The organism is Escherichia sp. WS1368, from assembly GCF_046487485.1.
GTDB lineage: Bacteria > Pseudomonadota > Gammaproteobacteria > Enterobacterales > Enterobacteriaceae > Escherichia > Escherichia coli.
In genome coordinates, this window is sequence record NZ_JBJQJI010000003.1 from 1 (window position 1) to 57,671 (window position 57,671).

54 protein-coding genes, 1 tRNA gene and 2 pseudogenes (1 of these 57 running past the window's edge) are annotated in these 57,671 nt (G+C 43.2%); 24 read left to right on the forward strand and 33 right to left on the reverse strand.

Translation table 11 applies throughout. The features are described 5' to 3' along the window. Positions 1 to 215 precede the first annotated feature (215 nt). The 4 genes from araE to ACJHYD_RS08750 form a co-directional block, all read right to left on the reverse strand. Complete coding sequence (araE, locus tag ACJHYD_RS08735) at positions 216 to 1,634, reverse strand: arabinose-proton symporter AraE (protein ID WP_000256426.1); 1,419 nt, start codon at positions 1,632 to 1,634, stop codon at positions 216 to 218. A gap of 314 nt (positions 1,635 to 1,948) precedes the next feature. After that, positions 1,949 to 2,710, reverse strand: coding sequence for a 2-dehydro-3-deoxy-D-gluconate 5-dehydrogenase KduD (gene kduD, locus ACJHYD_RS08740; RefSeq protein ID WP_000603518.1), 762 nt, complete (start codon positions 2,708 to 2,710; stop codon positions 1,949 to 1,951). 29 nt (positions 2,711 to 2,739) lie between these two features. Further along, positions 2,740 to 3,576: a 5-dehydro-4-deoxy-D-glucuronate isomerase gene (gene kduI / locus ACJHYD_RS08745; RefSeq protein ID WP_060588765.1), complete on the reverse strand. Its 837-nt coding sequence runs from the start codon at positions 3,574 to 3,576 to the stop codon at positions 2,740 to 2,742. 286 nt (positions 3,577 to 3,862) lie between these two features. Continuing rightward, positions 3,863 to 5,044: an acetyl-CoA C-acetyltransferase gene (locus ACJHYD_RS08750; protein ID WP_000656041.1), complete on the reverse strand. Its 1,182-nt coding sequence runs from the start codon at positions 5,042 to 5,044 to the stop codon at positions 3,863 to 3,865. A gap of 254 nt (positions 5,045 to 5,298) precedes the next feature. Here ACJHYD_RS08750 and ACJHYD_RS08755 point away from each other — a divergent pair, with 254 nt between their 5' ends. From ACJHYD_RS08755 to yqeJ, 4 genes are all read left to right on the forward strand, one after another. Continuing rightward, positions 5,299 to 6,528 carry an amino acid permease gene (locus ACJHYD_RS08755; protein ID WP_000065950.1) on the forward strand — a complete coding sequence of 410 codons (1,230 nt, stop codon included), beginning with the start codon at positions 5,299 to 5,301 and terminating at the stop codon, positions 6,526 to 6,528. Positions 6,529 to 7,034: 506 nt separating this feature from the next. Beyond that, positions 7,035 to 7,619 (forward strand): helix-turn-helix transcriptional regulator, encoded by a 585-nt coding sequence (locus tag ACJHYD_RS08760; RefSeq protein ID WP_086676236.1) that lies wholly within the window; start codon positions 7,035 to 7,037, stop codon positions 7,617 to 7,619. Between the two features lie 333 nt (positions 7,620 to 7,952). After that, positions 7,953 to 8,762, forward strand: coding sequence for a transcriptional regulator (locus tag ACJHYD_RS08765; protein WP_001551580.1), 810 nt, complete (start codon positions 7,953 to 7,955; stop codon positions 8,760 to 8,762). Next, complete coding sequence (gene yqeJ / locus ACJHYD_RS08770; RefSeq protein WP_000568331.1) at positions 8,755 to 9,237, forward strand: protein YqeJ; 483 nt, start codon at positions 8,755 to 8,757, stop codon at positions 9,235 to 9,237. The genes ACJHYD_RS08765 and yqeJ overlap by 8 nt, the downstream gene beginning before the upstream one ends. A gap of 32 nt (positions 9,238 to 9,269) precedes the next feature. Here yqeJ and ACJHYD_RS08775 read toward each other — a convergent pair whose 3' ends face one another. Next, positions 9,270 to 9,350, reverse strand: coding sequence for a hypothetical protein (locus tag ACJHYD_RS08775; RefSeq protein WP_072132081.1), 81 nt, complete (start codon positions 9,348 to 9,350; stop codon positions 9,270 to 9,272). A gap of 35 nt (positions 9,351 to 9,385) precedes the next feature. Further along, positions 9,386 to 9,811, reverse strand: coding sequence for a protein YqeK (gene yqeK / locus ACJHYD_RS08780; protein ID WP_000350607.1), 426 nt, complete (start codon positions 9,809 to 9,811; stop codon positions 9,386 to 9,388). Between the two features lie 429 nt (positions 9,812 to 10,240). On the opposite strand from yqeK, the gene ACJHYD_RS08785 reads away from it, so the two are divergent. The 5 genes from ACJHYD_RS08785 to ACJHYD_RS08805 all read left to right on the forward strand — a co-directional run bounded on the left by ACJHYD_RS08785 (position 10,241) and on the right by ACJHYD_RS08805 (position 14,132). Next, on the forward strand, positions 10,241 to 10,732 hold the full coding sequence (locus tag ACJHYD_RS08785) for a hypothetical protein (protein ID WP_001551581.1): 492 nt from the start codon (positions 10,241 to 10,243) through the stop codon (positions 10,730 to 10,732). Positions 10,733 to 10,956: 224 nt separating this feature from the next. Further along, a complete protein-coding gene (locus ACJHYD_RS08790; RefSeq protein WP_000102383.1) occupies positions 10,957 to 11,448 on the forward strand; it encodes a tetratricopeptide repeat protein in 492 nt (163 codons plus the stop codon). Positions 11,449 to 11,782: 334 nt separating this feature from the next. Further along, the gene (gene ygeH, locus ACJHYD_RS08795) at positions 11,783 to 13,159 is read left to right on the forward strand and encodes a HilA family transcriptional regulator YgeH (RefSeq protein WP_000362666.1); all 1,377 of its coding nucleotides are present in this window, start codon (positions 11,783 to 11,785) and stop codon (positions 13,157 to 13,159) included. A 167-nt stretch (positions 13,160 to 13,326) separates the two neighbouring features. Continuing rightward, the gene (locus ACJHYD_RS08800) at positions 13,327 to 13,545 is read left to right on the forward strand and encodes a hypothetical protein (protein WP_000184106.1); all 219 of its coding nucleotides are present in this window, start codon (positions 13,327 to 13,329) and stop codon (positions 13,543 to 13,545) included. Between the two features lie 83 nt (positions 13,546 to 13,628). Then, positions 13,629 to 14,132, forward strand: a complete 504-nt coding sequence (locus tag ACJHYD_RS08805) for a lytic transglycosylase domain-containing protein (RefSeq protein ID WP_001239202.1) — start codon at positions 13,629 to 13,631, stop codon at positions 14,130 to 14,132. A gap of 18 nt (positions 14,133 to 14,150) precedes the next feature. Here the strand turns inward: ACJHYD_RS08805 and ACJHYD_RS08810 are convergent, their stop codons facing one another. The 7 genes from ACJHYD_RS08810 to ACJHYD_RS08840 all read right to left on the reverse strand — a co-directional run bounded on the left by ACJHYD_RS08810 (position 14,151) and on the right by ACJHYD_RS08840 (position 18,769). Further along, entirely contained in the window at positions 14,151 to 14,783 is a 633-nt protein-coding gene (locus ACJHYD_RS08810) for a LuxR C-terminal-related transcriptional regulator (protein ID WP_000516283.1), read from the reverse strand. Positions 14,784 to 15,005: 222 nt separating this feature from the next. Then, on the reverse strand, positions 15,006 to 15,713 hold the full coding sequence (locus ACJHYD_RS08815; protein WP_019842356.1) for a hypothetical protein: 708 nt from the start codon (positions 15,711 to 15,713) through the stop codon (positions 15,006 to 15,008). Next, a complete protein-coding gene (locus tag ACJHYD_RS08820) occupies positions 15,640 to 16,236 on the reverse strand; it encodes a type III secretion apparatus protein OrgA/MxiK (RefSeq protein ID WP_001551583.1) in 597 nt (198 codons plus the stop codon). Before ACJHYD_RS08820 ends, ACJHYD_RS08815 begins: the two co-directional genes overlap by 74 nt. A gap of 15 nt (positions 16,237 to 16,251) precedes the next feature. Continuing rightward, positions 16,252 to 16,986 (reverse strand): EscJ/YscJ/HrcJ family type III secretion inner membrane ring protein, encoded by a 735-nt coding sequence (locus tag ACJHYD_RS08825; protein WP_000875227.1) that lies wholly within the window; start codon positions 16,984 to 16,986, stop codon positions 16,252 to 16,254. Further along, positions 16,983 to 17,315 carry a type III secretion system inner rod subunit SctI gene (gene sctI / locus ACJHYD_RS08830; RefSeq protein WP_000116710.1) on the reverse strand — a complete coding sequence of 111 codons (333 nt, stop codon included), beginning with the start codon at positions 17,313 to 17,315 and terminating at the stop codon, positions 16,983 to 16,985. The genes ACJHYD_RS08825 and sctI overlap by 4 nt, the downstream gene beginning before the upstream one ends. A 19-nt stretch (positions 17,316 to 17,334) precedes the next feature. After that, a complete protein-coding gene (locus tag ACJHYD_RS08835; protein ID WP_000796272.1) occupies positions 17,335 to 17,574 on the reverse strand; it encodes a type III secretion system needle complex protein in 240 nt (79 codons plus the stop codon). Positions 17,575 to 17,587: 13 nt separating this feature from the next. After that, positions 17,588 to 18,769, reverse strand: coding sequence for a PrgH/EprH family type III secretion apparatus protein (locus tag ACJHYD_RS08840; RefSeq protein ID WP_001563999.1), 1,182 nt, complete (start codon positions 18,767 to 18,769; stop codon positions 17,588 to 17,590). A gap of 258 nt (positions 18,770 to 19,027) precedes the next feature. On the opposite strand from ACJHYD_RS08840, the gene ACJHYD_RS08845 reads away from it, so the two are divergent. Next, on the forward strand, positions 19,028 to 19,528 hold the full coding sequence (locus ACJHYD_RS08845; RefSeq protein ID WP_001195865.1) for a helix-turn-helix transcriptional regulator: 501 nt from the start codon (positions 19,028 to 19,030) through the stop codon (positions 19,526 to 19,528). Between the two features lies 1 nt (position 19,529). Next, entirely contained in the window at positions 19,530 to 19,823 is a 294-nt protein-coding gene (locus tag ACJHYD_RS08850) for an invasion protein (RefSeq protein WP_000060687.1), read from the forward strand. Between the two features lie 69 nt (positions 19,824 to 19,892). Here the strand turns inward: ACJHYD_RS08850 and ACJHYD_RS08855 are convergent, their stop codons facing one another. From ACJHYD_RS08855 to actS, 17 genes and pseudogenes are all read right to left on the reverse strand, one after another. Continuing rightward, complete coding sequence (locus tag ACJHYD_RS08855; RefSeq protein ID WP_001551586.1) at positions 19,893 to 21,005, reverse strand: EscU/YscU/HrcU family type III secretion system export apparatus switch protein; 1,113 nt, start codon at positions 21,003 to 21,005, stop codon at positions 19,893 to 19,895. Between the two features lie 8 nt (positions 21,006 to 21,013). Then, a complete protein-coding gene (gene sctT / locus ACJHYD_RS08860) occupies positions 21,014 to 21,781 on the reverse strand; it encodes a type III secretion system export apparatus subunit SctT (protein ID WP_000503321.1) in 768 nt (255 codons plus the stop codon). Between the two features lies 1 nt (position 21,782). Continuing rightward, a complete protein-coding gene (locus ACJHYD_RS08865) occupies positions 21,783 to 22,043 on the reverse strand; it encodes an EscS/YscS/HrcS family type III secretion system export apparatus protein (RefSeq protein ID WP_000341004.1) in 261 nt (86 codons plus the stop codon). 9 nt (positions 22,044 to 22,052) lie between these two features. Further along, entirely contained in the window at positions 22,053 to 22,718 is a 666-nt protein-coding gene (locus ACJHYD_RS08870) for an EscR/YscR/HrcR family type III secretion system export apparatus protein (protein ID WP_000071534.1), read from the reverse strand. Then, a pseudogene (locus tag ACJHYD_RS08875) lies at positions 22,708 to 23,695 on the reverse strand (YscQ/HrcQ family type III secretion apparatus protein). Before ACJHYD_RS08875 ends, ACJHYD_RS08870 begins: the two are co-directional and overlap by 11 nt. Continuing rightward, on the reverse strand, positions 23,655 to 24,224 hold the full coding sequence (locus tag ACJHYD_RS08880; RefSeq protein WP_122987222.1) for a type III secretion system needle length determinant, SpaN/EivJ family: 570 nt from the start codon (positions 24,222 to 24,224) through the stop codon (positions 23,655 to 23,657). The pseudogene ACJHYD_RS08875 and the gene ACJHYD_RS08880 overlap by 41 nt, the downstream one beginning before the upstream one ends. 75 nt (positions 24,225 to 24,299) lie before the next feature. After that, positions 24,300 to 24,530, reverse strand: a pseudogene (locus ACJHYD_RS08885) (type III secretion protein); the annotation flags it as partial. Then, positions 24,508 to 24,966, reverse strand: a complete 459-nt coding sequence (locus ACJHYD_RS08890; RefSeq protein WP_001551589.1) for a hypothetical protein — start codon at positions 24,964 to 24,966, stop codon at positions 24,508 to 24,510. The gene ACJHYD_RS08890 and the pseudogene ACJHYD_RS08885, both read right to left, overlap by 23 nt. Then, a complete protein-coding gene (sctN, locus tag ACJHYD_RS08895; RefSeq protein WP_000734317.1) occupies positions 24,956 to 26,248 on the reverse strand; it encodes a type III secretion system ATPase SctN in 1,293 nt (430 codons plus the stop codon). The genes ACJHYD_RS08890 and sctN overlap by 11 nt, the downstream gene beginning before the upstream one ends. Positions 26,249 to 26,279: 31 nt before the next feature. Further along, positions 26,280 to 28,340, reverse strand: coding sequence for an EscV/YscV/HrcV family type III secretion system export apparatus protein (locus ACJHYD_RS08900; protein WP_000482504.1), 2,061 nt, complete (start codon positions 28,338 to 28,340; stop codon positions 26,280 to 26,282). After that, positions 28,333 to 29,478, reverse strand: coding sequence for a YopN/LcrE/InvE/MxiC type III secretion system gatekeeper (locus tag ACJHYD_RS08905; protein WP_000974416.1), 1,146 nt, complete (start codon positions 29,476 to 29,478; stop codon positions 28,333 to 28,335). Before ACJHYD_RS08905 ends, ACJHYD_RS08900 begins: the two co-directional genes overlap by 8 nt. Before the next feature lie 4 nt (positions 29,479 to 29,482). Further along, positions 29,483 to 31,186, reverse strand: coding sequence for a type III secretion system outer membrane ring subunit SctC (gene sctC, locus ACJHYD_RS08910; protein ID WP_000694681.1), 1,704 nt, complete (start codon positions 31,184 to 31,186; stop codon positions 29,483 to 29,485). Beyond that, positions 31,183 to 31,932 carry a helix-turn-helix domain-containing protein gene (locus ACJHYD_RS08915; protein WP_001551590.1) on the reverse strand — a complete coding sequence of 250 codons (750 nt, stop codon included), beginning with the start codon at positions 31,930 to 31,932 and terminating at the stop codon, positions 31,183 to 31,185. Before ACJHYD_RS08915 ends, sctC begins: the two co-directional genes overlap by 4 nt. 345 nt (positions 31,933 to 32,277) lie before the next feature. Next, complete coding sequence (locus ACJHYD_RS08920) at positions 32,278 to 32,457, reverse strand: GhoT/OrtT family toxin (protein ID WP_001305821.1); 180 nt, start codon at positions 32,455 to 32,457, stop codon at positions 32,278 to 32,280. 37 nt (positions 32,458 to 32,494) lie between these two features. Then, positions 32,495 to 34,144 carry a glycoside hydrolase family 15 protein gene (locus ACJHYD_RS08925; RefSeq protein ID WP_059326666.1) on the reverse strand — a complete coding sequence of 550 codons (1,650 nt, stop codon included), beginning with the start codon at positions 34,142 to 34,144 and terminating at the stop codon, positions 32,495 to 32,497. Between the two features lie 220 nt (positions 34,145 to 34,364). Beyond that, positions 34,365 to 34,438 (reverse strand) — tRNA-Gly (locus tag ACJHYD_RS08930). A gap of 78 nt (positions 34,439 to 34,516) precedes the next feature. Then, positions 34,517 to 35,269, reverse strand: coding sequence for an amidase activator ActS (gene actS, locus ACJHYD_RS08935; RefSeq protein ID WP_001309712.1), 753 nt, complete (start codon positions 35,267 to 35,269; stop codon positions 34,517 to 34,519). Positions 35,270 to 35,684: 415 nt separating this feature from the next. Here actS and xdhA point away from each other — a divergent pair, with 415 nt between their 5' ends. From xdhA to xdhC, 3 genes are read left to right on the forward strand one after another with little or no spacing between them, the layout of a single operon-like run. After that, positions 35,685 to 37,982, forward strand: a complete 2,298-nt coding sequence (gene xdhA / locus ACJHYD_RS08940; protein WP_001551601.1) for a xanthine dehydrogenase molybdenum-binding subunit XdhA — start codon at positions 35,685 to 35,687, stop codon at positions 37,980 to 37,982. 10 nt (positions 37,983 to 37,992) lie between these two features. After that, the gene (gene xdhB, locus ACJHYD_RS08945) at positions 37,993 to 38,871 is read left to right on the forward strand and encodes a xanthine dehydrogenase FAD-binding subunit XdhB (RefSeq protein WP_001551602.1); all 879 of its coding nucleotides are present in this window, start codon (positions 37,993 to 37,995) and stop codon (positions 38,869 to 38,871) included. Then, a complete protein-coding gene (xdhC, locus tag ACJHYD_RS08950) occupies positions 38,868 to 39,347 on the forward strand; it encodes a xanthine dehydrogenase iron sulfur-binding subunit XdhC (protein ID WP_001016593.1) in 480 nt (159 codons plus the stop codon). Before xdhB ends, xdhC begins: the two co-directional genes overlap by 4 nt. Positions 39,348 to 39,386: 39 nt before the next feature. Here the strand turns inward: xdhC and ACJHYD_RS08955 are convergent, their stop codons facing one another. Beyond that, entirely contained in the window at positions 39,387 to 41,165 is a 1,779-nt protein-coding gene (locus ACJHYD_RS08955; RefSeq protein ID WP_000417804.1) for a sigma-54 interaction domain-containing protein, read from the reverse strand. A gap of 478 nt (positions 41,166 to 41,643) precedes the next feature. Here ACJHYD_RS08955 and ygeW point away from each other — a divergent pair, with 478 nt between their 5' ends. Genes ygeW through arcC form a run of 5 tightly spaced genes read left to right on the forward strand, consistent with a single transcriptional unit; the run spans position 41,644 to position 47,772 of the window. Then, on the forward strand, positions 41,644 to 42,831 hold the full coding sequence (gene ygeW / locus ACJHYD_RS08960; RefSeq protein ID WP_000859787.1) for a knotted carbamoyltransferase YgeW: 1,188 nt from the start codon (positions 41,644 to 41,646) through the stop codon (positions 42,829 to 42,831). Between the two features lie 57 nt (positions 42,832 to 42,888). Then, positions 42,889 to 44,085 (forward strand): diaminopropionate ammonia-lyase, encoded by a 1,197-nt coding sequence (dpaL, locus tag ACJHYD_RS08965; protein ID WP_001551603.1) that lies wholly within the window; start codon positions 42,889 to 42,891, stop codon positions 44,083 to 44,085. A 57-nt stretch (positions 44,086 to 44,142) separates the two neighbouring features. Continuing rightward, positions 44,143 to 45,354: a YgeY family selenium metabolism-linked hydrolase gene (locus ACJHYD_RS08970; protein WP_001107125.1), complete on the forward strand. Its 1,212-nt coding sequence runs from the start codon at positions 44,143 to 44,145 to the stop codon at positions 45,352 to 45,354. 52 nt (positions 45,355 to 45,406) lie between these two features. Then, a complete protein-coding gene (gene hyuA, locus ACJHYD_RS08975) occupies positions 45,407 to 46,792 on the forward strand; it encodes a D-phenylhydantoinase (RefSeq protein ID WP_001551604.1) in 1,386 nt (461 codons plus the stop codon). Positions 46,793 to 46,839: 47 nt separating this feature from the next. Next, on the forward strand, positions 46,840 to 47,772 hold the full coding sequence (arcC, locus tag ACJHYD_RS08980) for a carbamate kinase (RefSeq protein ID WP_000037992.1): 933 nt from the start codon (positions 46,840 to 46,842) through the stop codon (positions 47,770 to 47,772). Positions 47,773 to 47,812: 40 nt separating this feature from the next. Here arcC and yqeB read toward each other — a convergent pair whose 3' ends face one another. Both yqeB and yqeC read right to left on the reverse strand, forming a co-directional pair. Continuing rightward, positions 47,813 to 49,438: a selenium-dependent molybdenum cofactor biosynthesis protein YqeB gene (gene yqeB / locus ACJHYD_RS08985; protein WP_001020377.1), complete on the reverse strand. Its 1,626-nt coding sequence runs from the start codon at positions 49,436 to 49,438 to the stop codon at positions 47,813 to 47,815. Between the two features lie 47 nt (positions 49,439 to 49,485). Next, a complete protein-coding gene (gene yqeC / locus ACJHYD_RS08990; RefSeq protein WP_001521223.1) occupies positions 49,486 to 50,256 on the reverse strand; it encodes a selenium cofactor biosynthesis protein YqeC in 771 nt (256 codons plus the stop codon). A 102-nt stretch (positions 50,257 to 50,358) separates the two neighbouring features. Here yqeC and mocA point away from each other — a divergent pair, with 102 nt between their 5' ends. From mocA to ACJHYD_RS09015, 5 genes are all read left to right on the forward strand, one after another. Continuing rightward, positions 50,359 to 50,937: a molybdenum cofactor cytidylyltransferase gene (gene mocA, locus ACJHYD_RS08995; protein ID WP_001272842.1), complete on the forward strand. Its 579-nt coding sequence runs from the start codon at positions 50,359 to 50,361 to the stop codon at positions 50,935 to 50,937. 321 nt (positions 50,938 to 51,258) lie between these two features. Continuing rightward, positions 51,259 to 54,357 carry a putative selenate reductase subunit YgfK gene (gene ygfK, locus ACJHYD_RS09000; RefSeq protein WP_001551605.1) on the forward strand — a complete coding sequence of 1,033 codons (3,099 nt, stop codon included), beginning with the start codon at positions 51,259 to 51,261 and terminating at the stop codon, positions 54,355 to 54,357. A gap of 2 nt (positions 54,358 to 54,359) precedes the next feature. Then, on the forward strand, positions 54,360 to 55,688 hold the full coding sequence (gene ssnA / locus ACJHYD_RS09005) for a putative aminohydrolase SsnA (protein WP_001551606.1): 1,329 nt from the start codon (positions 54,360 to 54,362) through the stop codon (positions 55,686 to 55,688). A gap of 50 nt (positions 55,689 to 55,738) precedes the next feature. Next, positions 55,739 to 56,518, forward strand: coding sequence for a molybdopterin-dependent oxidoreductase FAD-binding subunit (gene ygfM, locus ACJHYD_RS09010; RefSeq protein ID WP_001521226.1), 780 nt, complete (start codon positions 55,739 to 55,741; stop codon positions 56,516 to 56,518). Then, positions 56,515 to 57,671 carry the 5' end (the start) of a molybdopterin-dependent oxidoreductase Mo/Fe-S-binding subunit gene (locus ACJHYD_RS09015; RefSeq protein ID WP_000583656.1) on the forward strand. 1,714 nt of this gene lie beyond the right edge of the window, so only the first 1,157 of its 2,871 coding nucleotides appear in the window; it begins with the start codon at positions 56,515 to 56,517; the stop codon falls past the right edge of the window. The genes ygfM and ACJHYD_RS09015 overlap by 4 nt, the downstream gene beginning before the upstream one ends.

A 57,671-nucleotide genomic window follows, 5' to 3' on the forward strand; every position in this document is an offset into this window, starting at 1 on the left:
GCGGGTGTGCGCTAAGCTCTTTTCGTCCCCCATTGGGACCCCCTTTTGATTTCTTGTTTGACACTTGCAGTTGCCAGACCGCAAGGTGTTTTAACAAATCAAAAGGGGTTTGAATAACTGGCTCAAAGCTGAAAGCTTTCCGGAACCCCCAGCCTAGCTGGGGGTTTTCTGTGCACAAAAAAGGGCCGGATGTACAGCACATCCGGCCCGTGAAATCAGACGCCGATATTTCTCAACTTCTCGCCTGCCATCAGTTTGCGTTCGATATGTTCCAGGGTGACATTTTTGGTTTCCGGAATGAGCCAGAAAGTGATGCCCACAAACGCAATGTTCAGCGCAGTGTAGAGCCAGAATGTACCGGCAGCGCCAATGCTATCAAGCAGTGTCAGGAAGGTCGCGCCGATAATCATATTCGACACCCAGTTTGTCGTCGTTGAGCAGGTGATGCCAAAATCGCGGCATTTCAGCGGCTGAATTTCAGAGCACAAGATCCACACCACTGGCGCGGCGCTCATCGCATAACCGGCAATACACATCATCGTCATGCCAACAGAGAGCCAGGACAAGCCACTGGAAGCCGTACCGTTATCAAACTGCATCAGGCAGTAACCCAGCACCAGAGTGCCTAACGCCATCACGCTGAAACCAATTTTCAGAGCCGGCTTACGCCCTGCTTTATCTACCGTAAAGACCGCAATGAAGGTGGCGAACATAAAGGTCAGCCCCACGACCAGAGTCGCAATCATCTGTTGTTCTGTGGTCGTAAAGCCCGCCATTTTGAAGATACGCGGCGCGTAGTACATGATGATGTTCATACCGGTAAACTGCTGCATCGCCTGCAACAACATACCGAGAAATACAGCACGACGGACGTTACGGTTGATCTTAAACAGTGCCCAACCGCCCTGTTTTAACTTCAGGCTTTCACGAATTTCGTTGAGTTCTTCTCGCGCTTTTTCCGACGTATCGCGCAGCATACGCAATACTTCTTCCGCCTCAATATGACGCCCTTTTTCCGCCAGCCAGCGCGGGCTATTTGGCAGGAAGACAACCAGAATAATCAGCAGGACTGCTGGTAAAGCAAGAACCCCCAACATTGCGCGCCAGTTACCGCTATAACTGAACGCTGTATCGGATAAAAACGCCAGCACGATGCCGAGTGTGACCATCAACTGGTACATACTGATCATCTTACCGCGAACGTTTTCACTGGCCATTTCAGAAAGATACAGAGGAGCGGTGTAAGACGCGATCCCGACAGCAATGCCCAGCACCACACGAGCGGCGATTAACATCTCTACGCTGGTCGCAAAAGCGGACCCTATCGAGCCGAGCACAAACAGGATGGCCCCCGCCATCAGGCTGTATTTACGCCCCAGGCGGAACGACAGCCAACCATTAAACAGCGCACCAATTGCCGCGCCGAGCATCATGCTACTGACCACCCATTCCTGCAAACGGCTGGTCAGCACAAAGTGATCGGTAATGAACGGCAACGCTCCGGCGATTACGCCGATATCAAGACCAAATAACAATCCTGCGACCGCAGCAGCTACCGAAACAAACATATTCATACGCCGCGTATCCCGCAGAGGACGTGGCGTTAAAGCAGATTCCGTATTGATAGTAACCATTTTTTCCTGCCAGCAGAGAGTAAGACATAGTGAAAAAATACGTGAACAATTCACACAGGTGTCAGGTCGGAAATAGCATAAATATGGATTAAATTGCTACGACATGTCGTTATGTGATGGATATTCCAATTTTCAAATTAAGTTGAATAATTGAGATTATTATTAACCACCTAATTTTAAAGCAGATAAAATTCATAAAGTTCATTAATTGATAATTGATATGGATTATTTCATAACCATGATATGGATTATGATGATCTACAGGTATAAAAAACCCTGCCATGCGGCAGGGTCATAAAAGTAAGAGAAATGAATTAACGAGCCAGCCAACCGCCATCCACGGCAATGGTATAACCATTCACATAATCTGAAGCGCTGGAGGCAAGGAACACTACCGGCCCCATCAGGTCACTCGGCAGTCCCCAACGGCCAGCTGGAATGCGGTCGAGAATTTCCGCGCTACGTTGTTCATCTGCCCGTAGTTGTTGAGTATTGTTGGTTGCCATGTAACCCGGAGCTATCGCATTAACATTAATGTTGTGTTTAGCCCATTCATTCGCCATCAATCGCGTCACGCCCATCACGCCGCTTTTTGATGCGGTATAAGAAGGCACACGGATCCCGCCCTGGAAGGAGAGCATTGACGCGATATTGATAATCTTGCCGCCATTGCCTTGCGCGATAAAGTGTTTCGCCGCTGCCTGAGACATGAAGAATACGCTCTTGATATTCAGGTTCATGACATCGTCCCAGTCTTTTTCGCTGAACTCGAGAGCATCTTCGCGCCGAATCAATCCGGCGTTATTCACCAGGATATCAATATGACCAAACTCAGCTACCGCGCGATCCAGCAGTGCTGGAATGCCATCAATCTTTCGCAGATCGGCGGTCAGGCTTAAAAAACGACGCCCCAGCGCCGTGACCTGCTTGATGGTTTCAGTCGGTTCAACGATGTTAATGCCAACAATGTCACAGCCCGCTTGCGCCAGCCCCAACGCCATCCCCTGACCCAGTCCAGTATCACAACCAGTGACGACCGCAACTTTACCTTCGAGAGAAAATGCACTTAAAATCATAACAATACCTTATTCGTTTATGCCCACAACTAGCGCAAATCTTTAACGGCCACATGGTCCATATCATCAAAGACCTGGTTTTCACCGACCATGCCCCAGATAAAGGTATAAGCTTTGGTTCCGACACCGGAATGGATCGACCAGCTCGGGGAGAGCACCGCCTGCTCGTTATGCATCACAATATGACGCGTTTCTTGCGGCTGCCCCATCATGTGGAAAACGCAGGCGTCATCATCCATATTGAAATAGAAATAAACTTCCATCCGGCGCTCGTGGGTGTGACACGGCATGGTGTTCCACAAGTTACCCGGAGCCAGCTCCGTCAGCCCCATACTCAATTGGCAGGTTTCCAGTACATCCGGGACAAAATATTTGTTAATCGTGCGACGGTTACTGGTGAGGTTATCGCCTAACGTGACTGGAGATACTTCGTCCGGTGTGACTTTTTTGGTGGGATACGTCGTATGCGCGGGTGCGCAATTGTAATAAAACTTCGCCGGAGTGGCGGTATCAATACTGGCAAAGACAACTTCTTTTGCACCTTTACCAACATACAGGGCGTCGCGGTGACCGATTTCATAGCATTGACCATCGACAGTAATCGTACCGGCACCGCCAATATTGATAACACCTAACTCGCGACGTTCCAGGAAATAGCTTACGCCGAGTTGTTTACCAACTTCCCCGCCAACGGAAACCGTTTTAGTTACCGGCATAATGCCGCCAACAATTATACGGTCAATGTGGCTGTAAACCATGGTGTACTCATCGGCGACAAATACCTTTTCAACCAAAAATTCATTGCGCAGCCCCTGGGTATCCAGCGTTTTTGCATGCGCACTGTGGATGCTCTGTCTTACGTCCACATCAACCTCCGATAATCAGTGAAGCGTGAAAATAGAAAACGATAGTGAAACGCTGTTTCGTTTTCTCTATAAGGGGATGATATGCCCACGGGATAGGGTTTTCAATTAAAAATAAAACAATGTTTCATTTTTAAGTTAAGGACTGAAAAAAGTGCAGTGTCGATCACGAATATGTCATGAGAATGGAAAAATCAGGGAGCCCTGAAAATGTATGTCGACTCGCCAGCCACCATTATTCAACAGATTAATGACGGCTGATATTTATCGGTAAGGAGGAAATGCAGAGCTATTCGTCACGTTCAATGGTCAATGCCACGCCCTGGCCCCCGCCGATACAAAGCGTAGCCAGTCCTTTGCGGGCATTACGTTTCACCATTTCATGAACCAGAGAAACGAGGATTCGGCAACCGGAAGCGCCTATTGGGTGACCGAGTGCGATCGCGCCACCATTGACATTGACCCGACGCTCATCCCATTCAAGCATCTTGCCAACCGAAAGCGCCTGTGCAGCAAACGCTTCATTAGCCTCGATAAGATCGACATCAGCCAACTGCCAGCCAACACGCTCCAGGCAACGGCGGGTCGCATACACCGGCGCAATTCCCATCAATGCCGGATCTACACCAACACTGGCAAATGCGCGGATGCGGGCCAGCACGGGTAAATTCAACGCTCGTGCTTTGGCTTCGCTCATCATCATTACTGCAGCTGCGCCATCGTTTATGGATGATGCATTACCCGCTGTCACAGAGCCGAGACTATCAAATGAAGGATTTAAACGGGCTAAGCCTTCTGCACTGGCGTCAGTGCGTGGCTGTTCATCGGTATCAACAACCAACGTCTGACCGTTACTTTGGGTCATTACCGGGACGATCTCATCTTTAAATCGTCCGGCGTCAATCGCCGCTCGCGCTTTTTGTTGCGAGCTAAGTGCGTAAGCATCCTGCAACTGACGGCTGATGCCATATTCGCGAGCCAGATTTTCGGCGGTGACACCAATATGATAATCATTGAAGGCATCCCACAACCCATCGTGCACAAGACTGTCAACCAACTGGCTATTGCCAAGCTGTGCACCGGTGCGGCTATCAGTCAGAACATGTGGTGCGCGACTCATGTTTTCCTGACCACCGGCGATGACAATATCAGCCTCGCCACACTGTATCGCCTGAGTAGCCAGATGCAGTGCTTTAAGCCCGGAACCGCAAACGTCATTAATCGTGATTGCAGAAACGCTATTAGGAAGACCACCTTTAATAGCCGATTGCCTTGCCGGATTCTGCCCTGCCCCTGCAGTCAACACCTGACCAAGAATCACTTCATCCACCGCATATGCAGAAACACCGGTACGTTCTATTAATGCTTTCACGACCAGGCTGCCAAGTTCCACGGCGGAATGACCCGCTAACGCACCACGAAAGCAGCCGATAGGTGTCCGTAACGCCCCGACAATCACAACGTCTTTCATCACAACCTCGCACCAATTAACAGTGCAATAGTAAATGATTGTTAATTACAGTTATCTTAATTGTTTAAAAAAAGTGATTTTTATCACAAAGGAAATACGCCTGACCAGCAGTCAGAGACATAACTGGCACGTAAGGTTTGCAACCACTAACCCACCAATAGAGAGGTAGAAAGGGCGTTAATCTCCCATACTTAACCTGGTTTATGGTAAATTGCCCTCCATTTTGTTTAATTTGTAGATGATACGTTCAGATAATGTCTAATATTTGGTCAAAAGAAGAAACTCTGTGGAGTTTCGCGCTCTACGGCACAGCCGTTGGTGCAGGCACGCTCTTCCTTCCTATTCAGTTAGGTTCGGCAGGGGCTGTGGTCCTGTTTATTACTGCTCTGGTCGCCTGGCCTTTAACATATTGGCCACATAAAGCCTTATGCCAGTTCATCCTCTCATCAAAAACATCAGCAGGTGAAGGGATAACGGGCGCGGTAACACACTACTATGGCAAGAAGATTGGTAATCTGATTACCACGCTGTACTTCATCGCCTTTTTTGTCGTCGTGTTGATATATGCCGTGGCAATTACCAACTCACTTACGGAACAGCTGGCAAAGCATATGGTTATTGATCTTCGCATCCGTATGTTGGTGAGTCTGGGTGTTGTATTAATCCTGAATCTCATTTTTCTGATGGGACGCCATGCCACTATTCGGGTAATGGGATTTTTGGTATTCCCATTGATTGCCTATTTCTTATTTCTTTCTATTTACCTGGTCGGTAGTTGGCAACCTGATCTATTAACTACCCAGGTAGAGTTCAATCAGAATACCCTTCACCAGATATGGATATCGATTCCCGTGATGGTTTTCGCCTTTAGCCATACGCCCATTATTTCTACGTTTGCCATAGACAGACGTGAAAAATATGGCGAACATGCTATGGATAAATGCAAAAAAATTATGAAAGTCGCTTATCTCATCATCTGCATAAGTGTACTGTTCTTTGTCTTTAGCTGCCTGCTTTCTATTCCACCTTCGTATATTGAAGCGGCTAAAGAAGAAGGGGTTACCATTTTATCGGCGCTTTCTATGCTGCCGAACGCCCCAGCATGGTTGTCAATTTCCGGGATTATTGTCGCAGTAGTTGCGATGTCGAAATCATTCCTGGGTACGTACTTTGGCGTTATTGAAGGTGCCACAGAGGTCGTCAAAACAACACTACAGCAGGTTGGTGTAAAGAAAAGTCGTGCATTTAACCGCGCACTATCAATTATGTTGGTATCGCTGATTACCTTCATTGTTTGTTGCATTAACCCGAACGCGATTTCGATGATTTACGCGATCAGCGGCCCGCTCATTGCCATGATACTTTTCATCATGCCTACGCTGTCAACGTATCTCATCCCGGCGCTTAAACCCTGGCGTTCCATCGGAAATCTGATTACGCTGATCGTGGGTATCCTGTGCGTATCGGTAATGTTCTTTAGCTAATATCCATTGTGAATGGTTCAAAATTGCTACAATTTTGAACCATTCCAGTTTTCATAATGTTCATTTGTTATAACTCCGCTCTATCACTTCTCTCGTCATATCCTAGTATTATCAGTTAGTTAAACACACAAAGAGATCTGAACATCTTAAATAAGACTATTTAAGATGCATAACTTAGATTCGCAAGATATCTTCTGGTCATTCAAAAACAATTTGCGATATAGATATTCTCATACCATGAGATAGTTATCTGAACCACCATCAACCAGGTAAGATTAAATCAGTGAAACATAATCATATTTAATAACGAGAAATGCATTTTTAAATGCTTTACTCAGAATTATAGCAAATTCAGATTAATCGCAATTTTTCCCAGCAAATTTACAAAATCATGGTGTATTGACATCATCAATAACCAATGAAATTATGCAATTATATACGGATAGGGAGGTTCTTAACATGGGCTTTGTAGTCGTTATAAAAGTCTTACATGCAATAGTTGCTCAATGCATTGCCAAATAATGCCAGAAGAGTCACCGCGTTTGCAGTATTGCGCAAACTCGTGTTTTTGTATGTGGCCCGAAGAAAGTTCATATTTTAATCGTGGTGTGGTGGAAGGTATTTTAACAAAAAACCACAATGCGAGATTAAGCGGATATATTTTTGTCGATTTTTCAGTAAGTTTTTTACGTCTATTCCTTGAAAAAGACTGGATTGACTATCTTGCAAGTACTGACATGGGGATTGTTTTAGTCAGCGACCGCAATATGCAATCGTTAGCTAACTACTGGCGAAAACACAACTCTGCAATATCTGCTGTCATATATAATGATGATGGTCTTGATGTTGCCAATGAAAAGATCAGACAACTATTTATTGGTCGTTATTTATCATTTACCAGAGGGAACACATTAACTCAGATGGAATTCACCATAATGGGATATATGGTTTCTGGTTATAATCCATATCAGATTGCTGAAGTTCTGGATATGGATATCCGTAGCATCTACGCGTACAAGCAACGAATCGAAAAGAGAATGGGTGGTAAAATAAACGAGTTATTTATTCGTTCACATTCGGTCCAACATTGATACTAAATAATCTGCCAGAATCATACTCTGCTTATACGGGCATCTATTGAAATGCCCGTATTTTACAAATAAGCAGTAACCCCAAGAGTAAACAACATGGTATTTAAAACCATCACACGAAAAATTCAGAAGCATTACGAAATATGAATTTACAAACAATAGTGGCATAAATGTTAATCATGTTAATTTACGTAAAGTTTTACGTTGCGACATTAAAGCCTCATTTCAATCATTATGATAAATATAAAATTAATATATATTTATGCCGTAAATACCAATATACTTAGCAAACTATGTGATTTCCATTTTGATTGATTTAGTGTCTATTGACGTATGTACTGGATTATTAACGATAATATCGAGTTCTGGCCTGAGCACCGAAAATTAATATCGGTACATAACGCCGATCTTAACGTCGTTCTGACAACGCCAGCCAGTCGTTGTTTATCACTTCTACTTGAAGCTTTTCCTGATGTGGTTGCACAACAAGATTTTTTCACCAGAGTCTGGGAAGAAGAAGGTATGCGTGTGCCAACTAACACGTTATATCAGAACATATCCATTATCAGACGCGGATTTCGCGCTGTTGGTGATACCACCCACTCGCTTATTGCAACCGTGCCGAGAAGAGGATTCAAGATTCATAATGACATTAACATACAAAATCATGTAATAAACTCTTCAACAGACGCACATACACACAATGCCCCACCTGCCATAAAAGGTAATGCGGGGTACAAAGAGAGCATTGGTGGCGCAAACAATTTCAATAACAAAATCCTCAAACATATAAAAAGTTATCTAATTATGTTGAGCATATTTGCTATAGGCGTATATTCTGCACATTGGCTATGGAATAATAATCAACCGAAGCCATTCTTCAAGGATTACAAGACTGTTGCGGAAATTAATGGCTGCCATTTTAATGTGACAGAAGATACAATTGATGGGTTGAAAGAGTTCGATAAATATAAGACACGGATACTGGATTCGGGGATTAACTGTAAAAAATATCCGTGGTTATACTTCCCTCTTGCAAAATCCTCACCAGGGATGATTGTTATGGCATGCAATAAAAACTATAACCAACATGAAGTGGCAGGCTGTTTAACCCTGTCTTACCGTGAGGTTAATCGTGATTGATTATAAAAAAAACTTATTATTTATTTTAGTTTTTATCAGTGGGTTTATTCTCTTCATTGTTTACTCTTATACTGCAGAAAAAATGATATATAATGAAACATGCACTGCAAATTGGGTAATTTTTAATGACAAGGGGCGAGCAAATCTTACCATCGACTTTATGTATAACCAAAAAAATAAAACAGGAACTGTTGCGTTGAGCGGAACCTGGCAACAAGGTAACAGAGAAAGTAAGTCAATACGGCGAAATATTGAATACACATGGATTGAAAACTATGACACAGCCCATTTAACATCAAAGAAAGTTAATAAATTTGAGATCATGGATCAAGTCGATGATGATAGACTTGCAGAACTTATTCCTGATTTTTATGTCTTTCCAGAAAAAAGTGTAAGCTATAATATACTAAAGCAAGGTAAGCATGCTTTTATTTTGAGTATTGGTAACAGAGCAATAATGCATTGTGCAAGGTAAACTTAAATAGATAATAAAAAGATGGAACCTCGTTAATCATAAAACAATAAAATTAAATATGCTTGTAGTATATGCCAGTATAAAGCATCAAAGTTTTGATCAACATCTTTCATTTTAGATATCACCTTGCAATGCAAAATATCATGTATCAACAACATCTGGTGCAAATCCATGAGTCGAACTCAACATTCATCTTAGCTCTATTATTATTCCTTCGTACAGTCGATGTAAACAATACAGAAAGAGGATTATTAAGAACCAGTTTACTTAGAGAATCAATAGAGGAAAGGACTAACGTTTCTTTAAAAGAATTGATTTCATCATCTGTTAAACTAAACTCATCATTGACAGATCGTGAGATATAACTGTTTTTAACTTTACTCTTTACGTTGACTTTACTGACAGAATTAACATTCACATATCTTGAATTTAGTACCCATGATGTTGTTTGCGTGAGAACTTTCTCAGCATTAAGGAATTTTTTTAACGGAATCCTTGGTTTCTTTTTCGAGTCCGAATTTACAATATCATGCATATAGACCATTTCATGAATCTGCGAAAACTCAATGTCCATTATATACCTCACATTTTGACCGTGACTCGATGTTACTGTTCAATAATCACCTTCCATCAATACTAAATTTAATACCCCTAATGTGCCGATAACAAATATAGTCATTCTACGTAACGTCTCCATAAGGTGATAACCTTGATCAAATGAATTTCGAAAATAATAAAGGAAATCTTTTGAGATGTTTGTCACGAATAAAGCTATTTATGTTACCAATATCATTTCGAGTGTGCACACTATCTATCTGTTTTTTCAGGATATAAAAAACAACATGTAAGTTATGTAAATTGCCGATGCCACTAAGTAACATTATGGTAAAAAAAGTAAAAATGAGCGATTTTTGATAGAATAAAGCATGAGAAAAGGTGATATTTGACATTATCAGAAGCTGCGAATTCGGATTTTGCTCTAATCAAATGAGAGAAATGTAAAATGAAGCCACGAAATATTAATAATAGCCTACCACTGCAACCATTAGTTCCTGATCAGGAGAACAAAAATAAGAAAAATGAAGAGAAATACGTGAATCCAGTTAAAATTACGATGAGGTCTGGTTTAAATTATATTGAACAAGAATCTCTTGGAGGAAAATATCTAACACATGATTTGTCAATAAAGATAGCGGATATTTCTGAAGAAATAATTCAGCAAGCAATATTATCGGCTATGAGCATATATAAATTTCCGATAACAGATGATTTAATGAGTATGGCTACAAATGAACTCATAAAACTGGCCAAAATAGAGAATAATTTAGACCTGAATAAATTCTCTACTATATGCACCGACGTTCTATCCCCCCTCGTCACCAGACATAATAAAGAAAAAAAACTAGACGACTTACTACCCTTCGCAAAAATCCCCTTTTTAATTTTCATCGAAAAAAGGGAAATTGATAATATGAATCAAGGTCATGCATATTAAGGCATTTATGAAATGTCGTAAATAAGATAACTAATAAGGTGAATATTAGCAAAACAACTAATGACATTATTGGTTTATAGTGGTCAGTATTTTTACTAATAATAAACCAATATACCCTTAAGCAATGCAAGCTTAAAACTCATAATTCAAAAAAGATAAATGCAAAAAATAATGAGTCAATTAATAATAATTTAGCATCACGAAACACATCACAGAGGAATATTATGAGCACAGATACACTTGAAATATTCAATAACAGTGATGAATGGGCAAGTCAACTAAAACACGCATTATCACAAGGAGAAAATCTGGCATTACTACATGGATTGACTCCTGATATCCTTGATAGAATATATGCATATGCATTCGACTACCATGAAAAAGGTAATATAACGGACGCAGAAATTTATTATAAATTTCTGTGCATTTATGCGTTCGAAAATCATGAATATCTAAAAGGTTTTGCATCAGTATGCCAGTCAAAAAAGAAATATCAACAAGCATATGACCTTTACAAACTAAGTTACAATTACTCCCCGTATGATGACTATTCAGTTATTTATCGTATGGGTCAATGTCAAATTGGGGCTAAAAATATCGATAACGCAATGCAATGTTTCTATCATATTATTAACAATTGTGAGGATGAAAGTGTTAAGAGCAAAGCGCAGGCATATATTGAACTCTTAACCGATAATTCAGAAGATAATGGCTAAGCATTACAAGCATTTGGTAAAAATTGCTGGTTATAGTGCAGTTAACCACTATGACCAGCTTCTCTTATGTTTTCTTAAATCAACATCTTAAAACAGTTAAGAACACACTATAAATTACTATTTTTCAACGCGTTAGAGAACAATCTATTTTATCAAAATTGAATAAGGCTATTTCAGATTACATCACTGAATTCCTAAGATAAATTAGTGAACACAATCATAGATATGTCGAATGTAAACTCCTGTAGCATTAATGACACATAAATATGAATAGCCACAATTTCTATTGCTTATGCAGGATGCAAGAAACCAATTTTTTCATAGAGGATAACTAATGGACTTAGAAAATAAATTCTCATATCATTTTCTCGAGGGATTAACGCTCACGGAAGATGGAATTCTTACTCAAGGAAATGAGCAGATTTATATTCCACCGAAAGAGTTAGGAGTATTGATCGTATTACTTGAATCCGCTGGTCATGTTGTCCTGAAAGATATGATCATCGAATCAGTATGGAAAAATATTATTGTAAGTGACGAGTCCCTGACAAGATGTATCTATTCTTTGCGCTGCATTTTTGAAAAAATTGGCTATGATCGTTGCATAGAAACAATCTACCGGAAAGGTTATCGTTTCAGTGGACAGGTTTTCAAAACTAAAATAAATGAAGATAACACTTCAGACTATTCCATAGCTATATTTCCTTTCACCACTTCATTGAATACTCTGGATCCATTAATACTTAATCAGGAATTAGTGCAAAACATTTCGAATAAAAAAATCGATGGCCTTTATACCTATCCGATGGCTGCGACAAATTTTTGTAATGATCACATATCGCAAAATTCATTTTTGAGAAGATTCAAGCCAGATTATTTCGTTACAGGAAGAATAAACCAGAATAACGCGGTGAAAACTTTATACATTGAACTGATCGACGCTAAAAATCTTTTCCTCATCGCCAGTAATCATCTTCCTGTTGATGAACTACATAACACATCACAATTTATTATAGATAATATCCTTCAAACGGTACATAATCCAGAGCGTTCTGTAAGATTAGCTAAACCGGACCAAGGTTATAAGAATCATTATTTATCAGATGAACTGTTGGCTGGTAAGAAAGAACTTTACGAGTTTACTCCTGAAAGCATTTACAGGGCTATGGCTATATTTGATGGATTACAAAATAAAAGTGATATACAGACGCTAAAAATAGAATGTTATTGTCTGCTAGCGGAATGCCATATGTCTTTGGCACTTCATGGAAAGTATGAACTTGAACTTGCTGCTCAAAAAGCATTAGAGCTTTTACATTATGTATCAGACATAACCAATGTCGATGGAAAAATTTTAGCTATTATGGGACTGATAACTGGTCTGTCTGGACAAGCAAAAGTATCTCATATCTTATTTGAACAGGCTAAGATACACACAACTGATATAGCCTCTCTCTACTACTATAGAGCACTTGTCAATTTTCATAATGAAAGAATTGAAGAGGCAAGGATTTGTATAGACAAATCACTACAACTCGAACCCAGAAGACGAAAAGCAGTTGTGATAAAAGAGTGTGTAGATATGTATGTGCCTAACCCGCTCAAAAGCAACATGAAACTCTACTATAAAGAAACTTCGAGTGAAAGCCATCGAGTTATAATTGACAACATTTTGAAACTAAAGCAACTGACGAGAATTTGTATGCGATAAATCTTTATTGTCGCAATTTTATTGTTTAGATGTATGCAACTGGTTATGTCAACAACAGAGATGAAAACATCTAAGATAATTACCTTATTGCAATATATATCAAATACTCTAGATTAAAAAGTATTGTGTATAGGCTATTGGCCTGGACAAATAAAAAAGGGAATTTTATGACTAATCCAATCAATATGAATAATTTTTCTCAAAGTTTAAATATAGCAACCGCAACGGGTGATGAAGTCGTTTCATTAGATAAACACATCACCACCAGTACTACTGATACAGATCAAATACAAGCATTTATAGTTTCAACATGGATGGCATCTTTTCAAAATGATATGTATTCGAAAGATAATCCTATCTCTCCTTACTATGAACTGGAATGGTAGATAATTGACCACTTAAATGATTAACGAGATACTGAATATATTAGTATCTCGTTCCTTTCCTTCAATCCTACACATAAAAATATATGCGCTTACCCAAAGTTAAAATCTTATCCATCTTCATGTTTTCTATATTAATTACAAAAATGTCTTTCGCCAGTAGCGCTTGCTTTAATGAAGCAGGATCAATTTTCAGAATCGAACCAAATTTGATCAAAGCTATCGCTCTTGTTGAAAGTAATTTAAAAAATGATAGCATCGGCAAAAACAGGGATAAGAAAAACAATATAAAGAGTGTTGATTATGGTTTAATGCAGATAAACCAGATGCACATTCCCATGTTAAAAAAACGTGGAATAATAAAAGATGAACGAGATTTGTTAGATAACCCCTGTCTGAACATTAAAATAGGGACCGAGATTTTATATAATCATTTTTCACGTTGTGGGGTAACGTGGCAATGTCTGGGGACATATAACGCGGGTTTTGCAATGGAAAACAAAAAAAAGAGGCTGCAATATGCAAAAAAAATATATGTTGTATATACCAGACTTAATGAAATAGACAAGCGTAAGGCTTTAGCAAAATAAACCTAAAGCCTCTTTTTTTTATATAGTGCAAACACCCATACGTAAAGCTGTTTTGATCAACTCGATACCACTGTGAACATCTAATTTCTTCATGATATTGAGTCTATGAGTTTCGACTGTTTTCCTGCTTAACTGCAAGAAATTAGCGATTTCTTTGTTTGTTTTCCCATCAGCTATGAGTTGTAGTATTTCAGACTCACGATTTGTAAGTTGATTATCAGAGGAATATCTTGAAGATATTTTTTCACAATCCATATGTACACTATCAAAATAAGTGTAACCATTACTAATCGAATCAATAGCGCGATTTAGTTTCGCCGGATGACTGGTTTTCCATACGCATCCTTTCGCACCGGCTTCAAGCAATTTTATTGAATCAATATACGGCATTTTTGCTACAAATGTAATAATATGAGCATCTATTTTATGCGATTTAACCCATTTTATGAGTTCGGACCCCATCATTCCACCTGCAAATTCTCCTAAAATAAATATTTGGGCTGCAGATTTGTTACACTCCGCGATAGCTTTCTTCAGATCTTTATAGCCCCCAACAACCTCATATAAATCGGGATAATGTCCGAGAAATCCAATTATCCCATCAATCATAAACGGCTGCTGATCTGAAACTACAATTTTAATCTTTCCCATATATTCATCCTGAGTGTAAATGCAATAACGCATTCATTTATAATCATCCCTTCCATTATTATTATAAGCAAAATCCAAAGAATACATTGATGAAATAATAATGAAATATAATTAAAAATAAAATTTTTGCGTAAGCAGAATAACACCCGTGTTGAAAAATCATTAGGCGTTTAAAATATTAGAATTAGATTATATTCAAGTTATTAAACCGGAGACAGTGATCTATAAGTCCTCTGGATTCGTCAAATCAGAATTATTCATAGCCAAAGAATCTATTTCACACATTCTTTCAACTAAATAATGTCTGGCATGTTCACAGATTTCATTAACCTTGTCAGGGGAAAAACAGTGATTGCTAATTAAATATTGCTCACAATTATCCACAAATTCCTGCGGACTAAATTCAGCAATAAATTGATCTGTAAAAAAAATAAAACGTTTGTCATCATGATATGAAATATGGACATTCCATATTGACTTGTCGACAAAATATGACTCTACTTCAATAGACTTATCTTTGAAACTGGTAGGTATATAGAGATTTAAAGGGCCTGATATTGACGGTAATTTTGTTACCCAACTTTCAAAAATTTTGATAAAAACTTCAACTTCCTCTGAAGATTTTAACAATATGCTCTTCAGATCGTTTATCATGTTTATTCTGTTTTTTTCTAATTCTGAGCTCAGCAAACTTATCAAGAGTATAAAACTATCCATCACATCAATAATGCCTTTCGCATAGCCATCATAATAACCTTGAATAACTTTTTCTTCTCTCTTTTCCTCAATACTCTGAATTTTTGCGGTGGTTTCAAGAAGGATCTGTTCTTTTAGAGAAACTATTTCTTTCAATCCATCAGAAATTATTCTTTTGATCACAACACCATTTGCAGGAGAGTTTATCAAGCTCATCTCTATTTTTTTTCGCATAAAATGTAATTCTCTCCAAAAGAGTAGACGCAAGTGGTAACGGCAATTGTATGTGGTCAACAAAATCAGGAAATAATAAATTAAATCGTTGCTGCATTGCCAACGGTTGTTGCCTTACATAGGGTAACAACGTTGAAAAACCACATGTGATGATATTCTGATAGTTAACGATACCAGGTTTATATCGTGCCTTTTCATTTATTTCCACCGGTATCGCTGATAAATAATTCCTTAGCACTTCAGGAATCTTGTAAAAAAATCCGCGTTCTGCAAACCTTTCTCGATAAAAGTGACAACCACTGAGTAAACAGATCAATGGAAATAATTTCCAATTGTTTATGTAGTAAATAAGTGAACTATTCAGACTGAAATGCTCAACTGAAAGATTGTACTGTAGGAGTATCATTTCATTGGTAATAGATCTAAGTACCGGATTGCTAATACGTGCATTATTCAAACTTACTCGTTGAGGATGAATATAACTAATTGGATCATATATAATCTTTCTTAGGGCAAGATTCATAACGTTCTCATATGTCTACTTATTTTTTAACCTGATTAAATTAGTTAGAATAGCCCTGTACTTCCATAACAGCCAGCAAGTCGCAATGGACATTAATGCAAGTAAGATAGAAACCGGCATAGTCTTATCATAAGCAAAAATAGGTTCGTTAATTTCATATGTTGGTGCTTGTTCAATAATATCTCTTCGTTTTGACAATACGACTGAAATATTCTCATATTGTACGCTTGCAAAGCTATTAACAATAAATCTCTTAATGTCATTTATTTTTATTTCTGGATTGATATCTTTTTCATATACAGCAAGTACAGAAATATGAATTGGTAAAGCAGTTTTGCCACTATCACCTGTATCAACATCGTAACTAACATGTACTCTTGAAGAAACAATGCCATCCATAATTTTGAGAGATTGCTCTAAACGCTGTTCAATAGCAGAATACAATCTTGCTTTTTCCGCTCGTGGAGAGGAAACGAGTGCATCTGCAGGGAACATCTGCGATATTTGAATATCAGGCTTACCCGGGAGATTGTAGATTTTTAGCCAATCCACCGCAGAAGCAAAATCCGTTGGTTCTACATAGATTGAAAATCCAGTTTTGCCTTGATCCTTCTTCTCAGCATTAATATTATGTCTTTGTAAAACAGCAAGGACATCATTAGCTTGCTGTTGATCAAGATGGTTCAGTAATTCCTGCTGCTTGCAACCGCACAACAGCAGGATAAACAAGAATAATGATATATATTTCATGAGCGAGTCAACGTCTCAACTGCAGCGACAATTTTTCTTGCTAATGTTCCCACCAATGAAACCTCGACATTATAATTAAGCACATGATCCTGCAAGACTAATAATTTTTCAGGAGTTAACCCCTTTTTATCAGACCTTAATGCTTGTAACGCATTTTGCTGCCAATTTTCAGTTTGTACCGCATAGTTGGCAAAAGCGGAGATCATTTTATCATCCGGGTTATCAAGATTGAGAACCCGGTCATTTAAATCAATAACTTTCGCTTGCTGTATTTCACGAGCAGCTGATTGCTCAGCTCTATCAATAGGTGGCATATTGCTTACTGACATAATAAAATCCTTATCCAGTTTAGCGGAAGTTTTGTATGATTGCCGAATCAAGATCTTTATACGCTTTTACAACGTTAGATTGCGCATTTCGATATAATGTATACTCAGCTAATGCACTCTGATATTCGGCAAGGAATTTCGGGTCGGAAGGATTGGTTGCTAAATCCTCCAACGCCTTTTCAACTTGTTGGTTCAGATCATCAACGCCCTGATCAAATTGTTTGCTGATATCCATAATATAACCATTCCAATCTGCCATAAGTCCTCCTCAATTATTCCTGAAATGTCCACTTGCTACCTTGAGACTTCTCGAATCGGTTATCTCCGTAGCTAAATGAACTATTATTTGTATCCTGATTTTTCAAATTTACATTAAATCTTACATATTGTTTACCCCATTGTTTATAATATTCGTCGACATAGTTATTAATTTTATTTAATTCACTGTCGCTTAACGTACCAATGATATTGAAATATACATTGTTAGCTGTTTTATATTTTTCATAAGAAAGACCTATTGCCGACAATGTTTCAATTGCCTGACTTTCCAATACATTATCATCTAATACCGCAATACTTATATTGCTGGCATATGGCATAGTTTGCAGTAATCCTTTAATAAGATTATCGATTAGTTGCTGTGTGATAGCATTCCGTTGCTTACTCACTGTCAGTCTTGGATTACTGGCATCTAATAGCTGTAGTTTAAAATATTGTAGATCTGGGAAATTATCAGCAAGCCATGAAAAAATTCGTATCGATTCATCATCAGGATTTATCACCCGTACTGGCTTTCCTGGTTGATTTTTTTCCAGTGCTTGTTTGACCCAGACAGCTTCATCCAAACTATTGGTATTGATATAGATGACATGATCCCTACCATATAAAATTTCATAATTTCTATTTTTGTTTACAAGAATTTTATCGATATGTCTCAGCTGCGGATCATTACTGGCATTAACAATATAAAAAGCTATAAAAATGATAGCAAAAAGAAAAAATAGCGTTACATATTTAAACAGCGTACTTCTAAAGAAATGTTGTCTTGTTGAAGTAATGTTATTTTCAACAATACCTGGTATTGAATACTGCCAAACTTCATTTTTTACTTTTACAGCAAATTTGAGGCCTAAAACTTCTATTTGCTGATTCAATGTTAACGTTCTATCTTCAGGTTCTTGTGCTGTTAATTCTCTGATTGTTACAACCAGATCAGGGTCGGTAGTGATTATTACCTCAAAACTGCCTGTAAGCTCTCCATAAGGAATGACTATCGTATTCTCTGGTAACTCAGAAAAAGAATCACTTCTTCCTAACGAAACATCATTACCAACGATAACGAGTACACGCCCATTAAGTATTTCATACTCGCATCCATTCAATGGTCCGCTCAATAAACGAATGGCATAAGATTCCAATAAGTCTTGTGATAAGAATTTATCATTATTTTCCATGAATACCACCCGCTAATTCCATAAGCTCTAGTTTAGAGTAGTGTAACAAGACGGAAATTTCATGACCAAATTATGATGACACACAATAAAAAGATTATAATTTTCGAGAACCATTTTAAATGCCTACATACATAACTTTATTTGCAATTTAAGGTATACACCCTATTCCCTCATTGATATGCAAATATAACAATTACCATTATTTTAAATTTTACACGTAATATTTACCCTAAATGATTTTAGAGTGCAGGTTGGCATATGCAAGTCTTTTCCAGTGATGTCTACTTCACTGTAGGCACTAATGCATTATTAGCATCCCAAAAGGAATATTACAGCGATTTGGTTGCGTTGGTTGATCTTGGACATTCGTTCGTTGTTATTGATGAGCACCAACATCGAAATCTCAAACCAAATACAGAACCTGTAAACACCCTTTTGAGCAACAATTTCATCAGGATCAATAAGAATATTACATTATCTGATTTAACGCATTTCCTGGTTTCGAATCTTCATACACAAAATGTGTATTCCACTCAAGAACCACTTACCCATGATGAGATAGATATCCTGCGGTTATGTGTTTCTTATTCGTTAAAACAAATAGCCATTATCAAAGGAATTGATTATAAAACAGTATCATATCACAAAATAAGAGCCCTAAATAAACTTAACATAAAAGGTACTGTTGAGTTGTTTATAGCACTCTGTGAATGGGATAAACATTATTTTAAACTCCAATCTTGCATAAGAGAAAGTTGATATGTCATTAGTAAGATATAATAGTAAAATCATAATAACTGTAGCGCTGATATCGTTGCTCTCTGCATGCACCAGAGAAAATTCATTAAAGGATACTCAGAATAAAAGAAGTGGCGAATCTCAAGCGATAGTAGATGCAAGACAGTTCTTTAGCGAACACCCGGAATATATATCATCAGCAGAACTAGAGCAGAAGCTATATCGCGAATTTGCGCAGGTTACTACTGTTCCAGCTTATAAAGAGATGAGTATGTATCAATTGCTTGTCATTTCGCAAGATCGTTTAACACATTAAATAAGAATCTACACGCTTTTTGCGTGTAGATTCTTATAAATTTCCGACTATGATAGATGTTTAATTTTTTTAATTATTGTCTTTATTCTCGCTTTTTGTGTCTTCACCTTCTTTGAATTTATCTTCTGAGGGGAGCAGTTCATCTGGAACAGGTTGTCCAGCATTCTCCACATCTTCAAGCCACAGCAGAAGACGCAAGATCTCATCTATATTTTCGAAGCTAACATAATCGTAGCGACGATGGGTAGCATAAATTTTTCGTGCTAATTTTTTATCTGTAATAATTGGTATTCCGATTTCCTTTGCATATTTCCTTACGGCTAATGCTACCTCATTAGTTTCTCTCACAGAAATCAATGGTATAGGTGAAAGATGTGGCTTAAAGTATATCCCTATGGCAATGTGCGTAGGGTTGGCAATCATCAGACGGCTATTACTGACATCAGATTTCAATTGCTCTGACAGAATTTCTTGATGGCGTTCTCTGCGTTTAGACTTAATTTCTGGATTTCCTTCTTGTTCCTTGTATTCTCTTTTAACTTCTTGTTTATCCATTTTCATATCTTTCATAAATAAAAAATACTCAGCGATAAAATCAAATATTAGAACAATTATCATACTGCCGAGACAATATAGTATGAGAAGGAACAGCATCTCTCCCCAATCTGATAATAAAGAAATGATATCTCCATCAAGAGTTTTAAAAAGCAGTGATTTATGGTTACTCCAAAATAATTTGATCGCCAATGCAAAAAAAATAATATAAAGTATTGCTTTAACAAATTCTTTTACGGTTTTTAAGCCAAATATACGTTTTAAGCCATTTACTGGATTTAATGAATCAAACTTAAACTTAATAGCTTCAGTTGCTAATTGCATTTTACTTTGAAACCATGAAACAAGTAGTGTTGTAAACATACAAACCAGCAAAAAAGGAATGATCGTTTTCAACCAACCTATCCCCATAGCTTTAAAATAGTCCCAAATATCCGGTTTAGCGTTATGATCAAGGATGTATTCAAGAATCGACATAATGTGATGCACATCAAATACATATCCAAGATATAAAGTACCCACAAGCATTATTACAGAGACTGTTAAGTCTCTACTTTTTAGAATTTGACCTTTTTTAGAAGCATCCTGGAGTTTCTTTTGTGTTGGCTTTTCAGTTTTATTTGCCATGAAACACTCTATTTATCAATGTATAATTGCAATTGTTCTGGGAAAAAGGATAACGGCATAACTCGTTCAGCCAGTATTGGGCCAAAATAAATAATTAATATTAAAAATGCCAGCGCACTTTTGACAGTCAGTGAGATGGCAAAAGCATTTAGTTGTGAAGCATAACGTGCCAGCAATCCCAGGACAGCTTCACCGCCCAGCATAACCGCAATCACGGGGCTTGCGTAAACGATAGTATGAGTCATTATATTATTAATATATGAGAATAAAGGCTCTAATTTAGGAAAATTAAAATTTCCTGAAGGCCATAAGTTATAACTTTGCCATAGAGTCTCCAGAATAAAGTTCAATCCACCGTTAGTAAGATAAACTGCTGCAGAGAAAAGGTTAAATAATCTTGCTAATTCCGATGTATCGACACCAGTAGCCGGATCCAAAGTACTACTTAACGTTGCACCACGTTGGTTATCGATAAAGCTGCCTATAGCAAGGAAAATCCAAAATGGGGATGCTAATAAGCAAGCAATAAACAACCCTATGATAATTTCTCTGGCAGCAAACAAAGCGATATCTATTTCATTTAGGGTAGATAATTCATAGTGGTAATGCTGAACTAATGCACATGATACCACTATTATTATTGGATGACGGACTACTGTTGGTATATTCCCACTGGCGAAAAATGGTAACAAATAGAAAGTTGGTGCCAATCGGCAAAAACCGAGCGCTGTAGCAGCCAGCAGACTATGCAACTGATAGAGCATCGCCTCCCCCATGCTATCCTCTCGCGAATGCTAAATTCAGCATTTCGATACCAAACGAATATAATTTTTCACCATACCATCCGCTCATTAAAAAAAAGCAAATACTTACGCACAATAATTTGACGCCAAATGGCAACGTCTGTTCTTGCAACTGTGTTACCGTTTGAAAAAGCCCTACCAATAAACCAACAAATGTCGCAACTGCAATAGGTCCTGCAGACATAACTAAAATCAGATACAGCGCCCTATTCCCCGCAAAAACAATGTCGTCCATATTTTTTCCTCAGGGATTAATGGATAGGTCAAAATATTGTAAAATGAGTCCTTTCGATAACATTGTCCAACCGTCCATCGCGACAAACAGAATTAATTTTATCGGTGTAGATATGGTTACCGGACTCATCATCATCATACCTAACGTTAACAGAACGCTGGATATAACCAGATCAACTACAACAAAGGGTAAATAAATATAAAAACCTATAATAAATGCACTTTTTATCTCACTCAACGCATATGCCGGGAGTAACGAGAAAATTGAAATATTATCATCATCGATTATCTCTTCATTGTCTTCAGAACTATTCACCTTCTGAATCTTTTCAAAAAAGCTAACCAACTCCGGTTCAGAATATTTTATCAAATATGATTTATAACCACTCATGCCTGTCTCAACAAAATTAACAACCGACGCAACATTATTGAATGAAAGATTCTCATTCTGACTGTTATTATATATTTCCTTCCCAACCGGCATCATTACGAACATTGACAATAGCAAAGCTACCCCATTAAGTGTCATATTTGATGGCACTTGCTGAAGTCCCAAAGCGTTTCGTACAATAACAAAAACAATCGAGAATTTAATAAAACATGTCCCGGATGCTATTATAAACGGTAATAGTGTAAATAATGATAATATCGCTATCAGCGAAATGCTATTTGACATTATTATTCCCTGATAACCAAGAATGAATTTCTACGCCCAATTTATCATCCACTTCAACAAGTTCGCCATAGCCAGTTAGCGCGCCATTTACACGTATTTCTATATTTTTCTCCGCTTCAGGAAGCAAAGATATAATTCTTTTTGCACAGAGATCATCTATTTCATATAGATTCATTATTTTCTTTCCAAGAACAAACTCAATTTTTACAGGCAAGTCTTCAAAACTATTAATCTGCTGATAGTCATTTTCATCATTAATCTCGATTTCGCTTTTTTTGATATCAAAGTCATCTGTTTCAAAATCTTCCTCGTACTCAAAATGATCAACCATTTTTAACTCCTCTGGATAAATTAAATCACAAATCTTTGTATTATAAATAACCGCATAAGCAAAATTATTTGAAATTAATAAAACATCACCAACTTCAATATCAACAATGGTTCTATAACATGTTTTACTAAATCCAATTACAAAATGAATGGGCCAATATAATGATTTTTTGTCTAGCGTTGGAGCGTTTTCGTATTGGCAGACTGTGACTTTATCTAACCAAATATTTAATTCCCCTGTCCATATTCTTATCAGTGGTTGAGCTGGACTCAATACTCCATCAAATACTTTACCGACACACAAACGATTATATTTTAGTTCAGGATACTTTAGATTTAACGGGATACTAGATAAACTGAGCCATTCCCCTATTAACCTTTCCGTTTCTGGCATTAAAGCCATCCCAGCGAGCTCGGCAGAAATTAAGGGAAATAACTCTCGAAGTAACACCCATCCAGACCAGCTGCCGCTCTCTTCTGCTATCGGTAGCCATTTGGCGCTAAATTCGGGCATTAATAACGCAACATCTTCGCCCTTTTCTTTCCAATTTTGAAAAGTGGTTTCAAAGGAATGAGTGTTTCCATTTACTTTTCTCAGACCGAACATTAACTTTCGTCCTTCTGATCGTTTTCGAATTTACCTTCATTTTCTTGCTCATCATGAGGCTGATGTCGTTGCCCTTGTCGTTCATCTTGCTCAGTCAATACCCAGCGTTGTGCTGTAACATCATTGTGTTGGGCTTCATGGAGTCTGTCGGAGACAAGTGTGTCTGATGGTTTTAGTCGTATCCCTTCACTACTTTCCAGAATCCGGACTGTATGATTTTGTCCCCAACGCTGAAACTGATATGTCAATTCATTTTCGCGCGCATTGGCATTATTAGCAGAATTATTTATATCATTCTGATTGAGCGTATGAACATTCCTTTGCTTTTCGATATGTTGAGTAAACATGGTTCTGTTATCAGCAAACCTTCTTTCGTTAGTAATGTCTAATGAATGGGCCTGCGGTCCATTTATTTTGTCTCCATCGCGGTATTTTTTTTCACGATCTTTATTATTACTGTGTTTTTGATCTGTGATGTATTCTGTATGGATACCATTATGGATTTTTTCCTTAAATTGTATCGTTTTATTAGATGGTTCAGAATCATTCCCCTGATCTCGTGAAGTCATATTGAGAATTTTCTTTGTAGAAAATTTCTCTGTTCCATTTGTTTGCAAAGAAAGAGATGGATTCCTGTCAACCTGGAGAGATGATTTGTTGTCAATAGACTCCATGTGCCCATTTTTTTTCCCCAACGTAGAAAATTGGCTATCCTGAGTCTGACGTAATAACTGGAGAATGGTTCCAGCGACAATCTCACTCATTTCTTTATTTTTTTTGTTTTTCTTTAAGAAACTGTCTAAATCTGAAGCAGAATTATCGGGTGTGTCTGTGTTTAAAATTTTACAGTGTTCAATTTTCTTGACTTCGTCCATTATATTTCTCCTCCTGTTCAAGCTCGTCTTGATAAAGCATCTGATTTAAAAGTTGTTTTTTGATGCGCTTCTTTAGTCGATCGTACTTTTCTCCTTTTAGCCACCAGTGTTTTCTTTGTGCTTGCTGTTGAACTATTTCCTTGTTAAGTATTTTTCGCCGCTCTGCTATTTTTTGCTTTTCAAGATTTATCTCAGCGATCTGCTGCTGAATGACTGCAACTTTACGTAACGAGTAAAATATATCCTGTCGAAATACAACTTCGCCGAGTAACTCTTTCACATCTAACAGTGACTGTAGGTTTTTAAGTTGCATATCATACAGGCGTTCCTTTTCGGCTAACTTTTCTTTTTCTGCATTTAACTTTTGTAATGATGCTTCACATGCAGCCAGGCTCTGCGCTGTTCTTCTGATAAGTCGATTAACTTTACTTAACAATTCGTTCAAGCTCTTTTAGCGTTTCACTCATTGGCATTTTTTCATTAACTGACTGTTTCAACCAATTTGTGAGTTTAGGCCGTGCATTCATAGCAAAATCATTTTCAGCATTTTGCCCAGCGCGATATTCCCCTAAATCAATAAACACCTGTAGATCTTCCAAAGTTGTGAGGATCTTCCTTACCCGCGCAGCATTATCTCTGTGTTTTTCATCAGTGACCTGACCAAATACTCGACTCACACTTTTTAGTACATCTATTGCCGGATAATGACCTTGCCCAGCGAGTTTGCGACTTAGATAGATATGGCCATCAAGGATTGAGCGAATTTCATCACCCAGTGGGTCTGATTCATCCTCCCCCTCCAGTAATACGGTATAAAACGCAGTAATACTTCCTTTTAGTGTTGGTCCCGGCCTCTCCAGTAAGCGAGGTAAACTGTCAAAAACAGAAGCAGGATAACCACGTCTGGCAGGTGGTTCACCCGCTGCCAGCTTCATATCGCGTAGTGCTCGTGCATATCGCGTCATTGAGTCGATAAAAAGTACAACTCTCTTTCCTCGATCTCTAAAATACTCTGCCACGGTTGTCGCCATCAGGGCGGCATTGCACCGATCTACTGACGAAAAATCAGAGGTGGCATAAACCAAAACACATTTTGCTGCATTTACTGATTTTTTCAGCGATTCCGCGCATTCCGTAACTTCCCTACCACGTTCGCCAATCAAGCCAATAACAAACACATCAGCTTCAGTGTTGTTTACAAGCATATGCATTAAAACCGTTTTGCCACAGCCAGCCGATGCGAAAATCCCAACACGTTGACCAATGCCACATGTCAGTACGCCATCAATGACTCTTATCCGTGTCTCTAGTGGTGTATTAATAACTCGACGTTCCTGATACGACGGTGGCAGTTCATCAATCAGGCGTAAATTTCCCCTTTCGCCTGGAGTGTCCGGGACAAACCTTTCCATAATTTGACCAGAAGCATTCAAAACTGAACCAAGAAAGGCATCACTGATCTGTATGGTTAACTGCTCTCCCGTTGGTTTCAAAACTGCAGTACGTGTAAGCCCCACAGAGCTGCCTATAAGGTTTAATAATGTCTTTCCATTGCGAAAGCCAACGACCTGAGCCCTGGCTATACGTTCATTTGCTTGCCAGCTCGCATAAATTTCGCATACTTCGCCCACTGAAACGTCGTCAAGCTCTGCTTCAATCAGCGAGCCGTTTATGCTATGTAAGTAGCTGTATTTATTTAATAGTTTTAATTTTTTCATACCAGCATGCTCCATATCGCAAGACATTATCCTAAATAGTTTTCAGAATATTAACGGGAACATTTTCCGTTAGTTCCCCGTACGAAAGTACTTCGAGGTCTCGATAACTAGATTCAATAAGTTTTTTGATAAAACGACGAATATCCACAGATCCCAGTAAAATAATGTCTTTAATAGGAATATTGATTCCAGAAAGTGCCAGTTTAAAATTATCCAGAATCATCTCAGCTTCGGATGCATCGAGATTAAGAAAAGTACCGCCAGCGGTAGGCCTGACACCATCTCTGATTCTGTCCTCTATTTCAGGCGAAATCACAATTGCTTTAATTTCTCCAGAATATGAAAACTTATGGCAAATGTAGCGACCTAATGCACCTCGTACATGCTCGACGAGTGTAATTATATCTTTCTCCCGTGGACTCCATAATGCTAAAGCCTCCATAACTAAACGCATATTGCGCACTGAAATTCGCTCCTGGATCAGACGCTGAATTACCTCTGAAATGCGCTGCACAGTTATATATCTTAATATTTCTTTTAATAGATCAGGATACTTCATCTCTAATTGATCAAGAATATATTTGGTTTCTTGTATACCAAAATACTCATTAATATTATGCGCCAGACATACAGATAAATGATTGTACATTTCATCCATGGCCGTGCGAGTATAACAGCCAATTTTTGTTAATTTTTGGGCATCACTTTTTGTAACCCAATAATATTGTTCACCATTACTATTTACGATGACAGGTTTCTTGATCAAAGTCGAAACCACTTCATCTGAATATTCAACCAACAAGACGAGATCATGATAAATTTTAAATTGCGAGGCTCTGACTTCATTTAGCATTAATATGACATCTTCATCATTAAGGCCTTCCCCCTCGCGAATGACAATACCGGGAATACGGATACCATACTCAATAAAAAACTGACTACGAATCCTATCAGCAAGATTGATTTCAGTGTATTTTTTAGCCTGTACACTATTCATAATCAAAACCAAGGGTACCGTTTCGGTAATAACCTGATCAAGTTTATTAATAATACCTAATGAAATATCATCATCCTGATTATAGGGTTCCAACCCAACGGTGATATCGCCCTCAACAACCGTTTCTTCAACCCCTTTCTTTTTGAATTTAAAGTAAAAATAAATTCCTAAGATTACTGCCAAACATAAAAACACAAGAAGGGGAAAACCTGGAAGCAACCCAATACTTAGCGCGAGGACACATGTCACAATAATGACAAAAGAATTACTTAATAACTGGGACATTATATTTTGCCCCATATTATCACTATCGCCATTCACGCGCGTTACGATAAACCCTGCACTAATAGCAATTAATAAAGCTGGAATTTGTGAAACAAGACCATCACCGACGGTAAGAATTGTGTAGACGGTCAACGCTGTCGAGAAATCCATTCCATTTTGGCCTACTCCTACTGATAGCCCACCGATAATATTAACAAAGATAATAATAATGTTTGCAATAGCATCACCTTTGATAAATTTCATCGCACCATCAAAGGAACCATACAGCTGACTCTCTCGTTCTAATACGCTACGACGTTCTTTTGCTAAATCGGCATCAATGATCCCGGCGCGTAGATCGGCGTCAATACTCATTTGTTTACCTGGCATACCGTCAAGCGAAAAGCGGGCAGCAACTTCAGCCACACGTTCCGAACCTTTAGTAATCACGATAAACTGAACAATAGTAACAATGGAGAAAATAACAAAACCAACTACCAGGCTATCTCCAATAACGAATTCACCAAAACTCGTTATAATTTCTCCGGCGTCCGCCTCAAGAAGTATAAGTCGGCTGGTACTGATCGCCAGCGCCAAACGAAATAACGTTGTGATGAGAAGAATTGATGGGAATGAAGAAAAACTTAAGATCCTATCAACATAGAATGATCCTAAAAACACAAGTATTGCCAATGTTAAGTTCAGCCCAATCAAAAAATCGATTAAGTAGGTGGGCAATGGAATTATGAGCATGGCGATAATCATCACCATTAATCCAAGAATTATTAATTCTGGATGACTCCTTAACCCTATCAAAACTTTGTTAAACATTGAACATTACCTTCTTCCATGGTTTTTTATTTTGTTTTTTATTACTGTTTTGTGTATCAAAGAGCTCTGCTGCAAATGTTACTTTTATTGCCTGTTTACAACACTCCCTAATCTCTAATAATTGTTCATTATTAATAAAAAGTGAAAATGGAAGATTTGTACATCCGCTGTAAATCGCCTTCAGGAGTAACGTTTTGTCTTTATAATTAGCATCTGCGGGTAGGGTTACCAGTGCATTTTTCAGGAGTTCCTCTGCAGTCTCAGGAAATTTTATTAACGATATCAGAAAAAATATCCAATAATCTTCTGCGCTAATAAATTTTTTAATTATTGGGTTATTCATTAAAGTTTTCAGAAATAAAGCCTCTGCCGACTGAAGAGACAATAGTTGTGACAACTTATTGAGAAACATACCAAATTCCAATGATGAACAGCTCGCATCAAGTGCATTTATATCTGAGAAAAGCGTCTCTTTGATAAATTTTGTCACCAGCATTCTATTTTGATAGCCATAACTACCAATCCATTCGACATAAGTATCTACAGCATCGTCTTCTGCCATTAAAAATTGTCGATAACTTGCCCTTAGTAATTTTGGATTTAATGACAACGCCTGGCCAAATAACTTTGCTTTTAATGCCGAATTAATACCGCTATTAATGAATTTTTTAGTAGTCTCTTGATTAACTTTTTTAAGTAATGCTTCAGCATTTAGCCGCACATTTTCAGATATTTGTTTTTTACGTAAAATTGCACGTAATACAACCACCAGATCGCTTTCATCTGGAAATAATTTTTTAGCAAAGCTATACACTTCATAGTCATGGGTAGTTGCTGCCTTAAGCGCCTCCATGACTTTATCGGTTTTTTCTATTGGCTGATCTTCCAGGACATATTCTTCTCCGTCCAGAAAGTTGGCCAGTTGTTCTTCGTAGATTTTTTTCTTCATAAACTGCGTTAACGCTGCTGACATCTCGTCAGTAGCTTGTAAGAATCGAGCTTCTTTACCGGCGGGATCATCTCCCATTTTAGGCATTTCAGCTTCAATATCTTCATTATCTTCTGTGATAATGTCCTCTAAGCGAGAAACTTCTCTGGCTCTTTCTAATACACCGACATGTTCTACATGAATCGCCATTTCACTATCCTCCGACGACTTCACGATTCAGGTAAGTTTTTATCCATTTCTGCAGTAATTCATCGTTGATTTCTTTATTTTTTGCCATTTGCTGTGTTATTGCTCTGGCGTCAACCGCAGCCTCATTCGCATTATTCATCATGCGCTCATCGATCTCTCTTGGCTCAATAAGAAAGACACGAACGATGTTATTCGCATTTGTTCCTTCATATCCAAATAATTTACCAATAAATGGAATACTGCCTAATATTGGGATCTTGCGACTTTCATAGGTATTCGTATCTCGTGTATATCCACCAATCAAAAGACTTTTCCCTTGAGGCACGCGCGCAATAGTACTTATAAGCGTTCTACCAACCTGAGGCAGATCATCAACATTGGTCTTGTCAGAATTGATTTCATTGCCATCTTCAATATTCAAGAGTAATTCAATTTGATTTCGCGAAGCAAATCGTGGTAGCACGCTAATCATCGTACCATAGGTTACTTCATCTAACTCCGCAGTACGCTCGCCGACTAATTTAGTATAGAAAGTACGGTTATTATCAAATATAGCAGGAATATTCTCCTGTGTTAAAACAACAGGACGAGCAACAACGGCGGCTCTTCTTTTTTGCGCAAGTGCCTGTATTGTTGCAATAAACTGTGTCCCATCCAGGGTACTAATTGAACCTGAATTATTAAATGATGCACTTAAGCTGGATCCAATTTTTATCGTGCCCGACCAGTCAGCTCCTAACTGTTCTAGATCAGTCTTATCAATATCTATTATCCATAAAGATAATTCAATGTGACGCTTTGGAATATCGAGTGTAGCTACTAACTTCTCGATAAAATCAACCTGAGATACTGTTCCTTTAACAAGTAAACTGTTGGTATCAGGATATGCAATAATTTGTATATCGTCAGTCTCTGGCGCTCCAGCTGTCGATATTATTTTCTCTACTTGTAGATCATCATCTTCTTCAGCACCAGGAAAAGGAGGCATACGTGATACGTTTTTTAGTTGTTGACGACTTGAAATTTCAGAAAGTACGTTAACCCCAGTGCTTTGCTTAATGTTATTATTTAACAACGTCGATAGTACTTTTGCCATGCCAGGAATAACTATCTTTTCGCCACGTAATTCATAAGTCCGATCATTAACGAATGTGTTGACCAGGTGAATAATCCCTACTTTATTGCGTCCGATCTCGATGCCATCACTGTTTTGCTCCATTAATTTTGCAGCATTAACGACCAGGTCAACATACACCGGTGGCCCTGAAACATAGAAAGTACCATTGCCGCCCCCTTTAATTTCATAACGAGAGTTATACAGACCCGATTTTTTTAAAAAATTATTAAACTCATTCGTCGATACCTTTCTCAGATTAATCAGCGCATTACGCATCTCTGATGAGTCATAGATATAAATAGCTTTGCCATCATCGTACCAAATAAGTCCCATCTGCGCCGACAGGCGTTCAATCAAGGCATAGGGTTCGGTTAAATCAAAATTTCCGCTGATCTGTTTCTTCATGGCAAGCTTACTTACTATTGTAGGCTTACCCGCATATGATGAAACCGTTTCAAAAAAACTACGTAGATTTTCTTTATTTGCTACGTATCCATTCGCTGTTGCGGCATATGCACCAGGAGTCAATAATCCATTAAAAATGCATAAGGCTGAAATTAATATAATAGTAATACGTAATTTTATTTTCATAACTTTTTACATAGTTCTCTCGGTGTTTTTCCTAACCGGCTTTTTACTTCGGCTGAAAAGTGTGATGAGGATGAGTAGCCATATTTATGCGCAATAGTTGTCATATCACTGTTTCCTTCAATGATTTCCAACACGGCTCTGGCAACTCTCCAGCCACATAATTCCGTTTTAACTTTACCACCCAATGCATAACTACATAAACGGCGAAAATGTGAATACGATACGCCGTAAAGCTCACCAAGATCATAGAGCGAAGTCTGTATGAGCGATTGCGATAATAAATAGCGAACCAGTTTATAGCATTCTGTTTTTCTTAGATGCTGAAACAGAATTTCATTAATATTATCGCTGCTCAGATAAGTGGCTAAAAACCAGGCTTCACTTGCAACTTTACTGAATAGCACAACTTCTGATGCAAAGGGCAAGGCATCAGCAAACAACTCATGGCGTTCCCTTTCCACACTCCCCGTTGACTCATCAATAAAAGCTAATAATTTACTCAGGATATCAATGCGAAGTGGATGATAAATTACTTTCCCTGCAGTTACCTCAATTTGGCTTCGGTCAATGAGCAGTAATATGTCTTCCACTACCATTAATTTTTGATGGTTATTACCAATCGTAATAACAAGGGTTACATCCTTGTTTTCATTTCCCCGTAAGAACCACATTTCAGGGTCCAGTAGGGTTAACTTCTGTCCTTGAAGCAAAACATTCATTGGAAGTAACAGCCCTTCTTCAATCATGTTTCATCTCCTTATTCCATATTCTCATTCTCCATAAACTTGCAATAAAAACATGATTAAAAAGTGATGATTCCTATTTATAAAATAATGATTTTGTTATGAGCGAATAGCTATCAGCCACTTACAGTAGTAAGTCATTCTGTCCATATACAGAATTGCAACTGTTGATATGTTTTACTTAAACATACCCCGTATTTCTTATAACACTTGTTTGGTGACTATTTTCAATAAAAATCATATTTGTTAGTTACACATTAACGTACTGCGAGTGTTTTGTTACTCCCCGCATATATTTTATTCTCTTTTTCGATTCTATTTTTCTTAATCGTTCATATAATTTTCTTGTTAGTCGGATTTACGAATCATGAGACTTATGATGGATGGAATGAGGCTAAGCGGCCAGGTCAACCCTGTAATTACTGCAGCAAACAACCGATATGTTACTTTTTCTTCCGAGAAGATAAATATTAAGGTCGATGTCACAACCAGACCTATCAGGTAAGCTAACAGTAATTTATTGATCACTTTTACCTCCCTTACGATTTCTCTTTGAGCGGTCCTTTTAATCCAGGACCGCCTCATTATGAAAACTATTTATTTCCCTCATCATGATAAGGTTGGACATTTCTTTCAACATAAGAGTCATTGAGGCTTTCGACCAGTTTAGCGGAATGATAGGGCTTGGCGCTTCATGCAAAGTTCCTGACTTGTGGATATAGTTATAGCTTTCGGGAAGTGCCATTTCAGGTACGCTCCTGCCATTTGCACCAATCATATTCTCGCCTGTTATTTGGGCCAATGATCTATTCATAAATTGCACTGAGTCATTCAAATATTCTTCTTTTCTTGATTCTTTATAAACAATTGCTGCTGATTTTGCATACCATGAGTCAAAAAACCATTCTGCTTCTGTTGATGGAATGAAGCTCTTTTCTCTTTTCGCATGTGAATTTTGATCGGTATCAGTTTTAATATCATTGAACCAAAAATTTGCCGACTGATAATTATCCTTCTCGTATCTTTTTATACCATACGGACCTGCTAATTTTTTAACTATTTTTAGAACTTGCTCTTTTCTTCTGGTGTTTATCTTTGAAAGATTTGCAGGATAAATAACATTAAGTAAGGCCGCATCAGCTTCTCTGTAATGTTTATCTTTTTCCAGATAACCAGGGGATTCTCCCCCTAAATCAAGTTGTAGCGTTATTCTTTCATAACCTTTATCTATGAGGTGGTTCAACCTCGTTGTTGAAAGAGGTTCATCCAGTTCATTGGCTTTAGCTTCGCGCAGTAAATCAGAGATAAAAACAGAGTCTTTCTTCGAGAGTAAGTTCGACAAACGTTCCAGTCCAGAGGTCACCAGTGCAACGGAAGATGTGTTTAATCGGGCATCTTCTTCCCACGCTCCAGAATCTTCCATAATATAGAAATTGGCTTTATCCAGATAAGCAACCAACAGCGCAATCGATTTTAATCGGTCACCTTTTTCCCAGTCTTCAGCGTTAATAGTACCAGTGTCGATGGCTTGTATAAGGAGATCAAGATAAAGACCTAAAGCATCATTTTGTTTATGGTTCCACAGCTGCGGCTTGCCTTCTTCCTGTACATCAGCCATCACGGGGGAGTTGCTGTCAAATCGGATATGTACAGCATTCATTTGCCCAGGAATACCATCCAGTCGTTTTGGGTTGCTAATGACGTCCTGCATCCGCTTAATCTGGTCGGGCGTAGACATATAATCCCACAGAGTGAGCAGAACCTTTTTTGCGGCTACACTATTTCCCTGATCTGATACTAATGCCATATAGCCCCATAAACTATCCCTCAGCCAGACAGCATCATAGTGGGTTTCTGCCGCTGTTTTGTCATCTTCGAAAGTAGAAGCAAGAATAAATGTTCCCCAGGGTTTCTCCGTCAACGTTAACTTTCGTGTATTTTCTGTTAATGTTAGCAATCCTTGAATTTCGTCTTTGGTATAGTGGCTCTTTATTTCATTTTTTAATTTGGCTGAGTGAATCAGAAGACGATAATTAGGATACTTATCTGGATTTAACGATAAATAACTTTTATCAGTTGCTGCCCCCGTGGAATTAAGAATGTTAAATACAGATTCACTCGTCACTTCTGCCCCTGTCGCCTGGCATGTGCCGCATGAAAATATACCAGCGAGCAGAAGAGTTAATGTAGATTTCCCTTTCATAAAAGATTCCATCAATCGTTTGTTAAAAGCGTAGATAACCACTTATTTAACAACTTGAAAATAAGGTATTTTACCTGGGTTGTTACAAATGGATTGCATTGCGTAAACGCTTTTATTTACAAAAAAATGGGGAAGTATTACGGCGATTGCGAAAAGTCTGAAGCGATTGAATTAAGATAATATAGAAAATCAGATACAACAAAAATGGCAGGTTGATGAGGTGAAGATAAATTGGAGCGGGCGAAGGGAATCGAACCCTCGTATAGAGCTTGGGAAGCTCTCGTTCTACCATTGAACTACGCCCGCTTCGAGATGCGTAAGGCATTATAAACCTTACGCTCTCCTTAGCAAGTGCCGCGCTGCTGACTGCTGATTAATTCGCCATCAGCATTTTGGCTTGCTGCCCTGAGGCGGCAAGTAACGTAGCGGATCAATTGCCGTTGCACGGTAACGAATCTGGAAATGCAGGCGAACCGATGCCGCATCAGTGCTCCCCATAGTGGCGATTTTTTGCCCAGCCTTTACGCTTTGCCCATTATTTACCAGCATCGTGTCATTATGGGCGTAAGCCGTAATGTAATCTTCACTGTGTTTAATCATGATGAGATTACCGTAGCCACGCAGCTGGTTGCCCACATACACCACCTTTCCTGCACCCGCGGCGTAAATAGGTGTACCCCGTGGAGCTGAGATATCAATCCCTTTATTGCCGCCATCAGCTGTCGAATACGGCATGATAACTTTCCCTGTCGTTGGCCATAACCAACAACGTTGCCCTACTGGCGGCCAGGAAGATTTCGGTACTGCTGATGACGGTGTAACCGATGCGGTTTTGGTCGTTGATTTGGCGGTTGATTTACGTGTACTGCTACTTTTCGCCCCACCCAGTTTTAGTTTCTGACCAACTTCAATGGTGTAAGGGGGGGAAATGCCGTTCAGTCGCGCCAGCTCTTTTACGCTGGTTCCCGTGGTGCGCGAAATACGATATAGCGTATCCCCCCGTTTCACGGTGTAAACGGAGCCGGAATACGTTCCTGTATCGGATGATTTGCTACCCGAGCAGCCCGCCAAAAGCAGTCCAACCGATAACAACATCACGATACCCAGAGATTTTTTATTCAGGCGTCCCGCACTCAAAATCTTTCCTCGCTTAAAAAACAAGACGCCATATCATAGCAGCCAGCCTCTTGATACCCAATCTCTTGCTTCTGGAAAAACGCGGTAATAGAGAAAGAGGTTAATTTCATTTGGCAAAGGGAAGTATCATCAGCAAAATATTCACTGTAGATGTATCTAATTTCCTGACTCATTTACCCTATTTCCCATCCTGATGCGTAATAATCCCAATTTATCACATTGATTTTATCGCCACTCATATTGATACGTATCACTGCCCCTATTCAGGGTCCTGTTTCGTATCATATCTGTGTTTTTTTAACATCATCACACTTCCTTCCTCCCTTAACGCTTATCGTCGTTTCTGGCGTAAATCTTGCCTGCTTAGACTAAATCTTTGCCATAAGAACCAAATGTTCAAATCGAGGGGATTTCTATGGAAGCGCGGGAAGCAACCGCTACAGGTGAATCATGCATGCGCGTAGATGCCATTGCTAAGGTCACCGGGCGGGCACGATATACTGACGATTATGTTATGGCGGGCATGTGTTACGCGAAATATGTACGTAGCCCTATCGCACATGGTTATGCCGTAAGTATTAATGATGAACAAGCCAGAAGTTTACCGGGCGTACTGGCGATTTTTACCTGGGAAGATGTGCCTGATATCCCATTCGCTACAGCTGGGCATGCCTGGACACTTGACGAAAACAAGCGCGATACCGCCGATCGCGCACTGCTAACTCGCCATGTTCGTCACCATGGTGACGCCGTTGCCATCGTCGTGGCCCGTGATGAACTCACGGCAGAAAAAGCGGCGCAATTGGTCAGCATTGAGTGGCAAGAATTACCCGTTATCACCACCCCAGAAGCGGCGCTGGCTGATGACGCTGAACCAATCCATAACGGCGGCAATTTACTAAAACAAAGCACGATGACGACGGGCAATGTCCAACAAACAATCGATGCCGCCGACTACCAGGTACAGGGGCACTATCAGACGCCGGTCATTCAACATTGTCACATGGAAAGCGTGACATCGCTGGCATGGATGGAGGATGACTCGCGAATTACCATCGTTTCCAGCACCCAGATCCCGCACATTGTTCGCCGCGTGGTTGGTCAGGCGCTGGATATCCCCTGGTCATGCGTACGAGTCATCAAACCGTTTGTCGGTGGCGGTTTTGGTAATAAACAGGATGTACTGGAAGAGCCAATGGCAGCATTCCTGACCAGCAAGCTTGGCGGCATTCCGGTGAAAGTTTCCCTTAGCCGTGAAGAGTGTTTCCTCGCAACCCGTACCCGCCACGCTTTTACTATTGACGGGCAAATGGGCGTGAACCGCGACGGAACATTGAAAGGTTATAGTCTGGATGTTCTGTCTAACACCGGCGCTTATGCATCTCACGGGCACTCCATCGCTTCTGCAGGGGGGAATAAAGTCGCTTACCTTTATCCTCGTTGTGCCTACGCTTACAGTTCAAAGACCTGCTATACCAACCTCCCCTCGGCTGGTGCGATGCGTGGTTATGGCGCGCCACAAGTCGTATTTGCCGTTGAGTCTATGCTTGATGACGCCGCGACAGCGTTAGGTATTGATCCTGTTGAAATTCGTTTACGCAACGCCGCCCGCGAAGGAGATGCTAATCCGCTCACGGGCAAACGTATTTACAGCGCAGGGTTGCCGGAGTGTCTTGAAAAAGGCCGGAAAATCTTTGAATGGGAAAAACGCCGTGCAGAGTGCCAGAACCAGCAAGGCAATTTACGCCGCGGCGTTGGCGTCGCCTGTTTTAGCTACACCTCGAACACCTGGCCTGTCGGCGTAGAAATAGCAGGCGCGCGCCTTCTGATGAATCAGGATGGAACCATCAACGTGCAAAGCGGCGCGACGGAAATCGGTCAGGGTGCCGACACCGTCTTCTCGCAAATGGTGGCAGAAACCGTGGGGGTTCCGGTCAGCGACGTTCGCGTTATTTCAACACAAGATACCGATGTTACGCCGTTCGATCCCGGCGCATTTGCCTCACGCCAGAGCTATGTTGCCGCGCCTGCGCTGCGCAGTGCGGCACTGTTATTAAAAGAGAAAATCATCGCTCACGCCGCAGTCATGCTACATCAGTCAGCGATGAATCTGACCCTGATAAAAGGCCATATCGTGCTGGTTGAACGACCGGAAGAGCCGTTAATGTCGTTAAAAGATTTGGCGATGGACGCTTTCTACCACCCTGAACGCGGTGGGCAGCTCTCTGCCGAAAGCTCCATCAAAACCACCACTAACCCACCAGCGTTTGGCTGTACCTTTGTTGATCTGACGATCGATATTGCGCTGTGCAAAGTCACCATCAACCGCATCCTCAACGTTCATGATTCGGGCCATATTCTTAATCCGTTGCTGGCAGAAGGTCAGGTACACGGCGGAATGGGAATGGGCATTGGCTGGGCGCTATTTGAAGAGATGATCATCGATGCGAAAAGCGGCGTGGTCCGTAACCCCAATCTGCTGGATTACAAAATGCCCACCATGCCGGATCTGCCACAACTGGAAAGCGCGTTCATCGAAATCAATGAGCCGCAATCCGCATACGGACATAAGTCACTAGGTGAGCCACCAATAATTCCTGTTGCCGCTGCTATTCGTAACGCGGTGAAGATGGCTACCGGTGTTGCAATCAATACACTGCCGCTGACGCCAAAACGGTTATATGAAGAGTTCCATCTGGCAGGATTGATTTGAGGATAACATCATGTTTGATTTTGCTTCTTACCATCGCGCAGCAACCCTTGCCGATGCCATCAACCTGCTGGCTGACAACCCGCAGGCCAAACTGCTCGCCGGTGGCACTGACGTACTGATTCAGCTCCACCATCACAATGACCGTTATCGCCATATTGTTGATATTCATAATCTGGCGGAGCTGCGGGGAATTACGCTGGCGGAAGATGGCTCACTACGTATCGGCTCTGCAACGACATTTACCCAGCTAATAGAAGATCCTATAACTCAACGTCTTCTCCCGGCGTTATGTGCTGCGGCCTCGTCCATTGCTGGACCGCAGATCCGTAACGTCGCTACCTACGGTGGAAATATTTGCAACGGTGCCACCAGCGCAGATTCTGCCACGCCAACGCTCATTTATGACGCGAAACTGGAGATCCACTCCCCACGCAGTGTTCGTTTCGTCCCGATTAATGGCTTTCACACCGGGCCGGGCAAAGTGTCTCTTGAGCATGACGAAATCCTTGTCGCCTTTCATTTTCCGCCCCAGCCGAAAGAACACGTGGGCAGCGCGCATTTTAAATATGCCATGCGCGACGCAATGGATATTTCAACGATTGGCTGTGCCGCACATTGCCGACTGGATAGCGGCAATTTCAGCGAATTACGCCTGGCATTTGGTGTTGCCGCGCCAACGCCGATTCGCTGCCAACATGCCGAACAGACTGCACAAAATGCGCCATTAAACCTGCAAACGCTGGAAGCTATCAGCGAATCTGTCCTGCAAGATGTCGCCCCGCGTTCTTCATGGCGGGCCAGTAAAGAGTTTCGTCTGCATCTCATCCAGACAATGACCAAAAAAGTGATTAGCGAAGCCGTCGCCGCGGCGGGGGGAAAATTGCAATGAATCACAGTGAAACAATTACCATCGAATGCACCATTAACGGGATGCCTTTTCAGCTTCACGCCGCACCAGGCATGCCGCTCTCGGAATTACTCCGCGATCAAGGACTGCTAAGTGTCAAACAAGGGTGCTGCGTGGGTGAATGTGGTGCCTGTACGGTGCTGGTCGACGGCACAGCAATAGACAGTTGCTTATACCTTGCCGCCTGGGCTGAAGGAAAAGAGATCCGCACGCTGGAAGGTGAAGCGAAAGGCGGAAAACTTTCTCATGTTCAGCAGGCTTATGCGAAATCCGGCGCGGTGCAGTGCGGGTTTTGTACGCCTGGCCTGATTATGGCTACCACGGCAATGCTGGCAAAGCCGCGCGAGAAGCCATTAACCATTACGGAAATTCGTCGCGGTCTGGCGGGAAATCTTTGTCGCTGCACGGGGTATCAGATGATTGTAAATACAGTTCTGGATTGCGAGAAAACGAAGTAAAAGGATATCCGGCCTGAATTCAGGCCGGATTCACTGAGGTTATGTGTTTAACAACTCATATTTCTTAATCTTGCGATAGAGCGTAGCAATACCGATGCCCAGTTCATCAGCAACTTGCTTCTTGCTGTTATGGCGTGAAAGCGCCTCGCGGATCATTTGCTTTTCCATCTCCTCCAGCGCCGTGCCGCCCGCATCATCGAGTGCCAGGTGCGCCTCGCTGACCTCTGTTACATCACTTTGTTCCGTTGTGCCATTATTCAGCAGATTTGGCGGCAATAGCGTGCTATCGATAACTTCACCTGAAGGAACAACGTTAACCAGATATTCCATCAAATTGCTTAACTCGCGCAGGTTTCCGGGCCAACGATGCTTACGCAATATTTCGACGACATCAGGAGCAATGCCAGGATAAACCGATCCCAGACGACGGGTATGCAGATGTAAAAAGTAATGCACCAGTAGTTCAATATCTTCCTGGCGTTCACGCAGCGGTGGAAGAGTTATCGGGATAACATTAAGTCGGTAGAAGAGATCTTCGCGGAATTTACCTTCGGCAATGAACTGGGCCAAATTCTGATTAGTTGCAGAAATGATGCGGATGTCGACTTGTATTGGGCTACTGGCACCAATCGGCAGAATTTCACGCGCCTCAATAGCGCGCAGTAATTTAGCCTGCAACATTAATGGCATATCACCTATTTCATCGAGAAACAGCGTGCCCGTATTCGCCGCCTGAATCAACCCTGTTTTACCGTTGGCAGAAGCGCCAGTAAATGCGCCTTTAACATAACCGAACAGTTCGCTCTCCAGAAGCTGCTCCGGAATCGCGGCACAGTTGATAGCAATAAAGGGTTTATTCCGTCTTCCGCTCAACTTATGGATTGCACGGGCGACAACTTCTTTACCCGTGCCGCTTTCACCAACCACCATAACGCTGGATGGGCTGGGTGCAATACGGCTAATGAGTCGTTTTAATTGCCGCATAACACGGCACTCGCCAACCAATTGTTCAATATGTGGTTCATCAGGTGCATTTGCTACAGAAAAACTGGTATGCGATTGGTGAAACGCCATTAAAAATAATTGTCGGCCCTGAATGTTATGCAATTGACCAATGATTAATTCACTTTTATCGTCCCACGAAACAATATGCTGCATATGTCCATGGGTAAAATTACTCTCAAATGTTAATGGTCTGAAACGGATAGGTTTCCCAATAATATTATTTTGTACAACACCAAGTGTTTTTAAGGCAGTCTGATTAACAAACTGAACCCGACTTTCATCATCAACAACTAATACGCCCTGATCCATATTATCGATCATGGTCGCGAATATTTTACTGATGTTATCTCCTGGCCCCTGATCCTCCAGAAGTTTCGAAACAAAAATGGTGGATATATGGCGAACGTAATCAGAAAATTCGCGTAAATTATCACTGATATGTTCTTGTTGCTCGTGGGTAACGGCAATCAAACTTATCACCCCAACACAACGATCCTGTAAAATGACAGGCGTACCCAGAAATGCTTTTTCACGGCAATTTTCTTTACTATCGCAACCTTCGCAAAGGGGATCGAAGCGAGACTGTGTCACAACTTTTTCAGTTTTCGTTTCCAGGACGTGGCGGAGCAGGCGTGAGTTGCCGCTCAACTGGCGGCCAAGAAACTTCCCATACGCGCCCGTTCCGGCGACGCGACACAAGTTTTCATCAACGATCTCAACCTCAAGCTGCAAAACGCTGGCAAGCATTCTGGCAAAACGCTGAATTGTCGGTTGAATTTGCATCAGTACTGACTGCGTAGTAGCAAGCTCCATAGCTTTACCTTCCAGACTTACTTAAAAGTCGATCATTGAAGACGTTGATGGTTCACAGATCATGATGATATTAACTCAGACGAAATTGGCTTTGATAAAAACATAAGATTTTTATCACTTTCTAATGAAATTATGGAAGAGATATCACATTTCTATATCAATATGAGAATTACGGCGGTGAGTTTATCAAACTGACGAGGGATAACCTGCCCCTTTATCTTATTTCTGATACTTAGCAGCAAATAAATAACGCGATAAAAAAAGCCAAACGTTTTCGTATTTTACAAACAACCAGAAGCTGGTATCAATTTGTGATCAACCCCACACATTATCCGTCAAATTAGTCTTTTGCAGCCCCGTGGATAATTCTGGCACACTTATTGTTAGTCCCAGGTATAGCTGTGAAAACACCAATCACTTTGGCAAGTCACAGTGAAATAAACCACTTTGCCTGTCATTCCACTACCGGGACTTTATGATGAAAACTGTTAATGAGCTGATTAAGGATATCAATTCGCTGACCTCTCACCTTCACGAGAAAGATTTTTTGTTAACGTGGGAACAGACGCCAGATGAACTGAAACAAGTACTGGACGTTGCCGCAGCATTAAAAGCACTGCGTGCTGAAAACATCTCAACCAAAGTCTTTAATAGTGGATTAGGTATTTCCGTATTCCGCGACAACTCCACTCGTACCCGCTTCTCTTATGCTTCCGCGCTTAACCTGCTCGGCCTTGCACAGCAAGATCTCGATGAAGGCAAATCACAAATCGCTCACGGCGAAACCGTGCGTGAAACCGCCAATATGATCTCCTTCTGCGCCGACGCTATTGGTATTCGCGACGATATGTATCTGGGCGCAGGCAACGCTTATATGCGTGAAGTTGGCGCTGCACTTGATGACGGCTACAAGCAGGGCGTACTGCCGCAGCGTCCGGCTTTAGTGAACCTGCAATGCGATATTGACCACCCGACTCAGTCAATGGCTGACCTGGCATGGTTACGTGAACACTTTGGTTCACTGGAAAACCTGAAAGGTAAAAAAATCGCCATGACCTGGGCCTACTCCCCAAGCTATGGCAAACCGCTCTCTGTACCACAAGGCATCATCGGTCTGATGACTCGCTTCGGTATGGATGTCACCCTGGCCCATCCGGAAGGCTACGACCTGATCCCGGATGTCGTTGAAGTGGCGAAAAACAATGCTAAAGCCTCCGGCGGTAGCTTCCGTCAGGTCACCAGCATGGAAGAAGCCTTCAAAGACGCAGACATCGTTTATCCGAAGTCATGGGCACCTTACAAAGTGATGGAAGAGCGTACTGAATTGCTGCGTGCGAACGATCACGAAGGCTTAAAAGCACTGGAAAAACAGTGTCTGGCACAGAACGCGCAACACAAAGACTGGCATTGTACTGAAGAGATGATGGAACTGACCCGTGATGGCGAAGCCCTGTACATGCACTGCCTGCCAGCTGATATCAGCGGCGTATCCTGCAAAGAAGGTGAAGTGACTGAAGGCGTATTCGAAAAATACCGTATCGCGACCTACAAAGAAGCCAGCTGGAAGCCTTATATCATCGCCGCGATGATCCTGTCCCGTAAATACGCCAAACCAGGTGCACTGCTCGAGCAACTGCTGAAAGAAGCGCAAGAACGCGTGAAATAACCCCTCGGGCCGATCAGCTGGTCGGCCCTCTATTTCCAGAGGCCAAAAGGATAGGATATGTCCGTTTTCTCATTGAAGATTGATATCGCCGATAACAAATTTTTCAACGGCGAAACATCACCGCTCTTTTCGCAAAGCCAGGCCAAACTGGCGCGCCAGTTCCACCAGAAAATTGCTGGTTATCGCCCAACACCGCTTTGTGCGCTGAACGATCTCGCAAACCTTTTTGGTGTGAAGAAAATTCTCGTCAAAGACGAATCAAAACGATTCGGTCTGAACGCCTTCAAAATGCTCGGCGGTGCATACGCCATCGCTCAATTATTGTGCGAAAAATATCATCTTGATATCGAAACGCTGTCATTTGAGCACCTGAAAAATGCCATCGGCGAAAAAATGACTTTCGCGACCACCACCGACGGCAACCACGGGCGCGGTGTGGCGTGGGCAGCACAGCAACTCGGACAGAATGCGGTGATTTACATGCCGAAAGGTTCTGCTCAGGAACGCGTTGACGCCATTCTGAACCTCGGTGCCGAGTGCATCGTCACGGATATGAACTATGACGATACCGTTCGCCTGACCATGCAACACGCGCAGCAGCACGGCTGGGAAGTGGTGCAAGATACCGCCTGGGAAGGTTACACCAAAATCCCAACCTGGATCATGCAAGGCTACGCAACACTGGCAGATGAAGCCGTCGAGCAAATGCGTGAAATGGGCGTAACCCCGACGCACGTTCTGCTGCAAGCCGGTGTCGGTGCAATGGCCGGTGGTGTGCTGGGTTATCTGGTCGACGTCTACAGCCCGCAAAATCTGCACAGCATTATTGTTGAACCTGACAAAGCTGACTGTATTTATCGCTCCGGCGTCAAAGGCGACATCGTCAACGTTGGCGGTGATATGGCCACCATCATGGCGGGCCTGGCCTGCGGCGAACCTAACCCGCTGGGCTGGGAAATCCTACGTAACTGCGCCACCCAATTCATCTCCTGCCAGGACAGCGTTGCCGCATTAGGTATGCGTGTGCTGGGTAACCCGTACGGCAATGACCCACGCATCATCTCCGGTGAATCCGGCGCTGTCGGTTTGGGCGTTCTCGCAGCGGTTCATTATCACCCGCAACGTCAAAGCCTGATGGAAAAACTGGCGCTGAACAAAGATGCCGTAGTGCTGGTTATCAGCACTGAAGGCGACACAGACGTGAAGCACTACCGCGAAGTTGTCTGGGAAGGCAAACACGCTGTAGCACCTTAATCACCCTATTGGAACTGCTCCCTGCAAAACGGGGAGTAAAAAATCTGGAGAAAAATAATGGCTAAGAATATTCCATTCAAACTGATTCTTGAAAAAGCAAAAGATTACCAGGCGGACATGACTCGCTTCCTGCGCGACATGGTTGCTATTCCCAGTGAAAGCTGCGACGAAAAACGCGTAGTACATCGTATTAAAGAAGAGATGGAAAAAGTCGGCTTCGATAAAGTTGAAATCGACCCGATGGGCAACGTTCTCGGTTATATCGGCCACGGCCCGCGTCTGGTGGCAATGGACGCTCATATCGATACCGTCGGCATTGGCAACATCAAAAACTGGGACTTCGATCCGTACGAAGGCATGGAAACTGATGAGCTGATCGGTGGTCGCGGTACTTCCGACCAGGAAGGCGGCATGGCATCTATGGTTTATGCCGGTAAAATCATTAAAGACCTCGGTCTGGAAGATGAATATACCCTGCTGGTTACCGGTACTGTGCAGGAAGAAGACTGCGACGGTCTGTGCTGGCAGTACATTATTGAACAATCCGGCATTCGCCCGGAATTTGTGGTCAGTACTGAACCGACTGATTGCCAGGTATACCGTGGTCAACGCGGTCGTATGGAAATTCGCATTGATGTTCAAGGTGTTAGCTGCCACGGTTCTGCACCAGAACGCGGTGACAACGCCATTTTCAAAATGGGTCCGATTCTTGGCGAATTACAAGAACTCTCCCAGCGCCTGGGCTATGATGAATTCCTCGGCAAAGGCACCCTCACCGTTTCTGAAATCTTCTTCACATCCCCAAGCCGTTGCGCTGTAGCAGATAGCTGCGCAGTTTCAATCGACCGTCGTCTGACCTGGGGCGAAACCTGGGAAGGCGCGCTGGACGAAATCCGCGCCCTGCCTGCGGTACAGAAAGCTAACGCGGTTGTTTCTATGTACAACTACGACCGTCCGTCCTGGACTGGCCTGGTTTACCCAACCGAATGCTACTTCCCGACCTGGAAAGTGGAAGAAGACCACTTCACTGTCAAAGCACTGGTGAATGCCTACGAAGGTCTGTTTGGCAAAGCGCCGGTTGTTGATAAGTGGACCTTCTCAACTAACGGCGTATCTATCATGGGCCGTCACGGCATTCCGGTGATCGGCTTTGGCCCGGGTAAAGAACCTGAAGCGCATGCACCTAACGAAAAAACCTGGAAATCTCACCTGGTGACCTGTGCCGCGATGTACGCTGCAATCCCGTTAAGCTGGCTGGCAACCGAATAATTACTCTTCACTTATTCCCCTCCGGTTCGCCGGAGGGTTTTTGGAGTTTGCTATGCGCGTATTGATCAAAAACGGCACTGTCGTTAACGCAGATGGACAAGCCAAACAAGATTTGCTGATTGAGAGCGGGATTGTTCGCCAATTGGGCAGCAATATTTCGCCGCAGCTCCCGTATGAAGAAATTGATGCCACTGGCTGTTACGTTTTCCCTGGCGGCGTGGATGTCCATACGCATTTCAATATTGATGTCGGCATCGCGCGCAGTTGTGATGATTTTTTTACCGGTACCCGCGCAGCTGCGTGTGGCGGTACAACAACCATTATTGACCATATGGGATTTGGCCCGAATGGCTGCCGATTACGCCATCAACTGGAAGTTTATCGTGGCTATGCCGCCCATAAGGCGGTCATCGACTACAGCTTTCACGGTGTGATCCAGCACATTAATCACGCCATCCTCGACGAAATTCCGATGATGGTCGAAGAAGGACTGAGCAGTTTTAAACTCTATTTAACCTATCAATACAAACTCAACGATGACGAGGTTTTGCAGGCGTTACGCCGCTTGCATGAGTCCGGCGCGCTGACCACCGTGCACCCGGAAAATGATGCGGCTATCGCCAGCAAGCGGGCGGAATTTATCGCCGCAGGGTTAACCGCGCCGCGCTATCACGCCTTGAGTCGCCCTCTGGAATGCGAAGCGGAAGCCATCGCCCGCATGATTAACCTGGCACAAATTGCCGGTAACGCCCCGCTCTATATCGTCCACCTGTCTAACGGCTTAGGTCTGGATTATCTGCGTCTTGCCCGTGCGAATCACCAGCCAGTCTGGGTTGAAACCTGCCCACAATATCTCCTGTTGGACGAACGCAGTTACGATACAGAAGATGGCATGAAGTTCATTCTTAGCCCACCGCTGCGTAACATACGCGAGCAGGACAAACTGTGGTGTGGCATCAGCGATGGTGCGATTGACGTGGTGGCAACCGATCACTGCACCTTCTCGATGGCTCAACGCCTGCAAATTTCTAAAGGCGATTTCAGTCGCTGCCCAAATGGCTTACCCGGTGTGGAAAACCGCATGCAGTTACTGTTTTCCAGTGGCGTGATGACGGGACGTATAACACCGGAACGCTTTGTTGAATTAACCAGCGCAATGCCCGCCAGGCTGTTTGGCCTGTGGCCGCAAAAAGGATTATTAGCGCCCGGTTCCGATGGCGACGTGGTGATTATCGACCCACGTCAGAGCCAACAAATTCAGCATCGCCATCTCCACGACAACGCCGACTACTCGCCATGGGAGGGTTTTACCTGTCAGGGCGCGATTGTCAGAACCTTATCCCGTGGTGAAACGATTTTCTGTGACGGCACCTTTACAGGCAAAGCCGGGCGAGGTCGATTCCTGCGACGCAAACCGTTTGTCCCTCCCGTGCTCTAACCACTGCCAGGGATCTATACACAATCAAGAATGATGAGTGAGGAAAAATGAGTAAGAAAATTGTTCTCGCCCTGGGCGGGAATGCGCTGGGCGATGACCTGGCCGGACAAATGAAAGCGGTAAAAATTACTTCTCAGGCAATTGTTGATTTAATTGCCCAGGGACATGAGGTCATCGTCACTCATGGTAACGGGCCGCAGGTGGGCATGATTAACCAGGCCTTTGAAGCTGCCGCAAAAACTGAAGCGCACTCGCCAATGCTGCCGATGTCTGTCTGTGTTGCCTTAAGCCAGGGTTATATTGGTTACGATCTACAAAATGCCTTAAGAGAAGAACTGCTTTCTCGTGGCATTAATAAACCTGTAGCAACGCTGGTTACCCAGGTCGAAGTCGACGCTAACGATCCGGCATTCCTCAACCCGACCAAGCCGATCGGTTCGTTCTTTACCGAGCAAGAAGCAGAGCAACTGACAAAACAGGGTTACACTCTGAAAGAAGATGCTGGTCGCGGCTATCGCCGTGTTGTTGCCTCGCCAAAACCGGTTGATATCATTGAAAAAGAAACGGTTAAAGCGTTGGTAGATGCAGGCCAGGTGGTGATCACCGTTGGCGGTGGTGGTATCCCTGTTATTCGTGAAGGTAACCACCTGCGTGGTGCCAGTGCGGTTATCGATAAAGACTGGGCCAGCGCCCGTTTAGCAGAAATGATTGATGCCGATATGCTGATCATTCTGACTGCGGTAGAAAAAGTGGCCATTAACTTCGGTAAAGAGAATGAACAGTGGCTCGATCGCCTGTCATTAAGTGATGCTGAACGCTTTATCGAAGAAGGTCATTTTGCGAAAGGTTCTATGCTGCCTAAAGTGGAAGCTGCCGCCTCGTTTGCTCGCTCTCGCGCAGGTCGTGAAGCACTGATTACCGTATTGAGCAAAGCGAAAGAAGGGATTGAAGGCAAAACCGGAACGGTGATTTGTCAGTAATTTAAAGGCCGGGTGGGTAATACCATCCGGCCATTTTCATTTAAGCCACTTCCAGCACTTCTTTCGTCGCTTTAACACCCTGATGCATCAACATCATTAACGCCTCAAGTACGCCGCCGCCAATCGCCCGGGCTTTATCAGAAACGCTGGTGAAATCAGCCGTTTCACCACGAGGATCGATATCACCAATTTTAAAACCACCGACCACTGCTAGTCCGTCGTTCAACAAGCCACGCACCATCCCCGTCAACGGTGCTTTAATTTCATGCTCACCAATCCAGGCAATCACATCGCCCTCTTTCACCAGATCGCCTAATTTCACGTTGGATCGCATAATGCCTGCAGCAGGAGCACGGATCACCCGTCGGGTGGTATGCCCCATAATATTGCCAGGAACACCGGTATTCTCCTGCGCACAACCAGAGTAAATCACCTGACCGAGCCAGTGCCCGCGATTTGTTTCAATTACCGCATGACAATCCTTCCCTGCAATAAAGCCCGGCCCAAGCGCGATTGTTACTGGTGCCATATCTGCCCGCGTCCCCAAATTCTGTTTCGCCAGAATAGCGTCCACCACGCAAAGCGGTTTCAGTTCATCAAGCAATGAACAGGCGGGATCTACCATCACAGGGATGAATCCGCGTTCGGTAAGTTTCATCGCTTCCGCAGAGCTGGTTGCCAGGCGGGCAGTGACGCCTTCGACCGTCATTTCGCCATCGAACACGGCCTGGGCAAACGCCACGGTACAACGAATCACTGTCGGTTTTTCCACTTCCAGCATGATCACTTTAAAACCCGCATGATACAGACGTAGCGCCACACCACTGGCGATATCCCCCGCACCGCGAATCACCACCAGCTGGTGTCCGGAAGGATGAGAAGGTTTCATCATCAGCCCACCCGGCGCGTTATTTTTCACCTGTAATATTTCTGCCAGCACGCTGATGGCGATCTCCTGCGGCGTTTCCGCACCTATGTTGTAACCAACAGGCGCATGTAAACGGGCAATATGTTCTTCAGCCACGCCTTTCTCACGCAATTGACGCAGGAAAAGCTGAACCTTGCGACGACTTGCCAGCAACCCCAACCATGCAATGGGCTGTTCAATGAGTTTGTCGAGGGCTTCACGATCCTGATTATTCGTGGCAATCAGGACAAAATTATCAGGGCGAATATCCAGTGCTTCCACTGCCGCACCAAACGACTCAGCATGGAGAAGCGTGGTTGATGGTGGGAATAATTCAGGATTAAGGCTTTCGCGATAAATATCGGCAACGGCAATATCAAATCCTAATAGCGCCGCACTCTGGGCTATCGCCCGGTTGACATGCCCCGCGCCAATCAACACCAGACGTGGACGCATACCATGGACGCTGATAAATACTGACATTGCACCTCCACAATCTGACCCGACAGCATCCGCACCGTTACGAGCCATACGTCCATGGAATAATCGCGGCTTACGTTCCTGCAATGCCTGAAGCGACTCTTCAATCACCTTCCGCTCAACCATTCCTCCACCAATTGTACCGACGATAGAACCATCGGCGCGCACTAACATTTGTGCAGAATGGCGGGGAGTAGAGCCTCGGCTATCTACAATTTGCGCCATCGCAAACGGACAATTTTGCTCTTCGAGTTTTGCAGCCTCTGTGAAAATATTCATACCAACCTCAATGGATATCCTTTCAGTAACCCGGAATACCCGGGCCGCTAATTCACAAATCTGCGCGCGATTGCAGGATGTTCTTGTATATCGCCCAGCCAGATTGCCTCTACGTTGTGTTGTTGCAGCGGTTGAAGGAGCTCGCTTTGCGCAATCGCATTCTCACATTGAGAAAAACGGTTAATGAACCAGACTCGCCGACAACCTTGCGGTACGTTTTTAAACGCGCCCTGAGGGTGGCGAACCAGCGCAACGAGATCGCTCAGTTGCAAGGGTGCATCAGGTGTTAACCCAGTAATATCAGCAAACTGCGACCAGCGATGGACATTTTCTGTGCTCACTTTTGCACCCAAAATATGTCCTCCCATCACAGCAATCACGCAGCAACTGCTTTTAGGTATGCAAGGTTCGTGCTCATCAGGCGCTTTTAACGGCATTCCACGCGAGCCATCTGCCTCAATGAGAATTACGTCACACTCTGGTCGTTGCACCAGTGCATCAATCGCTTCTGGCGTAAATCCCTGCACCTTTCCCTGGTTCGCTTTCCAGCTGTGAAAACAAAATGAAATGGGGGATGTAAGAGACGCATGAGGAAGCATGGCGGGATCACGACAGAAAACCACGGGCCAGTGAGACGTTGGCATAAACATATGTGTCGTCGTAGTGATTAACACACGCCTGCCGCTAGCCTGGAGCAGTTCTGCCAGCCAAAAAAGCAAGCTGGTTTTCCCCCCAGCCCCAACAACAGAAATCACAGTGGGACGTTTCTGCGCGCCTAAATCAATGAATAATGCCGATGGGTCAACTATACTTTTCACGAGTCTTTATGACCTCTCTGGGATAAATTATCCCCAACTTAATCCATCAGGAAGTAACGCAATTATCAGGCGTTATTAGCCCCTATAAATAATGGAACCACTATGTCAGCCATCGACTGTATAATTACCGCTGCCGGATTATCATCAAGAATGGGGCAATGGAAAATGATGTTACCCTGGCAACAGGGAACAATTCTTGATACAAGTATCAAAAATGCGTTGCAGTTTTGTAGCCGAATTATTTTAGTCACCGGCTATCGTGGTAATGAACTGCACGAACGTTATGCGAACCAGAGCAATATCACTATTATTCACAACCCAGATTATGCGCAGGGTTTACTCACATCAGTAAAGGCCGCAGTACCCGCGGTAAAAACAGAATATTGTTTTCTCACCCACGGTGACATGCCTACCCTCACCATCGATATTTTTAGAAAAATCTGGTCGTTACGAAATGATGGCGCAATACTGCCACTCCATAATGGCATTCCCGGCCATCCGATTTTAGTGTCAAAGCCATGCCTGATGCAGGCAATCCAGCGTCCCAATATCACCAATATGCGTCAGGCACTCCTTATGGGAGATCATTATTCCGTCGAAATAGAAAATGCAGAAATAATTTTAGATATTGATACTCCGGACGACTTTATTACAGCGCAAAAAAGGTATACTAAAATTTAGAAAATGTAGTTAAACGATTGCGTTCAAATATTTAATCCCTCCAGCACTCTTTATCATAATGATAAGGAATCACTGATTTTGAGAAAAGAGAAAAAGTGATAAATGGGCTGGCAATAATAATTTTCAGGAGTGATTTTAATTCTCATTTGGCACCTGTGAGTTCATTCACAAAAAGCTCCTAAGTTTCGAGCCGCCTCACATTTTTTTATATTTCCCGCCAAACCTGGCAAGAGTGGTGCGATTGTTGCTCTATCCCCCTAAACCACCGGATTTCTCAACACCGGTCACTCAATGATATCTGTATAAGCTAAGGAGAGGGTTATGGGGGATATTATGCGTCCCATTCCGTTTGAGGAACTTTTGACGCGCATATTTGATGAATACCAACAACAACGCTCAATCTTTGGTATTCCCGAGCAACAGTTTTACTCACCCGTAAAAGGTAAAACTGTTAGCGTCTTCGGTGAAACCTGTGCCACTCCCGTCGGCCCTGCCGCTGGCCCGCACACGCAGCTCGCGCAAAATATTGTTACTTCCTGGCTGACTGGCGGGCGCTTCATCGAACTAAAAACCGTCCAAATTCTTGACCGTCTGGAGCTGGAAAAGCCCTGTATCGATGCCGAAGACGAGTGCTTTAACACCGAATGGTCTACCGAATTTACCCTGCTTAAAGCCTGGGATGAATACCTCAAAGCCTGGTTTGCCCTGCACCTTCTCGAAGCGATGTTCCAGCCTTCTGATTCCGGTAAATCGTTCATCTTTAATATGAGCGTCGGTTATAACCTCGAAGGTATTAAGCAACCGCCGATGCAACAGTTCATCGACAATATGATGGATGCATCTGACCATCCGAAATTCGCTCAATATCGCGATACGCTGAATAAATTACTCCAGGATGACGCATTTTTAGCCCGCCACGGATTGCAGGAAAAACGCGAATGCCTGCAGGCCTTACCGGCACGCATCCCCACCAGCATGGTACAAGGCGTTACCCTCTCCACCATGCACGGCTGTCCTCCGCATGAAATCGAAGCCATTTGCCGCTACATGCTGGAAGAAAAAGGGCTCAATACCTTTGTGAAACTCAACCCGACCTTACTGGGGTACGCGCGTGTTCGTGAGATCCTCGATGTCTGCGGTTTCGGTTACATAGGCTTAAAAGAAGAGTCATTTGATCACGACCTCAAGCTGACGCAAGCGCTGGAAATGCTGGAACGCCTGATGGTACTGGCAAAAGAAAAATCACTCGGCTTTGGCGTAAAACTGACTAACACTCTCGGCACCATCAACAATAAAGGCGCACTGCCTGGTGAAGAGATGTATATGTCAGGCCGTGCGCTGTTCCCGCTCTCCATCAATGTTGCAGCAGTTCTCTCTCGCGCCTTTGACGGCAAACTGCCCATTTCTTATTCCGGTGGTGCCAGTCAGCTGACTATCCGCGATATTTTTGATACTGGTATTCGCCCTATTACTATGGCAACCGACCTGCTGAAACCTGGCGGCTATCTGCGCTTAAGTGCCTGCATGCGCGAGCTGGAAGGCTCCGACGCCTGGGGGCTTGACCATGTTGACGTCGAACGCCTGAACAAACTGGCAGCAGACGCGTTAACCATGGAATACACTCAGAAACACTGGAAGCCAGAAGAGCGTATTGAAGTGGCAGAAGACCTGCCGCTGACCGACTGCTACGTTGCACCGTGCGTTACTGCTTGCGCCATTAAACAGGATATTCCGGAATACATCCGTCTGCTTGGCGAACACCGCTATGCCGACGCACTGGAACTCATCTACCAACGCAACGCCCTGCCCGCCATTACCGGTCATATTTGCGATCACCAGTGCCAATACAACTGTACCCGCCTGGATTACGACAGTGCGCTGAATATCCGCGAACTGAAAAAAGTCGCGCTGGAAAAAGGTTGGGATGAATATAAGCAACGCTGGCACAAACCAGCCGGTTCTGGTTCACGCCATCCGGTTGCCGTGATTGGTGCAGGTCCGGCGGGTCTGGCAGCAGGTTACTTCCTTGCCAGAGCGGGCCATCCGGTTACGCTGTTTGAACGCGAAGCCAATGCGGGCGGCGTGGTGAAAAATATCATTCCTCAGTTCCGTATTCCTGCAGAGTTAATTCAGCACGATATCGATTTTGTTGCCGCTCACGGCGTGAAATTTGAGTATGGCTGCTCACCCGATTTGACCGTTGAACAGTTAAAAAATCAGGGCTTCCACTATGTTCTGATTGCCACCGGCACTGATAAAAATAGCGGTGTGAAACTGGCGGGCGACAACCAAAATGTCTGGAAATCACTCCCCTTCCTGCGTGAATACAACAAGGGCACAGCGCTCAAGCTGGGCAAACATGTGGTCGTTGTCGGGGCGGGTAACACGGCAATGGACTGCGCTCGTGCGGCGTTACGCGTTCCAGGCGTAGAAAAAGCAACGGTCGTTTACCGTCGTTCACTGCAAGAGATGCCAGCATGGCGCGAAGAGTATGAAGAAGCGTTGCACGACGGCGTGGAGTTCCGTTTCCTGAATAATCCGGAACGTTTCGATGCTGATGGCACCTTAACCTTGCGCGTTATGTCGCTTGGCGAACCTGATGAGAAAGGTCGTCGCCGTCCGGTTGAAACCAACGAAACAGTAACACTGCATGTAGACAGCCTGATCACCGCCATTGGTGAACAGCAGGATACTGAAGCCCTGAATGCGATGGGCGTGCCGCTGGACAAAAACGGCTGGCCAGACGTCGACCATAATGGCGAAACTCGTCTGACTGACGTCTTTATGATCGGCGACGTACAGCGCGGACCATCCTCCATTGTCGCTGCTGTCGGAACCGCGCGTCGGGCGACCGATGTCATCCTTAGTCGGGAAAACATCCGTTCCCACCAGAACGATAAATACTGGAACAACGTCAATCCGGCGGAAATCTATCAACGCAAAGGCGATATCTCTATCACCCTGGTGGATAGCGACGATCGTGACGCGTTTGTCGCCCAGGAAGCCGCACGCTGCCTTGAATGTAACTACGTTTGCAGCAAGTGTGTGGATGTCTGCCCGAACCGCGCCAACGTATCCATTGCGGTCCCAGGCTTCCAGAACCGTTTCCAGACGCTGCACCTCGACGCTTACTGTAACGAATGCGGCAACTGCGCTCAGTTCTGCCCGTGGAACGGTAAACCGTACAAAGACAAAATCACCGTCTTCAGCCTGTCGCAAGACTTTGATAACAGCAGCAATCCTGGCTTCCTTGTGGAAGATTGCCGGGTACGAGTACGTCTGAATAACCAAAGCTGGGTGTTAAACATCGACAGCGAAGGTCAGTTCAACAACGTACCACCGGAGCTGAACGATATGTGCCGCATTATTAGCCATGTCCACCAGCATCATCATTATCTGCTGGGCCGCGTGGAGGTGTAATCATGTTGATTCTGAAGAATGTCACCGCAGTGCAGTTACACCCGGCGAAAGTGCAGGAAGGCGTTGATATCGCCATCGAAAATGATGTGATTGTCGCTATCGGCGATGCCCTGACGCAACGCTACCCCGATGCCAGCTACAAAGAGATGCATGGTCGGATTGTGATGCCGGGAATTGTCTGCTCGCACAACCATTTTTACTCGGGACTGTCCCGCGGAATTATGGCAAACATCGCCCCCTGCCCGGATTTCATCTCAACGCTGAAAAATCTCTGGTGGCGACTCGATCGCGCCCTTGATGAAGAGTCGCTCTATTACAGCGGACTGATTTGTTCCCTGGAAGCGATTAAGAGCGGATGTACATCGGTTATCGATCACCATGCCTCTCCGGCGTATATCGGCGGGTCGCTCTCCACATTGCGCAACGCATTTTTAAAAGTTGGCCTGCGCGCGATGACCTGTTTTGAAACTACTGACCGTAACAACGGCATCAAAGAGTTGCAGGAAGGTGTAGAAGAAAACATCCGCTTCGCCCGTCAGATTGATGAGGCGAAGAAAGCAGCAACCGAGCCGTATCTGGTGGAAGCACATATCGGCGCTCACGCGCCGTTTACCGTGCCGGATGCCGGTCTGGAGATGCTGCGTGAAGCCGTGAAAGCCACAGATCGTGGTTTGCATATTCACGCTGCGGAAGACCTTTACGACGTTTCCTACAGTCACCACTGGTACGGCAAAGACCTGCTGGCACGACTGGCGCAATTCGATCTCATCGACAGCAAAACGCTGGTCGCTCATGGGCTGTACTTGTCGAAAGATGACATCGCCCTACTCAATCAGCGCGATGCGTTCCTGGTGCATAACGCCCGTTCAAACATGAACAACCATGTCGGCTACAACCATCACCTTAGCGACATCCGCAATCTGGCGTTGGGAACTGACGGCATTGGTTCGGACATGTTTGAAGAGATGAAATTTGCCTTCTTTAAACATCGCGATGCGGGTGGTCCGCTGTGGCCTGACAGTTTTGCCAAAGCACTGGCTAACGGCAACGAACTGATGAGCCGCAACTTTGGCGCGAAATTTGGCCTTCTGGAAGCCGGTTACAAAGCCGATTTAACCATTTGCGATTACAACTCGCCGACACCGCTGCTTGCAGACAATATCGCCGGGCATATCGCTTTCGGTATGGGCTCAGGCAGCGTTCATAGCGTGATGGTCAATGGCGTGATGGTCTATGAAGACCGTCAGTTTAACTTCGATTGCGATTCCATTTATGCGCAAGCCAGAAAAGCCGCTGCCAGTATGTGGCGTCGGATGGATGCGCTGGCATAAATGACAAATACCCTCTTCCCGCAGGGAAGAGGGTTAAATAAGGAAAGAAGATGATTGAACAATTTTTCAGGCCCGACTCTGTCGAACAGGCGCTGGAACTGAAGCGCCGCTACAAGGATGAAGCCGTCTGGTTCGCCGGGGGCAGCAAACTCAACGCTACACCAACCCGTACCGATAAAAAGATTGCCATTTCCTTACAGGATCTGGAACTGGACTGGGTTGACTGGGATAACGGTGCACTGCGGATTGGTGCAATGTCTCGCTTGCAGCCACTGCGTGATGCGCGATTTATTCCTGCAGCACTGCGTGAAGCCCTCGGTTTTGTTTACTCACGCCATGTTCGTAATCAGTCGACCATTGGTGGTGAAATCGCCGCCCGGCAGGAAGAGTCGGTGCTGCTTCCCGTCCTGCTGGCACTGGATGCTGAACTGGTTTTTGGCAACGGCGAAACGCTGTCAATCGAGGACTACCTGGCCTGCCCATGCGATCGCCTGCTAACCGAAATTATCATTAAAGATCCGTATCGCACCTGTGCGACCCGCAAAATTAGCCGTTCTCAGGCAGGTTTAACCGTCGTGACGGCAGCCGTTGCAATGACAGACCACGACGGTATGCGAATTGCGCTGGATGGCGTCGCCAGTAAAGCCCTGCGTCTGCACGATGTCGAAAAACAAAATCTGGAAGGCAATGCACTTGAACAGGCTGTCGCCAACGCCATTTTCCCGCAGGAAGATTTGCGGGGCAGCGTGGCCTATAAACGCTATATCACGGGAGTTCTGGTAGCCGACCTGTATGCCGACTGCCAACAGGCTGGGGAGGAAGCCGTATGATCATCCACTTTACTTTAAATGGCGCGCCTCAGGAGCTAACCGTTAATCCAGGCGAAAACGTGCAAAAGCTGTTGTTTAACATGGGAATGCACTCTGTACGCAACAGTGATGATGGCTTTGGGTTTGCCGGTTCTGACGCAATTATCTTTAACGGTAATATCGTTAACGCGTCCTTGCTTATCGCCGCACAGTTAGAGAAGGCAGATATTCGTACTGCAGAATCTCTGGGCAAATGGAATGAGTTAAGTCTGGTTCAACAGGCCATGGTTGATGTTGGCGTGGTGCAGTCTGGTTATAACGATCCAGCTGCAGCTCTGATTATCACCGATCTTCTCGATCGCATCGACGCACCTACCCGCGAAGAGATCGACGATGCACTCTCAGGTCTGTTTAGCCGCGATGCTGGCTGGCAGCAATACTATCAGGTCATTGAACTGGCGGTTGCACGTAAAAATAATCCGCAGGCCACCATTGATATCGCTCCGACTTTCCGTGACGACCTTGAAGTCATTGGCAAGCATTATCCTAAAACTGATGCCGCGAAAATGGTGCAGGCGAAACCCTGCTATGTTGAAGACCGCGTAACGGCTGACGCCTGCGTCATTAAAATGTTACGTAGCCCACACGCTCACGCACTGATTACTCATCTGGATGTCAGCAAAGCTGAAGCCTTACCGGGCGTTGTTCACGTTATTACTCACCTGAATTGCCCGGATATCTACTATACCCCGGGCGGTCAGAGCGCACCGGAACCGTCACCGCTTGACCGCCGTATGTTCGGCAAGAAAATGCGTCACGTCGGCGATCGCGTTGCTGCGGTCGTCGCAGAAAGTGAAGAAATTGCGCTCGAAGCACTGAAGCTCATCGACGTTGAATATGAAGTGCTTAAGCCGGTAATGTCGATCGACGAAGCAATGGCGGAAGATGCGCCTGTCGTGCACGATGAACCGGTGGTGTATGTTGCTGGTGCGCCAGATACTCTGGAAGACGATAACAGCCATGCAGCCCAGCGCGGCGAGCATATGATCATCAACTTCCCGATCGGTTCTCGCCCTCGCAAAAATATCGCCGCCAGTATTCATGGTCATATTGGCGATATGGACAAAGGCTTTGCCGATGCCGATGTGATCATTGAGCGAACCTATAACTCAAC

Excerpts from the sequence above, each read along its gene's own strand:
- araE (WP_000256426.1), bottom strand. The coding sequence starts at position 1,634 with ATGGTTACTATCAATACGGAATCTGCTTTAACGCCACGTCCTCTGCGG.
- kduD (WP_000603518.1), bottom strand. The coding sequence starts at position 2,710 with ATGATTTTAAGTGCATTTTCTCTCGAAGGTAAAGTTGCGGTCGTCACT.
- ACJHYD_RS08750 (WP_000656041.1), bottom strand. The coding sequence starts at position 5,044 with ATGAAAGACGTTGTGATTGTCGGGGCGTTACGGACACCTATCGGCTGC.
- ACJHYD_RS08755 (WP_000065950.1), top strand. The coding sequence starts at position 5,299 with ATGTCTAATATTTGGTCAAAAGAAGAAACTCTGTGGAGTTTCGCGCTC.
- ACJHYD_RS08760 (WP_086676236.1), top strand. The coding sequence starts at position 7,035 with ATGCATTGCCAAATAATGCCAGAAGAGTCACCGCGTTTGCAGTATTGC.
- ACJHYD_RS08765 (WP_001551580.1), top strand. The coding sequence starts at position 7,953 with ATGTACTGGATTATTAACGATAATATCGAGTTCTGGCCTGAGCACCGA.
- ACJHYD_RS08775 (WP_072132081.1), bottom strand. The coding sequence starts at position 9,350 with ATGAAAGATGTTGATCAAAACTTTGATGCTTTATACTGGCATATACTA.
- yqeK (WP_000350607.1), bottom strand. The coding sequence starts at position 9,811 with ATGGACATTGAGTTTTCGCAGATTCATGAAATGGTCTATATGCATGAT.
- ACJHYD_RS08785 (WP_001551581.1), top strand. The coding sequence starts at position 10,241 with ATGAAGCCACGAAATATTAATAATAGCCTACCACTGCAACCATTAGTT.
- ACJHYD_RS08790 (WP_000102383.1), top strand. The coding sequence starts at position 10,957 with ATGAGCACAGATACACTTGAAATATTCAATAACAGTGATGAATGGGCA.
- ygeH (WP_000362666.1), top strand. The coding sequence starts at position 11,783 with ATGGACTTAGAAAATAAATTCTCATATCATTTTCTCGAGGGATTAACG.
- ACJHYD_RS08800 (WP_000184106.1), top strand. The coding sequence starts at position 13,327 with ATGACTAATCCAATCAATATGAATAATTTTTCTCAAAGTTTAAATATA.
- ACJHYD_RS08805 (WP_001239202.1), top strand. The coding sequence starts at position 13,629 with ATGCGCTTACCCAAAGTTAAAATCTTATCCATCTTCATGTTTTCTATA.
- ACJHYD_RS08810 (WP_000516283.1), bottom strand. The coding sequence starts at position 14,783 with ATGGGAAAGATTAAAATTGTAGTTTCAGATCAGCAGCCGTTTATGATT.
- ACJHYD_RS08815 (WP_019842356.1), bottom strand. The coding sequence starts at position 15,713 with ATGCGAAAAAAAATAGAGATGAGCTTGATAAACTCTCCTGCAAATGGT.
- ACJHYD_RS08820 (WP_001551583.1), bottom strand. The coding sequence starts at position 16,236 with ATGAATCTTGCCCTAAGAAAGATTATATATGATCCAATTAGTTATATT.
- ACJHYD_RS08825 (WP_000875227.1), bottom strand. The coding sequence starts at position 16,986 with ATGAAATATATATCATTATTCTTGTTTATCCTGCTGTTGTGCGGTTGC.
- sctI (WP_000116710.1), bottom strand. The coding sequence starts at position 17,315 with ATGTCAGTAAGCAATATGCCACCTATTGATAGAGCTGAGCAATCAGCT.
- ACJHYD_RS08835 (WP_000796272.1), bottom strand. The coding sequence starts at position 17,574 with ATGGCAGATTGGAATGGTTATATTATGGATATCAGCAAACAATTTGAT.
- ACJHYD_RS08840 (WP_001563999.1), bottom strand. The coding sequence starts at position 18,769 with ATGGAAAATAATGATAAATTCTTATCACAAGACTTATTGGAATCTTAT.
- ACJHYD_RS08845 (WP_001195865.1), top strand. The coding sequence starts at position 19,028 with ATGCAAGTCTTTTCCAGTGATGTCTACTTCACTGTAGGCACTAATGCA.
- ACJHYD_RS08850 (WP_000060687.1), top strand. The coding sequence starts at position 19,530 with ATGTCATTAGTAAGATATAATAGTAAAATCATAATAACTGTAGCGCTG.
- ACJHYD_RS08855 (WP_001551586.1), bottom strand. The coding sequence starts at position 21,005 with ATGGCAAATAAAACTGAAAAGCCAACACAAAAGAAACTCCAGGATGCT.
- sctT (WP_000503321.1), bottom strand. The coding sequence starts at position 21,781 with ATGGGGGAGGCGATGCTCTATCAGTTGCATAGTCTGCTGGCTGCTACA.
- ACJHYD_RS08865 (WP_000341004.1), bottom strand. The coding sequence starts at position 22,043 with ATGGACGACATTGTTTTTGCGGGGAATAGGGCGCTGTATCTGATTTTA.
- ACJHYD_RS08870 (WP_000071534.1), bottom strand. The coding sequence starts at position 22,718 with ATGTCAAATAGCATTTCGCTGATAGCGATATTATCATTATTTACACTA.
- ACJHYD_RS08880 (WP_122987222.1), bottom strand. The coding sequence starts at position 24,224 with ATGACTTCACGAGATCAGGGGAATGATTCTGAACCATCTAATAAAACG.
- sctN (WP_000734317.1), bottom strand. The coding sequence starts at position 26,248 with ATGAAAAAATTAAAACTATTAAATAAATACAGCTACTTACATAGCATA.
- ACJHYD_RS08900 (WP_000482504.1), bottom strand. The coding sequence starts at position 28,340 with ATGTTTAACAAAGTTTTGATAGGGTTAAGGAGTCATCCAGAATTAATA.
- ACJHYD_RS08905 (WP_000974416.1), bottom strand. The coding sequence starts at position 29,478 with ATGGCGATTCATGTAGAACATGTCGGTGTATTAGAAAGAGCCAGAGAA.
- sctC (WP_000694681.1), bottom strand. The coding sequence starts at position 31,186 with ATGAAAATAAAATTACGTATTACTATTATATTAATTTCAGCCTTATGC.
- ACJHYD_RS08915 (WP_001551590.1), bottom strand. The coding sequence starts at position 31,932 with ATGATTGAAGAAGGGCTGTTACTTCCAATGAATGTTTTGCTTCAAGGA.
- ACJHYD_RS08925 (WP_059326666.1), bottom strand. The coding sequence starts at position 34,144 with ATGGAATCTTTTATGAAAGGGAAATCTACATTAACTCTTCTGCTCGCT.
- xdhA (WP_001551601.1), top strand. The coding sequence starts at position 35,685 with ATGGAAGCGCGGGAAGCAACCGCTACAGGTGAATCATGCATGCGCGTA.
- xdhB (WP_001551602.1), top strand. The coding sequence starts at position 37,993 with ATGTTTGATTTTGCTTCTTACCATCGCGCAGCAACCCTTGCCGATGCC.
- xdhC (WP_001016593.1), top strand. The coding sequence starts at position 38,868 with ATGAATCACAGTGAAACAATTACCATCGAATGCACCATTAACGGGATG.
- ACJHYD_RS08955 (WP_000417804.1), bottom strand. The coding sequence starts at position 41,165 with ATGGAGCTTGCTACTACGCAGTCAGTACTGATGCAAATTCAACCGACA.
- ygeW (WP_000859787.1), top strand. The coding sequence starts at position 41,644 with ATGAAAACTGTTAATGAGCTGATTAAGGATATCAATTCGCTGACCTCT.
- dpaL (WP_001551603.1), top strand. The coding sequence starts at position 42,889 with ATGTCCGTTTTCTCATTGAAGATTGATATCGCCGATAACAAATTTTTC.
- ACJHYD_RS08970 (WP_001107125.1), top strand. The coding sequence starts at position 44,143 with ATGGCTAAGAATATTCCATTCAAACTGATTCTTGAAAAAGCAAAAGAT.
- hyuA (WP_001551604.1), top strand. The coding sequence starts at position 45,407 with ATGCGCGTATTGATCAAAAACGGCACTGTCGTTAACGCAGATGGACAA.
- arcC (WP_000037992.1), top strand. The coding sequence starts at position 46,840 with ATGAGTAAGAAAATTGTTCTCGCCCTGGGCGGGAATGCGCTGGGCGAT.
- yqeB (WP_001020377.1), bottom strand. The coding sequence starts at position 49,438 with ATGAATATTTTCACAGAGGCTGCAAAACTCGAAGAGCAAAATTGTCCG.
- mocA (WP_001272842.1), top strand. The coding sequence starts at position 50,359 with ATGTCAGCCATCGACTGTATAATTACCGCTGCCGGATTATCATCAAGA.
- ygfK (WP_001551605.1), top strand. The coding sequence starts at position 51,259 with ATGGGGGATATTATGCGTCCCATTCCGTTTGAGGAACTTTTGACGCGC.
- ssnA (WP_001551606.1), top strand. The coding sequence starts at position 54,360 with ATGTTGATTCTGAAGAATGTCACCGCAGTGCAGTTACACCCGGCGAAA.
- ygfM (WP_001521226.1), top strand. The coding sequence starts at position 55,739 with ATGATTGAACAATTTTTCAGGCCCGACTCTGTCGAACAGGCGCTGGAA.